The organism is Clostridium sp. AF32-7AC, from assembly GCF_003477925.1.
In the GTDB taxonomy this organism is placed as follows: Bacteria; Bacillota; Clostridia; order Lachnospirales; family Lachnospiraceae; genus Otoolea; species Otoolea fessa.
In genome coordinates, this window is record NZ_QUEG01000012.1 from 1 (window position 1) to 57,671 (window position 57,671).

At 50.0% G+C, this 57,671-nt stretch carries 45 protein-coding genes, 1 tRNA gene and 1 pseudogene (1 of these 47 running past the window's edge); 34 read left to right on the forward strand and 13 right to left on the reverse strand.

The window, feature by feature from the left end; genetic code table 11:
* A pseudogene (locus DWZ45_RS13265) lies at nt 1-713 on the reverse strand (glucan-binding protein); the annotation flags it as partial.
* Nucleotides 714-1,079: 366 nt separating this feature from the next.
* Between DWZ45_RS13265 and DWZ45_RS13270 the strand changes: the two are divergent.
* Both DWZ45_RS13270 and DWZ45_RS14575 read left to right on the forward strand, forming a co-directional pair.
* Complete coding sequence (locus tag DWZ45_RS13270) at nt 1,080-2,735, forward strand: O-antigen ligase family protein (RefSeq protein ID WP_118469404.1); 1,656 nt, start codon at nt 1,080-1,082, stop codon at nt 2,733-2,735.
* Nucleotides 2,736-2,997: 262 nt separating this feature from the next.
* The gene (locus DWZ45_RS14575; protein ID WP_181357241.1) at nt 2,998-3,153 is read left to right on the forward strand and encodes a hypothetical protein; all 156 of its coding nucleotides are present in this window, start codon (nt 2,998-3,000) and stop codon (nt 3,151-3,153) included.
* A 163-nt stretch (nt 3,154-3,316) separates the two neighbouring features.
* Here DWZ45_RS14575 and DWZ45_RS13275 read toward each other — a convergent pair whose 3' ends face one another.
* From DWZ45_RS13275 to DWZ45_RS13300, 5 genes are all read right to left on the reverse strand, one after another.
* On the reverse strand, nt 3,317-3,847 hold the full coding sequence (locus tag DWZ45_RS13275) for a hypothetical protein (RefSeq protein WP_107001448.1): 531 nt from the start codon (nt 3,845-3,847) through the stop codon (nt 3,317-3,319).
* Nucleotides 3,848-4,071: 224 nt separating this feature from the next.
* Entirely contained in the window at nt 4,072-5,451 is a 1,380-nt protein-coding gene (locus tag DWZ45_RS13285; protein ID WP_118469405.1) for a cell wall-binding protein, read from the reverse strand.
* Nucleotides 5,452-5,622: 171 nt separating this feature from the next.
* The gene (locus DWZ45_RS13290; RefSeq protein WP_117796037.1) at nt 5,623-7,233 is read right to left on the reverse strand and encodes an aldolase catalytic domain-containing protein; all 1,611 of its coding nucleotides are present in this window, start codon (nt 7,231-7,233) and stop codon (nt 5,623-5,625) included.
* Between the two features lie 30 nt (nt 7,234-7,263).
* Nucleotides 7,264-7,929, reverse strand: coding sequence for an HAD hydrolase-like protein (locus DWZ45_RS13295; protein ID WP_022359155.1), 666 nt, complete (start codon nt 7,927-7,929; stop codon nt 7,264-7,266).
* Nucleotides 7,926-8,732 (reverse strand): 3-deoxy-manno-octulosonate cytidylyltransferase, encoded by an 807-nt coding sequence (locus tag DWZ45_RS13300; RefSeq protein WP_107001452.1) that lies wholly within the window; start codon nt 8,730-8,732, stop codon nt 7,926-7,928. Before DWZ45_RS13300 ends, DWZ45_RS13295 begins: the two co-directional genes overlap by 4 nt.
* A gap of 233 nt (nt 8,733-8,965) precedes the next feature.
* Here DWZ45_RS13300 and DWZ45_RS13305 point away from each other — a divergent pair, with 233 nt between their 5' ends.
* The 9 genes from DWZ45_RS13305 (at nt 8,966) to DWZ45_RS13345 (ending at nt 22,378) form a co-directional block, all read left to right on the forward strand.
* Nucleotides 8,966-10,897: a thiamine pyrophosphate-binding protein gene (locus DWZ45_RS13305; protein WP_107001453.1), complete on the forward strand. Its 1,932-nt coding sequence runs from the start codon at nt 8,966-8,968 to the stop codon at nt 10,895-10,897.
* A 16-nt stretch (nt 10,898-10,913) separates the two neighbouring features.
* The gene (locus DWZ45_RS13310; RefSeq protein WP_118469406.1) at nt 10,914-11,849 is read left to right on the forward strand and encodes an NAD(P)-dependent oxidoreductase; all 936 of its coding nucleotides are present in this window, start codon (nt 10,914-10,916) and stop codon (nt 11,847-11,849) included.
* Nucleotides 11,850-12,100: 251 nt separating this feature from the next.
* Nucleotides 12,101-13,075, forward strand: coding sequence for a glycosyltransferase family 2 protein (locus DWZ45_RS13315; protein ID WP_107001455.1), 975 nt, complete (start codon nt 12,101-12,103; stop codon nt 13,073-13,075).
* Entirely contained in the window at nt 13,065-15,251 is a 2,187-nt protein-coding gene (locus DWZ45_RS13320) for a glycosyltransferase family 2 protein (protein WP_118469407.1), read from the forward strand. Before DWZ45_RS13315 ends, DWZ45_RS13320 begins: the two co-directional genes overlap by 11 nt.
* 6 nt (nt 15,252-15,257) lie before the next feature.
* A complete protein-coding gene (locus tag DWZ45_RS13325; protein WP_022359149.1) occupies nt 15,258-16,256 on the forward strand; it encodes a glycosyltransferase family 2 protein in 999 nt (332 codons plus the stop codon).
* Nucleotides 16,257-16,415: 159 nt separating this feature from the next.
* Complete coding sequence (locus tag DWZ45_RS13330) at nt 16,416-18,281, forward strand: LCP family protein (protein ID WP_118469408.1); 1,866 nt, start codon at nt 16,416-16,418, stop codon at nt 18,279-18,281.
* Between the two features lie 21 nt (nt 18,282-18,302).
* The gene (locus DWZ45_RS13335) at nt 18,303-19,724 is read left to right on the forward strand and encodes an undecaprenyl-phosphate glucose phosphotransferase (protein ID WP_107001458.1); all 1,422 of its coding nucleotides are present in this window, start codon (nt 18,303-18,305) and stop codon (nt 19,722-19,724) included.
* Between the two features lie 13 nt (nt 19,725-19,737).
* The gene (locus DWZ45_RS13340) at nt 19,738-21,435 is read left to right on the forward strand and encodes an LCP family protein (protein WP_107001459.1); all 1,698 of its coding nucleotides are present in this window, start codon (nt 19,738-19,740) and stop codon (nt 21,433-21,435) included.
* A 28-nt stretch (nt 21,436-21,463) separates the two neighbouring features.
* Nucleotides 21,464-22,378 carry an AEC family transporter gene (locus tag DWZ45_RS13345; RefSeq protein ID WP_182426681.1) on the forward strand — a complete coding sequence of 305 codons (915 nt, stop codon included), beginning with the start codon at nt 21,464-21,466 and terminating at the stop codon, nt 22,376-22,378.
* Nucleotides 22,379-22,916: 538 nt separating this feature from the next.
* Here the strand turns inward: DWZ45_RS13345 and DWZ45_RS13350 are convergent.
* Nucleotides 22,917-24,125, reverse strand: a complete 1,209-nt coding sequence (locus DWZ45_RS13350; protein ID WP_118469426.1) for a class I SAM-dependent rRNA methyltransferase — start codon at nt 24,123-24,125, stop codon at nt 22,917-22,919.
* A gap of 291 nt (nt 24,126-24,416) precedes the next feature.
* On the opposite strand from DWZ45_RS13350, the gene DWZ45_RS13355 reads away from it, so the two are divergent.
* Nucleotides 24,417-25,946: a trypsin-like peptidase domain-containing protein gene (locus tag DWZ45_RS13355; protein ID WP_118469409.1), complete on the forward strand. Its 1,530-nt coding sequence runs from the start codon at nt 24,417-24,419 to the stop codon at nt 25,944-25,946.
* Between the two features lie 291 nt (nt 25,947-26,237).
* Entirely contained in the window at nt 26,238-27,725 is a 1,488-nt protein-coding gene (gene clpX, locus DWZ45_RS13360; RefSeq protein ID WP_117796032.1) for an ATP-dependent Clp protease ATP-binding subunit ClpX, read from the forward strand.
* 110 nt (nt 27,726-27,835) lie between these two features.
* On the opposite strand, the gene DWZ45_RS13365 is transcribed toward clpX, so the two are convergent.
* Nucleotides 27,836-29,527: a S8 family peptidase gene (locus tag DWZ45_RS13365; protein WP_118469410.1), complete on the reverse strand. Its 1,692-nt coding sequence runs from the start codon at nt 29,525-29,527 to the stop codon at nt 27,836-27,838.
* Nucleotides 29,528-29,664: 137 nt separating this feature from the next.
* Here DWZ45_RS13365 and DWZ45_RS13370 point away from each other — a divergent pair, with 137 nt between their 5' ends.
* Nucleotides 29,665-30,204 carry a signal peptidase II gene (locus DWZ45_RS13370; RefSeq protein ID WP_118469411.1) on the forward strand — a complete coding sequence of 180 codons (540 nt, stop codon included), beginning with the start codon at nt 29,665-29,667 and terminating at the stop codon, nt 30,202-30,204.
* Here the strand turns inward: DWZ45_RS13370 and DWZ45_RS13375 are convergent.
* Complete coding sequence (locus tag DWZ45_RS13375; protein ID WP_107001464.1) at nt 30,134-30,976, reverse strand: BadF/BadG/BcrA/BcrD ATPase family protein; 843 nt, start codon at nt 30,974-30,976, stop codon at nt 30,134-30,136. The genes DWZ45_RS13370 and DWZ45_RS13375 overlap by 71 nt on opposite strands.
* Nucleotides 30,977-31,580: 604 nt before the next feature.
* Here DWZ45_RS13375 and DWZ45_RS13385 point away from each other — a divergent pair.
* Nucleotides 31,581-32,909 (forward strand): hemolysin family protein, encoded by a 1,329-nt coding sequence (locus DWZ45_RS13385; RefSeq protein WP_118469412.1) that lies wholly within the window; start codon nt 31,581-31,583, stop codon nt 32,907-32,909.
* Here the strand turns inward: DWZ45_RS13385 and DWZ45_RS13390 are convergent.
* Entirely contained in the window at nt 32,844-33,203 is a 360-nt protein-coding gene (locus DWZ45_RS13390; RefSeq protein WP_118469413.1) for a TIGR04086 family membrane protein, read from the reverse strand. The two genes, DWZ45_RS13385 and DWZ45_RS13390, sit on opposite strands and share 66 nt — an antisense overlap.
* Before the next feature lie 336 nt (nt 33,204-33,539).
* Between DWZ45_RS13390 and scfA the strand changes: the two genes are divergently transcribed.
* From scfA to DWZ45_RS13440, 10 genes are all read left to right on the forward strand, one after another.
* Nucleotides 33,540-33,686, forward strand: a complete 147-nt coding sequence (gene scfA, locus DWZ45_RS13395) for a six-cysteine ranthipeptide SCIFF (RefSeq protein ID WP_022359867.1) — start codon at nt 33,540-33,542, stop codon at nt 33,684-33,686.
* 185 nt (nt 33,687-33,871) lie between these two features.
* The gene (scfB, locus tag DWZ45_RS13400) at nt 33,872-35,275 is read left to right on the forward strand and encodes a thioether cross-link-forming SCIFF peptide maturase (RefSeq protein ID WP_107001519.1); all 1,404 of its coding nucleotides are present in this window, start codon (nt 33,872-33,874) and stop codon (nt 35,273-35,275) included.
* A gap of 19 nt (nt 35,276-35,294) precedes the next feature.
* The gene (secD, locus tag DWZ45_RS13405) at nt 35,295-37,457 is read left to right on the forward strand and encodes a protein translocase subunit SecD (RefSeq protein WP_117796027.1); all 2,163 of its coding nucleotides are present in this window, start codon (nt 35,295-35,297) and stop codon (nt 37,455-37,457) included.
* Between the two features lie 17 nt (nt 37,458-37,474).
* A complete protein-coding gene (gene tgt / locus DWZ45_RS13410) occupies nt 37,475-38,611 on the forward strand; it encodes a tRNA guanosine(34) transglycosylase Tgt (RefSeq protein WP_118469414.1) in 1,137 nt (378 codons plus the stop codon).
* 17 nt (nt 38,612-38,628) lie between these two features.
* Nucleotides 38,629-38,904, forward strand: a complete 276-nt coding sequence (gene yajC, locus DWZ45_RS13415; RefSeq protein WP_022359870.1) for a preprotein translocase subunit YajC — start codon at nt 38,629-38,631, stop codon at nt 38,902-38,904.
* A gap of 342 nt (nt 38,905-39,246) precedes the next feature.
* Nucleotides 39,247-40,332 carry a 3-isopropylmalate dehydrogenase gene (gene leuB, locus DWZ45_RS13420; protein ID WP_118469415.1) on the forward strand — a complete coding sequence of 362 codons (1,086 nt, stop codon included), beginning with the start codon at nt 39,247-39,249 and terminating at the stop codon, nt 40,330-40,332.
* Between the two features lie 107 nt (nt 40,333-40,439).
* On the forward strand, nt 40,440-42,116 hold the full coding sequence (gene ilvD, locus DWZ45_RS13425; protein WP_107001470.1) for a dihydroxy-acid dehydratase: 1,677 nt from the start codon (nt 40,440-40,442) through the stop codon (nt 42,114-42,116).
* 92 nt (nt 42,117-42,208) lie between these two features.
* Complete coding sequence (ilvB, locus tag DWZ45_RS13430) at nt 42,209-43,891, forward strand: biosynthetic-type acetolactate synthase large subunit (RefSeq protein WP_118469416.1); 1,683 nt, start codon at nt 42,209-42,211, stop codon at nt 43,889-43,891.
* Between the two features lie 54 nt (nt 43,892-43,945).
* A complete protein-coding gene (gene serC, locus DWZ45_RS13435) occupies nt 43,946-45,031 on the forward strand; it encodes a 3-phosphoserine/phosphohydroxythreonine transaminase (RefSeq protein ID WP_118469417.1) in 1,086 nt (361 codons plus the stop codon).
* 140 nt (nt 45,032-45,171) lie between these two features.
* Nucleotides 45,172-46,335 (forward strand): phosphoglycerate dehydrogenase, encoded by a 1,164-nt coding sequence (locus DWZ45_RS13440; RefSeq protein ID WP_022359875.1) that lies wholly within the window; start codon nt 45,172-45,174, stop codon nt 46,333-46,335.
* A 199-nt stretch (nt 46,336-46,534) separates the two neighbouring features.
* On the opposite strand, the gene DWZ45_RS14730 is transcribed toward DWZ45_RS13440, so the two are convergent.
* On the reverse strand, nt 46,535-47,800 hold the full coding sequence (locus DWZ45_RS14730; protein WP_265104164.1) for a M23 family metallopeptidase: 1,266 nt from the start codon (nt 47,798-47,800) through the stop codon (nt 46,535-46,537).
* A 320-nt stretch (nt 47,801-48,120) separates the two neighbouring features.
* Between DWZ45_RS14730 and DWZ45_RS13455 the strand changes: the two genes are divergently transcribed.
* Nucleotides 48,121-48,570 carry a PaaI family thioesterase gene (locus DWZ45_RS13455; RefSeq protein ID WP_181357243.1) on the forward strand — a complete coding sequence of 150 codons (450 nt, stop codon included), beginning with the start codon at nt 48,121-48,123 and terminating at the stop codon, nt 48,568-48,570.
* A gap of 15 nt (nt 48,571-48,585) precedes the next feature.
* Here the strand turns inward: DWZ45_RS13455 and DWZ45_RS13460 are convergent, their stop codons facing one another.
* Entirely contained in the window at nt 48,586-49,398 is an 813-nt protein-coding gene (locus DWZ45_RS13460; RefSeq protein ID WP_107001474.1) for an MBL fold metallo-hydrolase, read from the reverse strand.
* 232 nt (nt 49,399-49,630) lie between these two features.
* Between DWZ45_RS13460 and DWZ45_RS13465 the strand changes: the two genes are divergently transcribed.
* Entirely contained in the window at nt 49,631-51,568 is a 1,938-nt protein-coding gene (locus tag DWZ45_RS13465; RefSeq protein ID WP_118469418.1) for a fructose-1,6-bisphosphatase, read from the forward strand.
* A 90-nt stretch (nt 51,569-51,658) separates the two neighbouring features.
* Nucleotides 51,659-52,159 carry a DUF1700 domain-containing protein gene (locus DWZ45_RS13470; RefSeq protein WP_118469419.1) on the forward strand — a complete coding sequence of 167 codons (501 nt, stop codon included), beginning with the start codon at nt 51,659-51,661 and terminating at the stop codon, nt 52,157-52,159.
* Nucleotides 52,160-52,341: 182 nt separating this feature from the next.
* Here the strand turns inward: DWZ45_RS13470 and DWZ45_RS13475 are convergent.
* Nucleotides 52,342-52,414: transfer RNA gene (locus tag DWZ45_RS13475), tRNA-Gln, on the reverse strand.
* A 283-nt stretch (nt 52,415-52,697) separates the two neighbouring features.
* On the opposite strand from DWZ45_RS13475, the gene DWZ45_RS13480 reads away from it, so the two are divergent.
* The 6 genes from DWZ45_RS13480 to ftsX form a co-directional block, all read left to right on the forward strand.
* Nucleotides 52,698-53,414: an acyl-ACP thioesterase domain-containing protein gene (locus tag DWZ45_RS13480; RefSeq protein WP_118469427.1), complete on the forward strand. Its 717-nt coding sequence runs from the start codon at nt 52,698-52,700 to the stop codon at nt 53,412-53,414.
* A gap of 134 nt (nt 53,415-53,548) precedes the next feature.
* Nucleotides 53,549-54,382 carry a S1-like domain-containing RNA-binding protein gene (locus DWZ45_RS13485; protein ID WP_118469428.1) on the forward strand — a complete coding sequence of 278 codons (834 nt, stop codon included), beginning with the start codon at nt 53,549-53,551 and terminating at the stop codon, nt 54,380-54,382.
* Nucleotides 54,383-54,403: 21 nt separating this feature from the next.
* Nucleotides 54,404-54,778: a RidA family protein gene (locus DWZ45_RS13490; protein WP_022359883.1), complete on the forward strand. Its 375-nt coding sequence runs from the start codon at nt 54,404-54,406 to the stop codon at nt 54,776-54,778.
* A gap of 293 nt (nt 54,779-55,071) precedes the next feature.
* A complete protein-coding gene (locus tag DWZ45_RS13495; protein ID WP_107001479.1) occupies nt 55,072-56,160 on the forward strand; it encodes a helix-turn-helix domain-containing protein in 1,089 nt (362 codons plus the stop codon).
* A 79-nt stretch (nt 56,161-56,239) separates the two neighbouring features.
* Nucleotides 56,240-56,923 carry a cell division ATP-binding protein FtsE gene (gene ftsE, locus DWZ45_RS13500; RefSeq protein WP_118469420.1) on the forward strand — a complete coding sequence of 228 codons (684 nt, stop codon included), beginning with the start codon at nt 56,240-56,242 and terminating at the stop codon, nt 56,921-56,923.
* Nucleotides 56,913-57,671 carry the 5' portion of a permease-like cell division protein FtsX gene (gene ftsX / locus DWZ45_RS13505; RefSeq protein WP_022359886.1) on the forward strand. 150 nt of this gene lie beyond the right edge of the window, so only the first 759 of its 909 coding nucleotides appear in the window; it begins with the start codon at nt 56,913-56,915; its stop codon lies beyond the right edge, outside the window. Before ftsE ends, ftsX begins: the two co-directional genes overlap by 11 nt.

Consider the following 57,671-nt stretch of genomic DNA (forward strand, 5'->3'; position numbering starts at 1 on the left):
GGTGATATCAGCCGCTTCAACAATCCGAAGGAACTGCAGAAACTTGCAGGATTTCCGTTGATTTTCTTCTTAGCGGCGTCTTTGTACATCTTACCGGAAGCATTGAACCAGTACCAACCTTCGTCATCACAGATGTCATTTTCACTGCAACCAGGAACTGTTTTCTGTACATCCTCATCAGTATCTAACATACCGGATTTCTCAAGCCACAGCCACTTATTCTCTGTTCTTGCGCCATCCATCTCTTCACCGAAGTAGTAAATAGCTCCTTGCCAATCCTGCCAACCATACAGCATCTCACCATCTTCGTTGAAAAGGTATGTCTTACCATTGATCTTCTTATCCTGATCAGCAACTTTTTTACCCTTGTTGTTGAAATAGTACCAATGCTTACCATCGGAATCCGGATCATCCTGATCATCATCAGACATAGTATACTTCCAAGCGTTTGTCAGCATAGCGCCATCTTCGCCTACATAGTAGTCATCGTCTACCCATGTGTTGGTCTCCATATCTCCCTCATCATCGAGGTGGAACCATTTACCGCCATCTTTTTTCCACTCGCCTGTTACCATCTCATCATCGCTATCATAGTAGTGCCAAACACCAGCGTCATCTTTCTGCCAACCAGCTGCGAAAGAAGTCATGGAAGCACCCATAGCGAGTAAAGCTGCTGCAGAAAGTACTGCAACTAATTTAGTCTGCTTTCTCATAATTAATGCACTCTCCTTTTTACTTTTTGAAATATTTTTCTCGAAATCCTAACTGCATTACCAGGTCATTATACTTCGGATATGGAAAAGTATCGCAAGTTGCAAAAAAAGGGAGAGATAATGTTACTGTTCACAGGTAGGCACTTTTGGAACCGAAAGTGCCGTAAGAAAACGTGGTGGCAGCAGGAATTTGCCGTATTTAAATGCGAAGCCACGGCAAATTCCGTTACTGGGCACGTATGCGTGAACAGTAACGAGATAATAGGGGAAATTTAAGATTTCCTTCCTTGCTATCCACAAAACGAAATGCTATACTGATACAAGCCGTTTCTCTGGTTTTACGAATAAGAAAAGGAGAAGAATGTGATGGAACAGACAGAGATTGCAAGAGAGCAGGGAGCTCCGGCTGCATCCATTTTGGCAGAGCAGGCATGGGAAGGAAAAGTCCGAAAGGTTTTTTCATGGATTGTGTCGGTGTATCTGTGTGTGGTGTTTGGGGCATTTCCGCTATATTTCCATAATTATTATTATGATATTCTGGTATCGAAATATCAGTTTTACTGGCTCAGCACGGTTGCGATGCTGGTGTCATGCCTGATCGCAGCGATAGTATTTGCGTGCATGGACTTAAAGCGGTTTGGCGGGGCGCATGTGCGGCGCTTTTTTGGCGCGTTTCGACCGTCTGAATTAAAAAAGCAGCCATTTGTCTATAAAGCGCTGGCAGTTTTCTGGGGGCTGGCACTGATGTCGACGGTGCTGTCGGATTATGTGTATGAGTCGTTCTGGGGCAATGAAGGACGATTCAGCGGATTTTTTTTGATTACGCTGTATGTGCTGGGAACGATTGTGAGCAGCAAGTATGGTCGGATGAGAAAATGGTACCTGGATGTGTTTTTGGCATCGTCCGTTCTGGTCTGCCTGTTTGGAATCACAGATTATTTCCAGATGGATTTATTGGGATGGAAAAAGGGCGTGAGCAATGAACAGGGAAACTTGTTTGTATCTACATTGGGAAATATCAACACGTATACGGCGTTTGTGGCGCTTACGATGGCGGTTGCCTGCGGCTGTTTTGTAAGTGAGAGAAAAGTGGGACGCCGTATCTGGTATTATCTGGTTTCGGCGCTGGCTTTTTTTGCATTGATTACCGGACAGAGTGATAATGCATATTTATCACTTGGAATGCTGTTTGCAGTGATGCCGCTGTTTTTATTTACGACATGGCGGGGCATCGCAGATTATGGTATTCTGGTGGCTATGTTTGTGACCGTGATTAAGGCAGTAGATACGGTCAATAAAGTATATGCCGATCAGGTCATCGGTCTGGGCGGTGTGTTTGGCGTGTTGGTGCGCTATCGTTATCTGGAGGGAGTTGTCGTTTTATTCTGGATTCTGGCGGGGGTTCTCTGGGTTTGGAAACGGAAGATGGAACAGACGAATCCAGAGAGCAAACCGGGACGATGGATTTGGCGTGGCTGGTGTGCCGTTTTGATTCTTGGATGCCTGGCAGTGGCATTTGTCCTCTATGATGCAAATTTGGGAGGACATGCGGAACGGTACAGTACGTTGTCCCAGTATCTTGTTTTTGATGATGACTGGGGGACGAACCGGGGATATTGCTGGAGAATTGGATGGCAATCCTATCGCGAACTGCCGTTCCTGCATCAGTTGTTTGGTTTTGGACCAGACACATATGGAATTCTGACTTGGGATTTCAGACAGGATGCACTGGATCGGTATGGGGTTTTCTATGAGAGCGCCCACAACGAATATTTCCAGTACCTCGTCACAATGGGACCGTTTGCGCTTGCATCCTATCTTGCGTTTCTGGGCGGCGCCTGCGTGAGAATGTGCAGAAAATGGAAAGAGTGCGCCTGGATTCTGGCGCCTGTTCTGGCGGTGCTCTGCTATGGAGCACAGGCAGTTGTTAATATCAACCTCCCGATCGCGACGCCGATTATGTGGGCGATGCTGGCGATTGGGCTTGCACTCACAAGAGAGAAAGCAGAACAGGCAGAATAGCTCAAATAGACGGCAAATCCGGGCAGATTCGTCGGAAAAGCCGAAATGACGAACTTTGTCGATTGAGAATTTAAAGTAATGTGTGAACAGTAGCTGAGCGATGCTCCGTGTCGAAATTTGCGATCGATAGACTCTTTTATTTTTCTTAAAATCGGTTTATAAATAATATGAAACGAAAAAACGATAGGATCGCCTGGCAGAGCTGCGTTATGCAGTGTGGTCATCTGAATGGAAGAACAGGCAGTCAAAAGGAGGAGAGTTTATGGATGAAGCTAAAAAATTGGTCGTTTTGGAACAGGAAAATGAAGAATTAAAGCGTGAGCTTAAGGAGTTATTTAAAACTCTGGATCAGATGAATCAAAGCTTAAACCGGATGATTGACCACTACATACTCTGTAAGACGGAGAAGGCGGGATAAGCGGAGAAACTGGATAAGATGGGAGAGAAGAGGCTCATTTATACCAGATGGAGCAAGTGAACAATCAAATCAAAAATTAAATACTAAATCGAATATCAAAGCCGCATGATTCAGAAGGTATGTTATTAAACCAGAATGAATCATGCGGCATTTTTTATGTACTCTATGTAATATGCAGTTGGCGCGTCAATTTCCAGATTAAATCATGCATCCAGGAGATCGTCTGCTCCAGCTGCTCGTTTTTCTCTCTTAGCGCCAATACTTCCTGATAGAGAGTTTCCTTGTCGGAATCTTTTGAGATATCCGGATGGAGATTCGAGGAAGTGGAAGATGATTTTGTTTTACCCGGTGCTGCAGAATGATCTGTCATCAATTTGGTGTTATCAGGTGCTGCATTTTGATCCGACGATTTTGCATCATCCGGTGATTTGCTCCGGCCGGATGGCTTTGTCTGCCCTGGTGCCTTAGCCTTGTTCGCCTGTTTGGCTTTAGAATCCAAAGGGCTTGCCGCATTAATCATGTGTCTGGAAATCAGGATCTGCCGTTGTGGATAGTCTAAGTCCATGAAATCCTGATACGGAATGGGAAGAGGAGTCATGGCGATTGAGCAATGCGGACACACCGCATTGGCAACGAGCTGAAAGAATCCATAATGTCCACAGTTTGGACAGCAATAAACATTTAAACCACGCATAGAGTTGCCTCCGTAGAAGTAAGAGTTGAGTCATTGGGAGAAAAATGAAAACATCCCCTTTATTATAATACGTTTTAATCGGGAACATTATAACTGGTTTTTAGAAAAAAATTTAAAAATTTCCAAAAAAATTTTTAAAACGATAAAAAAAGACATCTTTCAGAAAAAATACCGCGGTGTCACAAAAGTGTCCTGCGGTATTTGAACGGATGCAATATTATATTTTACTGGATGATTCCAGATGTGTCAACTGTCCAGGCAGTATCATTGCTGTCTTTGATATCCTTGAACCCTTTTCCGAGTTCCGGACGGGAAGCGGAAGAGGAGGAAGAGGTTGCTTTCTGGATGGTGCCGCTGGTGTTTACCAGGTAGCGTTTTTCACCGATGGAAACCGGCTCATAGCGGAGTTCCGGATCCGCCTTCTTTAAAAGACCGTTTACATAAACCTGGTTATCGCGCTCTCCATGGTAGCCCTGTCCTTTGAGGGAACCTTTGGTCTGGAAATACCAGATCTGGTTTTCTTCTAAATCATCATTGTAAATAGTCTGCTTGCCGGTACGCATCACGCCGTCGTCGCCGAAGTAGTAGGAGGCAAAGCTGCCATCCGCCTGTTTCAGGCTCTGAAGCCCGGTCTGCATTTCACCGCGCTCGTTGAAGCAGTAGCGCTCGGAATTGATGGTGAAAATAGCAAGATCCTTCTCGGCAAAGTAAGCAGTTCCGTTTTTAAAGAAGAAGGAAAATGGCTCTTCTTCTTCGCTGATGCCCGGTGCCCCTTCAATGGTGTACCAGCCGCTTGCCCGGCGTCCGCCATTTTCCGGATCGTAGTAGCGGAAATCGTTTAAGCTGACAGTGTCTGTGGCAGAGTTGTCCGCTGTTGCTGCTTCGTTTGAAGGTGTGCTGGAGCTTACAAAGCCAGCTTCCGCGACATTGATCCAGCCTGTCTGCATCTGGCCGTCGATGAATGTGTAGTAGCCATTGTCGATTTTGCGGTCCATCTGGCTTACGATCATGCGTCCTTCGGTGTCAAAATAGCACCAGATATCTTCATCGTCGGTGTCTTTCGTGATGGTTTCCAGCAGAATCCATCCGGTTTTTCTGGCGCCGTCATCTTCCTCGCCGAGGTAGTAGGTCTGTCCGTCCAGCTCCAGAAGCCCGGTCTGCATCAGTCCGTCCTCGTCGAAATAGTAGGTTTTTCCGTTGATGCTCATCCATTTGGCAGTTACAATCTTGCCGTCCTTGCCAAAATAGAGCCAGGAGCCGCCGTCCGGAGAATCCGGGCTGTCGTAGCTGATCTCATTTTCAGCCGAAACCCATTGGTTCTTTGCCATGTGCCCCTCATCGTTGACGAAATAGTCATCGACTCTCTGATTGGTAGTAATCTCGCCTTCCTCATCGAGATAAAACCAGTCGCCATTCCGCTTTTTCCATGTGTTTGTCTCTTTATAGCCGTCCTCATCGTAGTAATAAAGACGACCATCTTCCTCTGTCCAGCCGCTCTGAGCCGCCAGAACTCTGTAAGTTCCCGTATTTGTCATTATAGGTGCAGCAGCCGCGAACAAAGCCGCAGCGGATAAAACAGCTAAAGTTTTAGTTTGCTTACGCATGGTATAATCTCTCCTTTTTGAAAATGCGAAAATCCATCGCTGCATTACGGGGCTTATTATACGGGGATTATGCGTAAAAAGATAGTGTGCGTTGCTGGAAAGGGTGGAGAGATGTGGAAAAAGGGGTGAACCAGCTGGAACACCCCTTTTTCTATATGAAAATATAATTTTTTATTTTACGTATTTCGAATCCGTCAGGAACTCCAGCGTCAGCGTTCCTGCCAGCCTCTCCAGCGTATCTATCACATACTGGTTAATACTCTGTGATTTTTCCCGCGCGATCCGGTAGTCCATCGCGGAATTATAGTAGTTGTCTCCATCGACCGTATATCCGTCGAATCCCGCGCAGGCGGCGTGGTGGACGCTTGTTTTGGTCAGGACGTTCAGCAGCATGACAAAGGAATTATCGATGATCTCTGCATTCTGGTCAATCAGGGAATTATAGTTTAAGGTATAATCAAAATGTGTATCTTTGACATTCGTCACGTTCGAGGTCGCGATGACGCGCACCGGGCGTCCCTGGGCGTCGGCGTGCTCGAGCAGGCGGTTGTTGAGCTGGACATACCGCCTGGAATTGCTTAAGAACGCATAATCGATAGGAATTCCCTCCGGGATAAAATTGACGGAGATTGTGATCGGATTGTGCGCCTTAATATAGGAAAGAATTGCCTCCTTTTCCAGTTCCAGATTCTTTCCCGGACCGAGCAGCAGAAGCGGGCGCTCGCTCCAGGAAGCACTCAATGCCTGAATATCGGCTTCGTCATTGCATTCTGTGCTCTGATACCTGCGGTACAGTGTTTCAATGTAATCTTTGTCGTAGAGCAGTTTTTTCTCCGGCTCAATCGCATCCAGAATCGTATTGATGGATTTAAGCGACAGGGTGTGCTTATCCATCAGGAAGCGGACGTAGTTCGGATGGCAGTTGTTGGAGGCGGAAATATAGAAGAACAGGTTATATCCCCATGGGCTCTTGCGGAAGAACGGCATGATGCTGATGTCGATCGCCTCGAGCATCTGGCTGACATTGAAATTGCGTCCGAATACGGTGTTCATGTACATGGAAATGAGTTCGATCGGAAGATTTCCGGCGCTTTTTCCCATGCCGTACAGGGTGGCATCAACTAAAACGGTGCGGTCTGCCGGTTCGCGTAAGACTTCCATGCTGTTCGAGTATGCGAGCTGGAAGTTATTGTGGGAGTGGTAGCCGATCGCGATCGATGGTTTTAAGTTGTAGTTTAAGAGCTGGAAATAGTGCAGCAGGTTATCCTGATGCAGCAGACCGTAGGTGTCTACAAGGGACATCGCATACGGTTCCAGATCGTTGACAAGGTCAACCAGATCCAGAAGCTCACGGTCGGAGTAGCTGGTGATCGAAACCGCCTGTGCAAACACTTTGTAGCCCAGTTTTTTGACTTCGTGGCAGAACTGGATCGCCTCATGCATCACATGTTTTTTGAAAATGACGCGGATGCCGTCGATGTAGGAATCAGAACACGGGCTTAAATTAGAAATATCGCAGGTTCCGTAGTCGATCATGGCGACGATCATTGTATTTCCCTTGTCCAGCTTGCCGAAAATCTGATCGGCACACTGGGTTGTCGGCATGATCGTGCGGTTGCGGTCGAAGGAGCGGCGGTCATCCAGGAAACCAACTTCCAGAATGTCCACGCCCGCGCTGATCAGACGTTCAAAAATAGTAACAATATTGTCGTGACCGAACTCCCAGTCGTTGACGTAGCCGCCGTCGCGGAGAGTGCAGTCGAGTAATTTGACTTGTTTCATGATGTTTGTCCTCTTGTTATGTTTGTAATTTTAAAAATTGACTCCCAGAAACGCCCCGATATCATGCGTATCCTTTGCCGTATAAACTGGCGCATATTCCTGCCATGCCTCCGCGGTATCTGGTCCGAAGCCGTAGGTGACTGCCATAAAATCGACAGCTGCCTCTTTGGCACCTTTTCCGTCGGAAGAGGTATCACCGATAAGAACTGCCTCGGATGGAGACAACTCCAAAGCTTTTAAGCACTTGTGCAGAACGTCAGCCTTCGTCATTTTGCTGGCAAAATCGCTGCCGCAGATGGAGTCACAGAGTTCTGTGAAATGGTAATGTTCCAGCAGAGTCAGCGCATAATCTTCACGTTTCAGGGTGGCAACCCCGATCTTGCAGCCCTGTGCGCGGAGTGCGCGGATCAGGTCTTTGATACCGGCGTATGGCTCGGCTTTCAGCAGGTCGTGATCCTTGTACTGGGTGCGGAAAATCTCGGTTGCGTGGTTCGCGGCGTCCTCGTCCAGTCCATAGAGGCGGATGAGCGACAGCTTGACGGGCGGTCCGATAAAGGTGCGGAGTGTCGCCTCGTCGAGGGCAGGTTTTCCAAGTGCTTCTACCGTGTGACGCACGCTCGCAAAGACGCCTTCGGATGTATCGAGCAGCGTGCCGTCGAGGTCGAAGATCACGCCGCGGTATGTTTTCTTATTCATAGGGTGCTAGTCCTCCTGTGTAAAATCGCCTGTACTGTTTCAAGGTCGGCGGGGGTGTCTACGGAAAGCGTATATCCGCAGATGGGAAGAAATAGGATCGTTTTCCCATATTCGAGGAAACGCAGCAAATCCACGCCCTCGATCTGTTCCAGAATGCCCGGTCTGCTCTGGCAGAAGAAATCGAGCGATTCCCGCGTATAAAGCCCGATACTCACAAATTTCCGGGAAGGTTCGTCAAGCGTCCCCTTGCGGAATGGAATTGGCGCACGGGAAATGTAAAGCCCTGTGCCGTCCGGGCGGCAGACTACTTTTATGTTGGATGGATCGGCTGTCTCGGCATCGTTCGGGATATCTGCCATGGCATTGATGAGAAATGGACGCTGTACATTTTCTTTTGAGGTAATAACAGTAAGCGCCTGCTCCATAAAATTTTGCAGAATCTCCGGTGTCAGAAGCGGTTCATCCCCGCCGATCATCGCATAAAAATCAAATTTCCGCGAAGAAGCAGACTTGGAATCTTCCAGAATCGTCACCGCCTCCTGAATGCGGGAGGTCGGATTCTGATGGGAATGGGAGGTAAAAACCGCCTCAAATCCATATGTCTGGCAAACAGCAGCAATCTCAGGGCTGTCGGTCGCAGCGTAAACGGCATCAAATACACCGCTGTTCCGCGCCGCCGCGAGAACCCGCACAACCATTGGAATCCCATCAATCTGTTTCAATGCCTTTCCCGGAAAGCGAACCGAATTAAGCCGCGCCGGAATCAGCGCGCAGACCTTTTTTTCCTGTGCTAATCGATTCATAAGACGTTCCTCTGTATGATAAAGCAGTTACATAAAGTAAACTGAACCGTAACGATTCAGGCATACCGATGTGAACCGGATGCTGACCTTTATTATAGAAAAGAAATAGGAGAAATACAAGATAGCATAAGAAAAATGTAAGGAGTTGGGAAAATGCCGTGTCGGCTATGAAAAAAGAAATATGTGTGGTATAATATGACCACTTGACAAGGTATTTTCAGGAGGAAATCAAAATGAAACAGAAACTTTCTAATTATATAGCAGAAAAGCTTCTCGCATCCGGCATCACGGATGTGTTTATGATCACGGGCGGCGGCGCGATGCATCTGGATGACGCGCTGGGGCATCAGGAAGGACTTCACTGCCTCTACAATCATCATGAGCAGGCATGTGCGATGGCAGCGGAGGCGTATGCCCGCATCCACAACAAGATTGCGGCAGTGTGCGTGACGACGGGACCTGGCGGCATCAATGCGATGAACGGCGTTGCGGGCGGATTTCTGGATTCAATCCCGATGTTTGTCATTTCCGGACAGGTGCGTTATGACACGACAGCGCGCAGCACGGGACTTCACCTGCGCGCGATGGGCGATCAGGAGTATGATATCACCAAATCGGTTGCCAATATGACAAAATACTGTGAGATGGTGATCGATCCGATGCGTATCCGCTTCTGTGTGGAAAAAGCCCTGTATCTGGCTTACAACGGTCGTCCGGGTCCTACCTGGCTGGATATTCCGCTGAATGTGCAGGCGGCAATGATCGAGACAGACGATCTGATCGGCTTTGATCCGGAGGATTATGAGGCGGGCGGAACCGGCTGGGCGGCAGAGAGCGCGTCCGAGATTCCGGAGGATACCGCCGGAAAAGGTGAATTTCGTGCAAAACTTCCGGCACGTGTGACGAAGGAGACGGCGCGTGCGATCATCGAGAAAGTCCGCACCTCCAAACGTCCGGTGATCAATGCCGGAAATGGTATCCGTATCGGCGCGGCGCACGATGTTTTCATGCGCGTGGTTGAAAAGCTGGGAATCCCGGTTGTGACCGGCGCGGACAGCATCGACTGTATTTATGACGAACACCCGCTGTACATCGGAAAAGGCGGTAACGTCGGCGATCGCCCGGGCAACTTCGCGATCCAGAATAGCGATCTGGTGCTGTCGCTCGGAAGCCGTCTGAGTTTTCGCCAGGTCGGTTACCGTTTTACTACCTGGGCGCGCGAGGCGTATGTGATTGTGAATGATATCGATGCAGAAGAGCTGAAAAAGCCTACTCTGCATGTGGACATGCCGGTTCACGCGGATGTGAAGGATCTTCTGACCGTGATGGACGAGGTTCTTTCGGAGGAAGGAAAAGCGGACGGCGCGGCTTCGATGACGCAGGAGTACAAGGACGCGCAGGCAGAGTGGCTGCGTATCTGCCAGGGCTGGAAGCATGATTATCCGGTGGTTCTGCCGAAGCACATGAACGGCGGCACGGAGACAGAGGCAAACGTATATGCATTTGCGTATGAGATGAGCCGCCGTTTAAATGAGAACCAGATCGTGGTTGTGGGGAATGGATCTGCAAATGTTGTGTGTGGACACGCAAATATTGTGAAAAAGGGACAGAGATTTATCTCGAACTCCGGCATCGCTTCGATGGGCTACGGACTTCCGGCATCGATCGGCGCGTGCGTGGCAGATCACAGCCAGGATATTATCCTGATCACCGGAGACGGCAGTATTCAGATGAATTTACAGGAGCTTGAGACAGTTGTCAGCCACCGGATGCCGATCAAGATCTTCATTATCAATAACGGCGGTTACCATTCCATCCGCCAGACCCAGAAGAATTTCTTCGGCGAGCCGCTCATCGGTATCGGCGTGGACAGCGGCGATCTTGGATTCCCGAGTATGGAAAAGCTGGCGTGGGCGTATGGATTCCCATATGTATCGATTCATGGAAACAAGGAGCTGGGCGAGAAGGTAGAAGAAACACTGGCGATGGACGGCCCGGTGATCTGCGAGGTGTTTGTAACGCTGGATCAGAACTTTGAGCCAAAGTCCGCGGCGAAGAGACTGCCGGACGGAACGCTTGTATCGCCGCCGCTGGAGGATCTGTCCCCATTCCTGCCGGACGAGGAGATGGACCGTATCATGCTGATTCCGCGTATTAAAAAATAGTAAAGGAAACGATAGAATGAAGATAGTTGTCACAGGTGCCACCAGCTTTGTAGGTCTGGGGGCGGTGCGCGAGCTGTTACATCGCGGACATCAGGTATACGCCGTACTGCGGGAGCATTCGACGAAAGCGGATCTGCTGCGGGAAAATGGAAAATTTCCGCAGGGACTCACGATTTTGGAGGAGGATCTGGGGAATCTCTCGAAACTGCCGGAACGGATTCCGGGCGGATGCGATGTGTTTCTCCATATGGGCTGGCGCGGTGCAGGGAGTGATTCACGGAAAAATGAGTCAGTCCAGAAGGAGAGCGTGCAGGACGCGCTGAATGCCGTCCGCGTGGCGAAAGACCTCGGGTGCCGGCGGTTTCTCTTTACAGGTTCGCAGGCGGAGTATGGCGTCAAGAGCGAGCTGACAGACGAGGAGACGGTCTGCGAGCCGACCTCCCCGTATGGATGTGCGAAACTGGCAGTCCGGCAGCAGGCGGAAGTGCTCTGCCGGGAACTGGGACTGGATTACGGGCATGCACGGATTTTCAGTACGTATGGACCGGGCGATCATCCGTGGTCGCTTCTTTCCTCCTGTGTCCGGGCCTTCCGGGCAGGGGAGAAGATGACGATGACCGCCTGCACGCAGCTCTGGAACTTCATGTATATTGACGATGCGGGGCGCGCTCTGGCGGATCTGGCAGAATATGCGGGAAATCTCACGGATCACGGATGTGTCTACAATCTGGGCGGTCCGATGGATGAGACAGGACCGCTGCGCGGGTTTGTCGAGACAGTCTATGAGCTGTGCGGCAGGCAGGGCAGCATGGAATTTGGCGTCCGCCCGCCGAATGCAGAGGGAATCGTCAATCTGATCCCGGATATCCGCAAGATGGAGCGGGTGGTTGGCTGGAAGCCACAGGTATATTTTGAAGAAGGAATGAAGAAAATTCTAGCTTTTCAGAAATGATTTTTCTGCCCTCTGTGCAGAGTGACGGGAGAAAATGGTAAATATTTGGACATATTTTATCAGTTTATGCCAAGTAAATAGCGAAGCAGCCAAAAATCGTTAAGAAAATTGTAGGTTGTCAAAAGAGAGAAAGACGTTTAAAATAAAGGCAGTATAGCCGAAGCGGCTTTCTCTTTTTTTTGTGTTCGAAATTTGGTGGAACGAAACAGAAGAGTTCAAACAAAAAGCAAATTAATAGGAATCAGAAAAGTATGAAAAAAATCAGTATATTAATTCCCTGCTACAACGAGGAAGAGAATGTAGGTCCGATCAGCGAGGCGGTTGTGGAGACGCTGGAGCGCGATCTGCCGGAATATGACTATGAGCTTGTCTTTATCGACAATGATTCGACGGACCAGACGCGCCCGATTCTTCGGAAGATCTGCAGCGAGAATCCACGGATCAAGGCAATTTTTAATGCCAAAAACTTTGGACAGTTCAATTCCCCGTATTATGGAATGTTACAGTGTACCGGCGACTGCGTGATCAGCATGGTGGCAGATTTTCAGGATCCGGTCGATATGATCCCGAAATATGTCCATGAGTGGGAAAATGGCTACAAGATTGTCATCGGCATCAAGACGGGAAGCAAGGAAAACCCGATCATGTATGCGCTGAGGAGCTGCTATTACAAGATGATAAAGAAACTCTCCGATGTCGAGCAGATTGAGCATTTTACCGGTTCGGGTCTGTATGACCGCGATTTTATTGAGATTCTGCGGGAGCTTGACGATCCGACGCCGTTTCTGCGCGGAATCGTGGCGGAGCTTGGTTATAAGCGCAAGGAGATCCCATATATCCAGCCGCAGCGCCGCGCAGGCAAGACACACAACAATTTTTACCGGCTCTACGATGCTGCGATGCTCAGTGTGACCTCCTATACGAAGGTCGGTCTGCGCCTGGCGACGATCTTTGGAAGTATCTGCGCGGCGATCAGTATGATCGTGGCGATTGTATATCTGGTGATGAAACTGCTTCACTGGTATGATTTTCCGGCTGGTATGGCGCCGGTTCTGATTGGAATGTGCTTTTTAGGGTCGGTTCAGATCTTTTTCATCGGTCTGGTGGGAGAGTATATTTTATCGATCAATTCGAGAGTCATGAAGCGTCCGCTGGTAGTGGAGGAAGAGCGGCTGAATTTTGATACACCGGTAAAAAAAGTTGGGGGCAAACAGCATGAAATGTAATGTCGATGTAGTTCGGATTCGTGAAAATTCGATTCAGCTCAATGGCTGGGCGATCGGAAAGACGCCGGAAACGGAGATCACCTATCAGGTTGAAGATGGGGCACATCAGCCGATCCGGTTTCAGTATGTGGCGACCCGCCGCGACGACGTCAGCCAGATTTATTTTGGGCGAACGGTAGAAAAAGAGCTTGGATTTGATATCCAGTTCCCGTATGAGCGCGGAAAAGATTATTATCTGATCGCAAAAGGCGAGGGACGCAAAATCCGCATTAAATATAATGAAGAACTGATCCGCAAGCGCAGCAGTGTGGCGCACAAGCGGATGCAGAAGATCCGCGATCTGATGAACATGGAGACTGTGCGGGTCTGTCTGGATTTCTGGAAGGAAAATGGTCTGAAAGCCCTGCTGGTAAAATCCAAGCACAAACTGCAGGGAATTGACAATGACTACGATTACGGCGAGTGGTATTCACTGACGAAGCCGACGGCGGAGGAGCTGGAGGAGCAGAGGAAAAAGGTGTTTGACGCGCCGGTTAAATTCTCGATCGTGATTCCGGCATTTAAGACACCGGAGCGATTTCTGCGGGAAATGCTGGATTCGATCGCGGAACAGACATACGCAAACTGGGAGGTCTGCGTGGCGGACGGCAGTCCGGCAGGACAAAGCTGCGAGCGGGTGCTGGAGCAGTATGCGAAGAAGGACAGCCGCTTTAAATACGTAATTTTAGGCGAAAATAAGGGCATTTCCGGCAATACGAATGCAGCAATGGATATGGCGACCGGCGATTATATCGTGCTGGCAGACCATGACGATAAGCTGACACCGAATGCTCTCTATGAGTGTGCGAAACTGTTACAGGAACATCCGGGATGCGACTGCTTCTATTCGGATGAGGATAAGCTGGATATGGACGGCGGCGCTTTGTTTGATCCGCATTTTAAGCCGGATTTCAATATCGATCTGCTCTGCAGCGTCAACTATATCTGCCATCTGTTTGTAGTCAGCCACGATCTGGCAGCGCAGGTGGGCGGCTTCCGTCAGGAATACGACGGAGCGCAGGATTATGACTTCATTTTCCGTTGTACGGAGAAGGCGAAGGAGATCCGCCATATCCCGAAGGTGCTGTATCACTGGCGCTGCCACAAGGATTCGACAGCGAGCAACCCGGAGAGCAAGCTGTACGCATTTGATGCGGGTGCGCGCGCGATCATGGATCATTATAAACGCGTCGGTATCGAGGCGGAGCGCGTGGAAAAAGGTGTGGACTACGGCATTTATCACTCTGTATATAAAATTCAGGGGGAACCGCTGGTATCGATCATCATTCCGAACAAGGATCACCATACGGATCTGGATCTATGCCTGCGGGCGATTGAGACGCGGGCAACGTACCGCAATGTTGAGTTTATCATTGTAGAGAACAACAGCACGGAGAAGGAAACCTTTGAATACTATGAAAAGATTCAGAAGGAATTTTCCAATGTCCATGTGGTAACCTGGGAGCGCGAGTTTAACTATTCGGCGATCAACAACTTCGGCGTGACCTTCGCAAAGGGCGAATATCTGCTGTTTTTAAATAATGATACCGAGCTGATTGCGGAGAATTTCATCGAGGAGATGCTGGGACTGTGCCAGCGGGAGGACGTCGGCGCAGTTGGCGCGAGACTGCTCTATCAGGATGATACGATCCAGCATGCGGGCGTCGTGGTTGGTTTCGGCGGCATCGCAGGGCATACGTTTATCGGGCTTCATAAGGCGGAAAACAGCTATTTCCACCGTGCGATGAGTACACAGGATTACAGCGCTGTGACGGCGGCGTGCCTGATGACAAAGAAAGCGCTCTTTGATGAGGTCGGCGGCTTTACGGAGAAGCTGGCGGTCGCATTTAACGATATCGATTATTGCATGAAAGTGCGGGCATCAAATCATTTAGTGGTTTACAATCCGTACGCATTGCTGTATCATTATGAGTCGAAGTCAAGAGGACTGGAGGATACGCCGGAGAAGGTGGCGCGTTTTAACAGGGAGATCAAGATTTTCTCGGAGCGCTGGCCGGAGATCCTTAAAGATGGAGATCCTTACTACAATCCGAACCTGACGCTGCGGAAGTCCAATTTCGCCCTCAGGGATCTGAAAAAAGAGAAAATCGGAGAACCGTATCATCTGGAGGTATAACCCGGGATGGAGATTACAACGACAATTATTATTCCCAATTATAATGGGTTAAAGTTTATGGACGAATGCATCCGTTCACTGAATGCACAGACGTATCCGAATTTCCGGACGCTGGTGGTGGACAACGGTTCGACGGACGGAAGCGTGGAGTGGCTGAAGGAACATCAGATCGATACGATTTTCCTGCCGGAAAACACGGGATTTTCCGGCGCAGTCAACGTCGGAATCAAGGCGGCAGACACACCGTATGTGCTGCTTTTAAATAATGACGTCCGGGTGGACGAGTATTTCGTGGCGGAGATGGTGCGTGCGATCGGTCAGTCGGAGCGCATCTTTTCCGTCAGCAGCCGGATGATCCAGATGTACCATCCAGACAGGCTGGATGATGCAGGCGATATGTATTCCCTGCTTGGCTGGGCGTACCAGCGCGGCGTGGGACGGGATCTTACGCATTACCGCCGTTCAAGCCGGGTATTCTCGGCGTGCGCGGGCGCAGCGATCTACAGGAGAGAGGTATTTGAGGAGATAGGCTATTTCGATGAGATGCATTTTGCCTATCTGGAAGATATTGATGTGGGCTATAGAGCCCGGATTGCGGGTTATGACAATATATACTGCCCGGCGGCGCTGGTATGGCACGTCGGAAGCGGAACCAGCGGTTCCAAGTACAATTCATTCAAGGTTAAGCTGGCGGCACGCAACAATGTGTATCTGAATTATAAAAATATGCCGTGCTTACAGCTTATCATAAATGCGATTCCGATCGCAGCGGGGATTTTCGTGAAATATTCATTTTTCAGGAAACTCGGGTTTGGAAAAGATTATCTGGAAGGTCTGAAAGAAGGCATACGGACGGCAAAGAAGTGTAAAAAAGTGGCGTACCGCCCGGAACGGCTTAAAAATTATCTGGCGATAGAGCTGGAACTTTTAGCTGGGACATTTCTCTATGTCTATGAATTTGCTGTGAGACAGATCGAGAAAAAAGCAGCATCTGATAAATCGTGAGGAAAAGGTTAGAGTTGTTACTGGGCGCGTATGTGTGGACAGTAACTTAGAGTTTGCGCGATGTGTGAACGGTCATGGTTTAGCAGATGCAACACGGAGAAAGGCTGCTTATCAGACAATGTCTGAGCGGCAGCAAGCAAGTGAAAGATGAGGTAGCTTATGAATTATGAGGATGATGAGCTGGAGCGCATGAGGGCGCGCCGCGAGGGCAGAAGCAGCCGTGCCAGTCAGGCAGGGTATTCTTCGCGCGGCAGTTCTGCTTCCGGCACCAGCCGCAGAAGAGTCAGCAGTACAGTCGAAAATAGCCAGAGAAAAGGTGAGGCGGGCAGCGGTTCAGTACGTTCCGGCTACAGCGGTCCTAAGAGCGCTGGAAGTGGAAAAAAGAGTTCGGGACGCCGCGGCAGCCATTACCGTAAATCGGCACGCCACAGAAAGCATATGATCATTGCGGCGGAGATTGTCGTGATTATATTGATGATTCTGGGCGGTGCGTTCTGGTATATGTATCACAGAACCTTCGGTTCTATGCAGAAGATTGATTTTAACGAGGACCAGGTTAAGAACGTCAACCTGTCCCAGGAACAGATCGATGATATGAAGGGCTACATGACCGTGGCGTGCTTCGGTGTCGATTCGCGAAGTGAGCACGGGCAGATGAATGTCGGAAAAGGTACGAACGCGGATGTCAACATGATTGCCAATATCAATCTGGAGACGGGTGAGATCCGCCTTGTATCGGTATTCCGGGACAGTTATCTGAATATCAACGATAAAAACTCTTATAATAAGATCAACGCCGCTTACGCACAGGGCGGTCCGGAGCAGGCAGTTAAGGCGCTGAATAAGAACCTGGGTCTTAACATTACCCAGTATGCGACGTTCAACTGGAAAGCGGTTGCGGATGCCATCAACATTCTGGGCGGTGTAGATGTCGAGCTGAGTGATGCAGAGTTCTCCTGGATCAATGCCTTCATCACGGAGACCGTAAAGGAGACTGGTATCGGTTCTCATCAGCTGACCCATGCGGGCAATGTACATCTGGATGGTATCCAGGCAGTTGCATACGGACGTATCCGTTATTCAGATACGGACTATGCGCGTACCGAGCGTCAGAGAATTATTCTTCAGAAAGCCTTTGATAAGGCAAAAAATGCAGACTGGGCGACACTCAACTGTCTGATTCAGACGATCATGCCGCAGCTTGCAACCAATGTTGATATTACGGATTTGATTCCGCTGGCACGCAATATCGCGAAGTTCCATATCGGTGAGACCGCCGGATTCCCGGCAGCCAGAGGCGAGCAGGATGTTGGAAAGATCGGCGACTGCGTTATCCCGCAGACACTGGAGTACAACGTAAAAGAGCTTCATAAGTTCCTGTTTGATGAGGAAGATTATCAGGTTCCGTCCAATGTCAAGGAGTATAGCAACCATATCGCGCAGGTAACAGGTCTTACGACGAATGCGAAGCTGATCGGTCATGTTCCGGTCGATCAGGGTGTCAGCGCCCAGACGTTTATCAAGAAACGGGCGAGCCGGATTGCCGCGCAGGCAGCGGCGAAGGATGCCGCTAAGAAGTCATCGACGAGTGCTTCGGACGAGTCGGATGACGAGAGCGGGGATGAGACCAAGAAGGGCGAGAGCGAGAGCTCGATCGGATTGGACGAGATCTTTGATCCGGATGAAGACTGGATTGACTGGGAGGAAGAAGAGTCGAAGAGCAACAGCAGTAAGGGACCAGGAACAACGACGACTCCCGGCAAGAAAAATCATACGGATAAGACAACCGAGGCGGATGATTCTTTATCCGGACCAGGCAGCACATCGGAGACGAAGTCTTCCATTGCAAAACCGGGATCTACAACCACAACGGCGGCAGAGACATCGGCATCCAGTGAAAAGACTTCTCCGGGTGCGTCGGATAATTCCGGTGTGAAAAGTCCGGTCACAGAGATTCAGGAACCGGGGGATTCCGGAAACAGCGATGCAGCAGGCCCCGGCGGTCCGGCAGGTCCGGGAGCTTAATCTGAATTCAGGTGATATACTATGATAAAAGATAACCAGAAACGGCTGAACCATTTCCACGTAGTGCTGGACGCATGTGTCATTGCATGCGCCTACGCACTTGCGTGGTTTATCGTCAATGGAACGTCGTGGTTTAATGTAACAGGGCATAATAAGAGCGCAATGGCAGTTGTCTATCTGGCGGCTGGCGTTCTTATTGTACCGTTTTATTTGATTTTATACGCATTTTTTCATCTTTACACGCCCAAACGGGTTCAGGGAAGACGGGTGGAGTTAGCCAATATTTTTAAGGCGAACATCATCGGTCTTTTGGTGATCTCACTGATGCTTTACCTGGGCGGTAAAAATGAGTATTTCCACAACTTCTCCCGTCCGATGGTATTTTTGTTTTTTGGCATCAATCTCTTTGCTGAGATTCTGATGCGGAATATCCTGCGGATAGCGCTTCGGTCGATGCGGTCGAAGGGATATAACCAGAAGCATCTGCTTCTGGTCGGTTACAGCCGGGCAGCGGAAGGATTTATTGACCGTGTGAATGTCAACCCGGAGTGGGGCTATAAAATCCGCGGTATTCTGGATGACCATGAGGAGTGGGGCAAAGAATATAAGGGAGTGCGCGTGATCGGCAAAATTGACGATCTGGATACGATTCTGGCGCTCAATACGCTGGATGAGATCGCGATCACCCTGAGCATCCAGGAGTATGGAAAACTGGAAAAAATCGTGGCAGGCTGTGAAAAATCGGGTGTGCATACGAAATTTATCCCGGATTATTATAACTTTATCCCGACCCGTCCGTTTATGGAGGATCTGCAGGGACTTCCGGTGATCCACATCCGCCATGTGCCGCTCACGAATCTGCTCAACGCAACGATGAAGCGGACGATGGATCTGGTCGGCGGCATGATGGCGCTCATCCTGTTTTCACCGGTGATGCTGGTGACGGCGATTCTTATAAAGGCGACTTCGCCGGGACCGGTCATTTTCTGTCAGGAGCGGGTGGGACTTCACAATAAGCCGTTTAAGATGTATAAGTTCCGCTCGATGGCGGTACAGTCGGCGGCAAAGGAGAAAAGCCAGTGGACGACGCCGGGAGACCCGCGTGTGACTCCGATTGGAAGATTTATCCGGAAGACGAGCATTGACGAGCTTCCGCAGCTGTTTAATGTTCTGAAGGGCGATATGAGCCTGGTTGGACCGCGCCCGGAACGCCCGTTTTTCGTTGAAAAATTCAAGGAAGAGATTCCGCGTTATATGATCAAACACCAGGTGCGTCCGGGAATGACCGGATGGGCACAGGTCAATGGTTACCGGGGCGATACCTCGATCACGAAGCGGATTGAGCATGATCTGTATTACATCGAGAACTGGACGCTGGGATTTGATTTTAAAATCATGTTTTTGACGGTTTTTAAGGGCTTTATAAATAAAAACGCGTATTGATGAGGAAAACCACATGGGATATGAAGAAGAAAGAGATAGGTCAGGACACCGCCGGAGCCGACGGGCAAAACCGTCGGAGATGGAAGACGATGGTCTGACACTGATCACGGATTCATTTACGGAACGCCGGGAGGACGGATCCCACCGGAGCGGAGATAGAAGCCGAAGTGGTCAGAAAGCGGCAAAGAGGGGACAGACGCAGCCTGGCAGCAGCCGGGAGAGCCGGAATCAGGAGAAAACCCGGACCATGAACCGGTCGGATATTTACGCCGACCCGGTTAAATTGAAAGCGCGCCGGAAAAAGAAGCGGAAGATATGGTTTATTCTTCTGGAGAGCGTGATGCTGATCGGGATTCTCTGCTTTGCGGGATATTCGTATATCAGCAGCCGTCTGGATCTGATGCAGCGGCTTCCGTGGAACCCGGATGAGATCAAAAACGTCGAGATTTCGGAGGAGAAGCAGGAGCAGATGAGCGGTTACTGGACGATCGCGGTTTTCGGCGTGGATAGCCGTAACTCATCGGTCGGAAAGGGCAACAACTCGGATGTCAATATTCTCTGCAACATCGATCAGGGAACCGGTGAGATACGTCTGGTTTCGGTGTACCGGGATTCATATTTAAATATCAGCGACAAGAATACCTACAACAAAATCAACGCTGCTTATATGCAGGGCGGACCGGAGCAGGTTGTCAAGGCGCTCAATAGGAACCTGGATATCGATATTGACGATTATGCGACCTTTAACTGGAAAGCCGTTGCAGATGCGATCAACATTCTGGGCGGCATTGACGTGGAGATCACGAAATCAGAGTTTTATTATATCAATGCGTTCATTTCTGAGACGGTCAAGGCGACCGGCGTCGCTTCGACCCAGCTTAAATCAGCGGGCATGAACCATCTGGACGGTGTGCAGGCGGTTGCATATGGGCGTCTCCGTCTGATGGATACGGACTATGCCCGTACCGAACGACAGAGAAAGGTTATTTCCCTCGCGTTTGAGAAGATGAAAAAAGCAGATTGGGCGACGATCAACAATATTGTGCAGACGGTATTTCCACAGGTGGCGACCAGCATCGAGATCAATGATCTGTTGAAGATAGGACGAAATATTACGCGTTACCATCTGACCGAGACGACCGGTTTTCCGTCGGAGCTGAGGGAAAAGAAGATGGGACGCAAGGGCGCCTGCGTCATCCCGCAGACGCTGGAGAGCAATGTCATCGAGCTGCATCATTTCCTGTTTGGCGATGAGGAATACACGCCGACTGAGACGGTCCGGACGATCAGTCAGAAAATTGTATCAGATACAGGCGTTCATGGCACGAAACAGGCAGAAACGAAGGCATTGCCGAAGACGACCGAGGCGACGACAATTTCCATCCTGGATCCGACGCAGGAGAGCGGCGCGGACGAAAGCCAGAAAGCCGGGAGCGGCAGCGACGAGTCGGAGAAAGAGACCGGTAATGCTTCGGAAACACAGGAGAATGACGTTTCTGAGCAGGAAAGTCGTCCGGACGGTACGCATGCATCAAAGGAAAATGCGCGGGAGAGCAGTGAGGCAGAGTCTGGCGGTTCTTCGCCGGCATTTCCGGGCGGAAATTCTGGCACCGGCACGGAGAATGGCAGAGAAAAACCTTCCGGCAGCGGTTCCCCGAATGGAAGCAGTGCACCGGGAAGTAAGACGGATGCGGGAATCATCATTGAGTGATGAGAGAGTGTGAAACGGAGGAAATGCTTTGAATTTAGATGGTTTGTACCGGATGCAGGGAATGTTATTTTCCCTGATGATTCTGGGTGCATTCTTAAAGAAGAAGGGAATTATCACGGATGAGGGAAAAAGGGTCATTGCGGATCTGGTCATCTTTGTGACACTTCCCTGCAGTATCATCGAGTCATTTGAAGTAGAACTGAGCATGGATATCTTAAAGAGCAGCGCACAGGCGCTGCTCGTCTCGTGTATGGTTCAGGTGGCTTGTTATATCTTAAATATGGTACTGTACCCGGGTGTGGGAGAGGAAAAAAAGAAGGTTCTCAAGTACGCGACGATGGCGTCCAATGCCGGGATTCTGGGGAATCCGGTGGCGGAGGGCATCTTCGGCTCGATGGGGCTTTTCTATGCCTCTTTTTATCTGATTCCGCAGAGAACTGCGATGTGGTCGCTGGGAATGACGTATTTTACAAAGGCGCCGGATCGGAAAACGCTGATTAAAAAGATATGCACGCATCCGTGTATTGTCTCCGTATTCATCGGCTTTGTGCTGATGCTTTTGCAGATGCACATTCCGGGTTTCCTGGGCGATACGGTACATAGCTTAAACAAGGCAAACACGGCAGTCTCCATGATTTTCGTAGGAACCGTTCTGGCGGAGGCAGATATGAAGACGATGATCACGCCACTCAGCTGCTACTATGCCGCCGTGCGCCTGATCCTGATCCCGGCGCTTGTGTGGGCCGGCTGTCTGCTGTTCCATATCGACACACTGGTGATGGGGATTTCTGTGGTGCTGGCAGCGATGCCGGCAGCAAGCACGACGGCGATTCTTGCCGCGAAATATGGCGGGGATGAAGTCTTTGCGACGAAGTGTGTGGTATTTACGACGCTGCTTTCGATGGTGTCGGCACCGGTTTGGTGTATGGTGCTGCAGCGGTAATCCCTTATGAGTTCGTATTTCTATAAAGAGGGTTTCGCTTGCATTGGATGAAAAGATATGTTATATTAGGGATAGAAAAAAGGAAAAGCCAGAGGAGCGGCTTACCTGAATAAATTAAACAACTGTTTTATTAACAGCCGTCATTATTGCAGTAATGGCGGCTATTTTCGTTTTCCCTTGAAAATTGTATAACACAATCCAACAAGGGCGCAAATGAATATTCCAATCTGAATCAAATCAGAGTATGTAACATACATTGGCAATGCCCTCCTTTCTTTCGTCTGGAGGGTTAGATTTGTGCCTCGTTCCAGTCTTTGATAAACAAGCTTTGCTGAAATCTAGCAACCCTCCGATAACAGAGGGTAAGCCGCCTGGCTCTCTGGTTTTTCCCATGTACGAAGTATATCATATTTTATCAGAACAGACAATGATAAAACGAAACAAATCCCCTCAGATTGCTCTGAGAGGATTTGCAGATTCATGATTTATAATAGCAGTTCATATTGCTTGGTTATAGTCTTACAAACATTCTGTAATTTTACTTCTCATCCACAACCTGGAAAATGTAGAACTTCAGATAATAGGACGTCTCATCCCCCGCCCACAGAATCGGATGGTCGGCTGCCTGGGTGCGGTATTCGATCTGGCGCAGGCGGCGGTGGGCGCTGCGGGCTGCCTCCTGAATCGCCTTTGTGAAGAGTTCCGGCGTCATGAAATGGGAGCAGGAGCAGGTGGCGAAGTAGCCGCCGTCCTTTACCAGACGCAGACCGCGAATATTGATCTCGCGGTAGCCCTTGATGGCATTTTTGACCGAGCTGCGGGATTTTGTGAAGGCAGGCGGGTCGAGGATCACGACGTCAAATTGCTCACCTTTTGCCTCTAATTCCGGAAGCAGGTCAAAGACATCCGCGCACTGAAAGGTGGTAGTGCCGGAAACACCGTTTAACTCTGCATTTTCACGCGCCTGTGCGACGGCAAGTTCGGACGCATCCACGCCGATGACCTCTTTGGCGCCGGAGACGGCTGCATTTAAGGCAAAGGAGCCGGTGTGGGTAAAACAGTCCAGAACGCGTTTGCCCGGGCAGAGACGCTGGATTGCCAGACGGTTGTATTTCTGGTCGAGGAAAAAGCCAGTTTTCTGCCCGTCCTTGACATCTACCAGATAGCGGACACCATTTTCAACGATCTCTACTTTTGTATCAAATGGTTCCCCGATAAAGCCCTTATAGCGCTCCATGCCCTCCTGTAAGCGGACCTTAGCGTCGCTGCGCTCGTAAATACCGCGGATATGAATGCCGTCTTCCTCAAGCACCTTGACGAGTTTTTCCAGAATCAGCGGTTTCAGACGGTCGATACCGAGCGCCAGGGATTCAACGACCAGCACATCGGAAAATTTGTCGATCACGATGCCCGGAAGGAAATCTGCTTCGCCGAAAATCAGGCGGCAGCTGCTGGTATCAACTGTCTGACGGCGGTATTCCCAGGCATTGCGGACGCGCATTTCGATAAAAGCATCGTCGATGACAGTATCCTTTTTGCGGGAAAGCATCCGCACGGTAAGCTTGGAGCGGGTGTTGATAAAACCACATCCGAGCGGATAACCGTCAAAATCTTCGACACGAAGGATATCGCCATTTTCAAATTCGCCCTCAATTCGTTCAATTTCATTATCATAGATCCACATACCGCCGGCTTTCAGGGAACGAGCCTCGCCTTTGCGGATATGGACAACTGCCTGTGTATTCATCATGGATGTAACAGTCCTTTCATATAAAAATGTAAAATTCGTTTCTTTTATTAAGTATACAAGAGGAGAGAAGGACTGACAAGTGAAAACCGAGAGATGTTTTTAAGCTTCACAGATTTATGATTTTATTTTCACAATTACATCACAAATAACTGATAGACTATCTCATGTAAACAGAGAGAGGGCAGAAAGCCTGAGACAGAATATAAGAGTATGAACAATCCGCTGCGGGAAGGTTCGCAAAATGGACAGTACGCGGCTGTGATTCCTGAGAACAGGAGGTATGAATATATGTATGACGAGAATGAAAGAAATGAGAGACACGATCAGGATGTAGATTATACGGAGGGCGCTTATTCGGACAGCGCTTATGAGGAAAAGAATAACGATACTGCTAAAAAAGAAGAAACTTCCGATTATGGCGGTTATCATGATTCACGTTACCGGGGCAGTCTCGATGGAGAACCGGAGGCAGCAGCCGGAGCAGATCCGAAAGAGAATGCAGAGAAGCAGCCGGAACGCAGCTATATTCCGGAAGAACGGAGTGGCCGGGGACATGGCTCTAAGAATACTGGTAAGAAAATTGCGGCACTTGTGATGTCGGGCATTCTGTTTGGCTGTGTGGCAGGCGGAACCATGGTTGGCGTGAATGCACTTTCAAACCGGCTTCTTCCGGGTGAGACCGCACAGGAAACGATCGGTCAGGTTTCCCAGGAGACACAGGCAGATGCGGGCACTAAAACGCAGGCTTCCATTGGCAACGATGTTTCTTCGATTGTAGAGAAAGCGATGCCGTCCGTTGTAGCGATCAACAACAAGATGATTTATACACAGAACAACTGGCTGTTTGGTCAGCAGCAGTACGAGGTGCCGAGCAGCGGTTCCGGTATCATTGCCGGACAGAATGACACGGAACTTCTGATTATTACCAATAACCATGTCGTTGAAGATTCCGAGGAACTTTCGGTTACCTTTATTGATAACCAGAGCGTTAAGGCAGCGGTCAAAGGTACTGATTCCGATTCGGATCTGGCAGTCATTGCCGTACAGCTTTCAGATATACCGGAAGAAACGAGAAAACAGATTAAGGCAGCCGATCTGGGCGATTCTGATTCCCTGAAGCTGGGACAGGGTGTTGTGGCAATCGGTAACGCACTGGGACAGGGGCAGTCGGTTACCGTCGGTTATGTCAGCGCTTTAAATAAAAAGCTAACCATCAACGACGTAGAGCGGACACTTCTGCAGGTCGATGCGGCGATCAACCCAGGCAACAGCGGCGGCGCACTTTTAAATATGAACGGTGAAGTTATCGGCATCAATGCGGCGAAGTATTCGGACACCAGTGTTGAGGGCATCGGCTATGCGATCCCGATTTCACAGGCAAAGGATATTATCAGCGACCTGATGACGAAGACGACGAAGGTAGCTGTCGATGAGAATGAGCAGGGCTATCTGGGAATCCAGCTTCAGAATATCGACAGCCAGATGGCGCAGGCGTATGGCATGCCGGAAGGTATCTATGTATACAAGATTGTTGCGGGCGGCGCGGCATCCAGGTCGGATCTGCGGGAGCGCGATATTATTACCAAGTTTGACGGTGAGAAGGTAAAGAATGGTGATGATCTCAAGAAAATGCTGACTTACTATAAGGCAGGTTCCACCGTTACCATGACGGTACAGAGTCTGGAAAATGGCAAATATGTCGAGAGAAACGTACAGATTACACTGGGCTCCAAGAGCGATATGCCGCAGAGCCAGGATAGCCAGAACGAGAGCCAGAGTGAATCACAGGCAAGTCCGCAGAGAAAACTGGGAAGATAGAAAATACCCCATCAGCGAAGTGGGCTGGAATGGATAGTTGCCCGTAACGGTGAAGATACGGAACTGTTGCGAAGCGGAAATGAATAAAATCAGGAAGATATAGAAAAGAAGGCAGGTGAACCGCCGGTAGATCCTCTTGTAATCAGAGAGGGCGGTGATTCATCTGTCTTTTTGTTTCATAGGAAATTTTTTTATTTTTAAAACGAAATGACGGCTGCTGTTATGATTTACGTTTTTCGCAAGCTATGATAAAATGAAAAGGTGCTTTCAGATTGGAGGAAATATAAAAATATGAGTGATAACCAGAATATAGATACGACAACCAATATAAACGAAACAGATACAAATAAAACCAGTACAGATCATTCGGATGATTACGAGAAAATCTGCTACGTCTGCCGTCGCCCGGAGAGCAAGGCGGGAGAGATGATCACGATGCCGGGCGGGATGAATTTCTGCCATGAGTGTATGCAGAAAGCATTTGACTCGATTTCCAAGTCGGGCATGGACTTTTCCAAGCTTCAAAATATGCCGTTTATGAACATGAATCTCAATGATTTTGCGGGCATGCAGATGCCGAATACAGAGATTCCAGAGAAAAATAAGATCAAGAAAAAGAGCAAGGCAAAAGACGCGGAGAAATTTCTGACGATGAAGGATGTTCCGGCACCGCACCAGATCAAGGCGCAGCTGGATACGTATGTGATCGGGCAGGAGCGGGCGAAACGGGCAGTTTCAGTGGCAGTCTACAACCATTATAAGCGCGTGATTCTCCGGCAGCAGGACGAGCTCCGGGCAAATGAAAATACGGAAGAAAAGGCGGAAAACGCGGCGGCACAGGGAATGCAGATGCAGGGCGGCGAGCCGGAGATTGAGAAATCCAACATCCTGATGCTGGGACCGACCGGAAGCGGAAAAACGTACCTGGTCAAGACGCTGGCGAAGCTTTTGGATGTGCCGTTGGCGATCGCGGATGCGACGGCGCTCACGGAAGCTGGATATATCGGAGATGATATAGAAAGCGTAGTCTCCAAGCTTCTGGCAGCGGCTGGAAATGATGTGGAGAAAGCTGAGCAAGGCATCATTTTCATCGATGAGATCGATAAAATTGCGAAAAAGAAAAATACGATGAGCCGCGATGTCAGCGGTGAGTCGGTACAGCAGGAGCTTTTAAAACTTCTGGAAGGCAGCCAGGTAGAGGTGCCGGTCGGCTCAAACCAGAAGAATGCGCTCACGCCGATGGCGACTGTGGATACGAACAACATCCTGTTTATCTGTGGCGGCGCGTTTCCGGGATTGGATGATATCATCAAGGAGCGCCTGAAAAAGCGTTCCACGATGGGCTTCAACTCCCATTTGAAGGATGAATTTGACAATGATCCGGATATTTTGAGCCAGGTGACAACGGAAGATCTGCGGAATTTTGGCATGATTCCGGAGTTTCTCGGACGTCTGCCGGTGCTTGTGAGCCTGCAGGGGCTGACAAAGGAATTGCTGATGCGGATTCTGAAAGAACCGAAAAATGCGATCCTCAAGCAGTATGAGCGCCTGCTGGCGCTGGATGAGGTCAAACTGGTGTTTGAGGACGATGCACTGGAGTGGATCGCCGAGCGGGCGCTGGAAAAAGATACGGGTGCCCGTGCGCTGCGTGCAATTTTAGAGGATTTTATGATGGATATCATGTATGAGATCCCGAAAGATCCGAATATCGGATCCGTTGTGATCACGCGCCCGTATCTGGAGAAGAAGGGCGGTCCGCGGATAGAGATGCGGGGGTAATAGCTTTTCAGGAGCATGATCGGTGAACGGTGTCATGGATGTGGTGAAAGTTATCGATGTAAGGATCTGGAAAAGCAATTTGTGTGTGAAGAGAAAACAGCAGAAGTTAATTAACTTCTCATGGATAAAAAAGAGTTATATAGGTTTAACGTCCCATACCCCCACTCCCGGCTGGGATATTCGATGGAATTTCGGCGGTCAGCCCCGCGGATCAGAAACGCCTTGGCAATCGAGGTGTTGATCCGCGGGGCTGATGGCGTATAGGCAGACCAGGAGAGCAGGATCGCGGCGGCTCCGGCGGTCATGGCGGCGGCAAATGAGGTTCCGGTTACCTCCTGATAATCGGGAAGCGGGAGCCGGACGCCGGGGGCGGCAAGGTCGGGCTTGATAGCTCCGGTGCGGGTAAATCCGCGGCTGGAATGCAGATAGATCCCGCCCGTCTGGTGGCTGTAGGCGGCGGTGGTGATGATGGCTGCTGTATTGCCCGGATCGGTGATGGTTGTGTCCGGATCCGGGCGCAGAAAGAAGGTTTCATCCGAGATAAAGCCGTGCACCGGCAGCCACATATGATATTCACCCTGAATCGAGAGCGTGTGGTAGACGCGGATTTTCCAGATTCCGGCGGCGGGGGCATCAAAGCGCATCAGGATCAGTTCGCTTCCGGTCGCCAGCTCGGAGCTGGTATAGTTGAGGTGAATGGTCGTTCCTTCCAGAAGAAAGGGAATCCGGCGTTCTTCGTCGCCGGAGAGCCGGATGCGTCCCGTTTCGTCGCCGGAGGGGGATAAAAATCCGACACTGTAAAGCTCCGATTCACGCGCCCACAGTTCCAGCGTAAATCCCCGTTCGCCGGGACCGACCCGCAGTTCCACATCCTCATAGGAGGTGGAAGCAGGAAATACACTGCGAAAATGGTGCCCGCGCCCGGTTTCATTGCCTCCGGCGGCGACCAGAATCTGCCCGCTGGCGCGCGACAGGCTGTTCAGATATAGACCAAGCGGCGAAGTGCCGCTGTGGCTTCCGGTATTGGTGCCAAGACCCAGCAGGATCACAAGGGGCTTTTTCTCCTGTCTGGCAATATAAAGAAGAAACTTGATTCCGAGCATGATGTCGTCCTCCTGAAAGGCGATGGCATCCTCGCGGATCAGAAAAAAATCGCGAAGATAGGTTCTGGCTGGTTTCAAGCGGACAACGACCAGTTCCGATTCCGGCGCCGCCCCGGAGAAAAAAGCATCGGCATCTTCGGAACCGGCGGCGACCAGCGCCATCTGCGTGCCGTGGCGGAGAGGATCCGAGGTGGGGACGATGGAATGCGGATCTTCCGAGCGCAGCGCCTCGTTGATGTGGGAACGCTGGTAGACACTTCCGTAGTGCAGCGCATCGATCGGATCCGGCGTGCTAAGCCCCTCGCCCGGAATCGTCTGATCCCAGATGGCGGCGATGCGCGTGCTTCCATCCGGATCGCGTAACAAGGGATTTGTATAATCGATCCCCGTATCCACAATCCCAATCAGCGTCCCGCGCCCCTTGTTTCCCAGGAATGGCTGTTCTGCGGTCCGGGAAATTCCTGCGCTGTCCAGGCTGGATGTATCTAATATGGTATAAAGATTCGGGATCGAGTCATAGCCATACTGCTGGACTGAGAGCGGCAGCGCCTCCGCTAGAGACCGGTGCCAGATCACATACTCATGATTGACAAAATCATAGCAGCCGGAATCATTTTCCAAAATCTGGTTATAGGTAAAAGGAAAAAAACGTTCGATAAAATCGGCGGTTTGGTTGTCTGGAAGAGAAGAGCAATTCATAGCGTTTTCCATAGAGATTTTTTAGAATTTAAGATAAGATATGCGGTAAAATACGAAAGCTTCCCTATACTCTGTCGGAAAAACTTGTTATAATAAATATAAGTTAGATAATGACATTTATATGAGGAGGTGCCCTTATGAAAAAATACCTGTATATGATAGCTGCCCTGTTCGGCATCGATTATTTCTGCAAGGAAAACATAGAAGCCCAGAAACCGGAAGATTTTCCGCGCGACATGGGAAAAAGCCATGGAAAGATCCGCCTGTACCGCAATCACAACGACGGTTTCTGTTTTGGAGTAAAAAAAGAAAAGAAAGAACTGGTCCGCATGGTGCCGGTTGTCTTTACCTCGGCGGCAGCGGGCATTCTGACATGGTTATTGTGCCGGGACGAAGGCAGAAAAGCCGATCGGATCGGTTTTGCCCTCATCACGGCGGGTGGTTTAAGTAACCTGTATGACCGCCTCAAACGCGGTTATGTGGTAGATTATTTCAGCATCCGGTGTAAATACCTGGAAAAGGTCGTCTTTAATCTGGGAGACTTTTTTATCTTCGCAGGAAGCGCCCTGATCGCAGCCTCCGATCTGCTGGGAGCCGTCCGTGATCTTAGTTCTCCGGCAGAGGCTCACATAAAAGCGCTCCGACTGCCGTGGCGAAAGACGGATGAGGCGGAATGATATAGTCGATTCCAAAGACATCGTGCATCTGATTGAAAATGTCAAAGGTCTTTGCAGCAGGTGCAAGGCTGGCGAGAGAACCGGTCAGGACGACATTCCGGGTGGTGTCCTGGCTGAGAGCCAGGGACGCCATCACACCCACATTTTCATAAATCATATTGAAAAGAGCGGCAGCCAGGTCAGCATCCGAGGCGCCGCTTTTGATTCGCCCAAAATTGGCAGCGGTTAAGTCGGCGGCAAGTCCCGGGACATCTTCCTCCTGCACGTCGGCGATGCGGAGATCTGCCATGGCCTTATTGCCGCGCAGCGCCATCTCTGAGAGGGCAAAAATGTCGGTGACGCCGAGAAAACGCTCCGCCATGCCGGCAAGTGTCCCACCGCCGACGCCGCTTCCGCCCAGATGACGGAAGCCGTTTGTCCTGGAAGCGCGGATAAAGGCAGAGCCGGTTCCAAGGCTGACCACCAGCGCTTCGTCAAGCCCGGACAGGTATAGGCCGCCGTGTCCGATGGCATCCAGCTCCAGGGCATGGATGGTCGGGATGCCGAAGATATTTTCATGGAAATACGTCGAACCGAGCCCGGTCAGGACGATTTTTTCAACATCGTCAAACGAAGCGCCCTGCTGATCCAGGAAACGCCCGAGAACACCGTAAGCCGAGGTGCGCGGGTCATCCGCGTGAACCTGAAGCGTACCAAGCAGAGTGCCATGCTCATCCAGCGCCGCCGCCTTGGTGCTGGAACTGCCGATGTCGATTCCGAGGGATAAATTCATTTGCTTATCTCCTTTATGATATAAAAATAGGATATGGCTGCCAGGGCAGTCGTTCCGTATCTTTTATGACTGTAAGAATTGGATTGTTTTTATAAACATTATAGGGTAAAGTAAAATAAAGTGCAATGGAAGAATGTGGTCCGAATGTTCTTAAAATGATATTTCAAATGGATAACATAAAGATTTATATGTCACGCCCAAGCTTTGTTGAGATTCCGGCAGAGACTGAAATATGCTTTAATGATAAGGAAATAGTGACCGAAAATACGGGATATCAGGCATGGTGGAGCAGAGAGTATGAGGTCCATGTTTAATAAGGAGTTCTTTAAGTGTTCCCAGTTTACGCACATTAACAGATGTACTTTTTCCCTCGTTATTAATATAGCTTTTTGCAATATAAAAAGACTCCGAATTTTTTTGACACAAAAAAAGCAGGTTCTATGCGGCCTGTAAGGTATTTTTCTATTATTCAACTGTCAAACTCCCGGAGATGGCAGAAGAATGGAAATGCAAGCCTGTCTTTATTGACAGAACCTATGAAATACGGTAGAATCAACCTTAAAAAAGAGTAATCCCCTATAAGGGGAGATAGGAGTTGAGTTTTTTGAGTTCTGGTGATGGGATACAGCTATTGATTTTGATACTGCTGCTTTTGATGTCGGCTTTCTTTTCTTCTGCGGAGACGGCGCTGACGACGGTCAACAAGATCCGGGTGCGGACGCTGGCGGAGAATGGCGATAAGCAGGCAGAGTATGTATTAAAGATCATAGAGGATCCGAGTAAAATGCTGAGTGCGATTCTGATCGGCAACAATGTGGTAAACCTGTATGCGTCTTCTCTTGCGACGGTTCTTGCCACCCACATCTGGGGCAACAAGATCGTAGGGATTGCGACGGGCATTCTGACGCTTTTGATCCTGATCTTCGGCGAGATCACGCCGAAGACGGTGGCGACGATACAGGCTGAGCGGATTGCATTTCGGTTCGCCAAAATCATTTATTATATCATGACGGTGCTGACACCGGTCATTTTTGTGGTCAACCAGCTCTCGTTTTTAGTGTTGAAGCTGCTTCGCGTGGATGTGAAGGCAAAGGGCGAGTCCATCACGGAGGATGAGCTGCGGACGATCGTGGAGGTCAGCCACGAAGAGGGCGTCATCGAGTCCGAAGAGAAGAAGATGATCAACAATGTGTTTGATTTCGGGGACGCCGTGGCGCGCGATGTCATGCTTCCGAAGGTCAACATGACGTTTGTGGACGTGGATGCGACGTATGACGAGCTGATGGAGGTATTCCGCAGTGAGAAATACACGCGTTACCCGGTCTATGAGGAGACGACGGACAATGTCATCGGTGTTCTGAACATCAAGGATATTTTCTTAAAAGGCGGGGAAGAGGGCTTTTCTGTCCGGAAATATCTGCGGAAACCTCTCTATACATATGAGTTTAAGAAGGTTGCTGAGCTGATGCGCGAGATGCGGAAAGCAGCGATCAGCATCGTGATCGTGCTCGACGAGTACGGTTCGACGGTCGGTCTTATCACGCTGGAAGATATGCTGGAGGAGATTGTCGGAGATATCCGGGACGAGTACGATGGAGACGAGGAAAAATCCATTCAGCGCATCGCCCCGCGAGAATACATGGTAGATGGTTCGGTCAAACTCGACGATCTGGATGAACGCCTGAATTTGGAACTCCAGTCAGACGAATATGATTCCATCGGCGGACTGGTGATCGGACTTTTGAACCATCTTCCACAGGAAAAAGAAGAGGTTGTGGTGGAAAACGTCCGCCTCGTCGTTGAATGTGTGGATAAGAACCGGATCGATAAGATTCATCTGTACCTGTTAAGCCCATCGGAGGCGGCGTTAGCTAAACATACCGCCGATGGTGCCGCTTCCGGCGCAGAGGGCGAAGGAAAGCAGCAGGGATGAGGCAGTCTCCTTGAGGGAATGTCGGATCGCAAAAGACAGAGCTAGAAAAATAAGAAAATAAAGGGCGCCGGCGCAGAATCCCCAGAGGAACCGGCGCCTTTTTGCTTTCTTCCCGGCGACGAGTCCTGCCAGAAAGCAGGCGAGAATGTAGATGCCGCGTACTCCTAGCGTGATTTCCTTTTCACCCCACTGAAAACGGTACATCCCAAACGCGAGCAGAAGCAGAAAGACAGCAGTTGCCGCGTAGGAGAAGAGGGAAGAACGGAGCAGAATCTGGATAGCTGATTTTTCCATGATAAAATACCTGTGTGCATTCTTTTTCTATTCATATGAACAAAGAAGGACAAATATGCCTGAAGAATGAAACGCTGTTACAAACAAGCGTTACTGTTCACTCATACGTGCCCAGTAACGGAATTTGCCGTGGCTTCGCATCTCAATACGGCAAATTCCTGCTGCCACCACGTTTTCTTACGGCACTTTCGGTTCCAAAAGTGCCTACCCGTGAACAGTTCCAAAAAAGCCGGAATCTGTGAGAAACACGGTAAATTGAAATGCTTGCACAAGCGGGCAACATATGATATAATCTGTAGGACTTTATATACTAAAAAAATGAAGGAGGACATAGAGATGAAACACGTAAAGACACTGAGCGCAAGCACACTGAAGAACAGCATGAAGAAAGGCGGCTGCGGCGAGTGCCAGACATCCTGCCAGTCTGCATGTAAGACATCCTGTACTGTAGGTAACCAGAGCTGCGAGAACCAGAACCGCTAATTGGCAGTACAAAACAAATGAGGCGTTTTCTGATAAATCAGAGCTTTTCATGAGTGGGAGAGCTGGAGTCTGAGAAAACGCAGAGTTGACACAGGGAGGCAGACAAGACGGAGCGCGGTCCGAGGAGAGGACTGCATATGTTCCGGGTTGTCTGCCTGCCTATGTCTTATAGAAGGAGAAAGACAGTGATTCATCAGTATATAAATAATGGATATTATATCGTACTGGATGTCAACAGTGGCTCCGTCCATTCGGTCGATCCGCTTCTGTACGATGTGATTTCCTTTTTATCGGAGCGGATTCCGGACAGCGAGAAGCCGTTTCAGATTGCCCAGTCCCTGAAAGACGAGACGGCGGCAGCATTAAAAGAGAAATACAGCCAGGAAGAGATCAGAGAGGCGTTTGAGGATATTCAGGAGCTCATCGATCAGGAAGAACTCTTTACCGCTGACATTTACAAAAACTTCGTTATGGATTTCAAGAAGCGCCAGACGGTTGTCAAGGCACTCTGCCTGCATATCGCGCATGACTGCAACCTTGCCTGTCAGTACTGCTTTGCAGAAGAGGGCGAGTATCATGGACGCAGAGCGCTGATGACCTTTGAGGTCGGCAAGAAAGCGCTGGATTTCCTGATTGCCAATTCTGGAAACCGCCGGAACCTGGAAGTCGATTTCTTCGGCGGCGAGCCGCTGATGAACTGGCAGGTGGTTAAACAGTTAGTCGAGTACGGACGTTCCCAGGAAGAGGCGCACAACAAGAAATTCCGTTTCACACTGACCACCAACGGCGTTCTGTTAAACGATGAAATTATGGAATTCTGCAACCGCGAGATGTCAAACGTCGTGCTCAGTCTGGATGGACGAAAAGAGGTCAACGACAAGATGCGCCCATTCCGCAACGGAACCGGAAGCTACGACCTGATCGTGCCGAAGTTCCAGAAATTTGCAGAGAAGCGCGGAGACCGCGATTATTTCGTGCGTGGTACCTTCACACACAACAACCTGGATTTTGGCAAAGATGTTCTGCATTTTGCCGATCTTGGATTCAAGAAAATGTCGGTTGAGCCGGTCGTAGCACCGGATGAAGAGCCCTACGCGATCAAAGAGGCGGATCTTCCGCAGATTCTCGAGGAATATGACCGTCTGGCAGCAGAGTATGTCAAGAGACACAAAGAGGGACGCGGCTTCACGTTCTTCCACTTTATGCTCGATCTGACACAGGGACCGTGCGTGGCAAAACGTCTGTCCGGATGCGGTTCAGGAACTGAGTATCTGGCAGTTACCCCGTGGGGCGACCTCTATCCGTGCCATCAGTTTGTAGGAAACGAAGATTTCTTGCTCGGCAACGTGGATACGGGCGTGACCAACACGGCAGTCCGCGACGAGTTCAAGCTCTGCAATGTCTATGCGAAAGACAAATGTCGGGATTGCTTTGCCAGATTTTACTGCAGTGGCGGCTGTGCGGCCAATTCCTACAACTTCCACGGTTCCATCACGGATGCGTATGATATCGGGTGCGAGATGCAGAAAAAACGTATCGAGTGCGCGATCATGATAAAAGCTGCTCTTGCAGACGGCTCTGACGAGTAGAGAACAAGGAGAGAGAGGAATGAAGAACAAAAAAGGAAAAAGCTTCCTGGGGATGCTGCTCCTTCTGATTGCCATCGGCGTATTCGGCTATTTCGGCTATTCGACGATGAATCAGATCAAGCTGGGTCTTGACCTGGCTGGCGGTGTCAGCATTACCTATCAGGCGAAAGAAGAAAATCCGTCTTCCGAGGATATGGCGGATACGATCTACAAGCTCCAGCAGCGTGTACAGAATTACAGTACCGAGGCGGAGGTTTACCAGGAGGGTAATAACCGTATCAACGTAGATATTCCGGGTGTATCGGATGCCAACGCGATTCTGGAAGAGTTAGGAAAACCGGGTTCCCTGATTTTCGTGGACTCTGAAGGAAATCAGATCCTTGATGGTAAACAGGTTGCCAGCGCGAAAGCCGGCATGACCGAGGATAAGGCGACCGGTTCCAAGGCGTATGTCGTTTCTCTGACCTTTACCGAGGAAGGTAAACAGGCATTTGCTGAGGCGACCACGAATGGCGTCGGAAAACCAATTTATATCATTTATGATAACCAGATTATTTCTGCTCCGACCGTCCGTGAGGCGATCACAGGCGGACAGTGCCAGATCGACGGCATGGCGGATTATGAAGAGGCAAATAATCTTGCGTCCACGATCCGTATCGGTTCCCTGTCCCTGGAGCTGGAAGAGCTGCGTTCCAACGTAGTTGGCGCGAAGCTGGGCCAGGAGGCGATCTCCACCAGCTTAAAGGCAGGTCTGATCGGATTTGCCATTGTCATTGTATTTATGATTGCCGTATATCTGCTTCCGGGTCTGGCTGCATCTCTGGCTCTGTGCCTGTATGTCGGTCTGATCCTGATCCTGTTAGTTGCATTTGAGGTGACTCTGACGCTTCCGGGCGTGGCTGGTATCATCCTGTCGATTGGTATGGCGGTGGATGCGAACGTTATCATTTTCACCCGTATCAAAGAGGAGATCGGTCTGGGAACATCCGTCAAGAATGCGATCAAGGCAGGTTTCGCCAAGGCACTTTCCGCGATCATCGACGGAAACGTAACCACCCTGATTGCGGCAGCGGTTCTGTTCTGGAGAGGTTCCGGTACCGTCAAGGGCTTTGCGGCGACGCTGGCAATCGGTATCGTGCTTTCTATGTTCACGGCGCTGTTTGTAACCAAATTTGCCCTGAACTGCTTCTATGAGATGGGCTTTGAGGATGCGAAATTCTACGGATGCCGCAAGGATATGAAGACGCGTCCGTTCCTGAAATTCCGCAAGCTTTACTTTGCTCTGTCGCTCGTGATCATTCTGGCAGGCGTCGGTAGCATGGTTCACAATCAGTCTTCGATGGGTGTGCCGCTCAACTACAGCATGGAGTTCAGAGGCGGTACTTCTACAAACGTTACCTTTAACGAGGATATGTCTCTGGAAGATATTTCCTCCCAGGTGGTTCCGGTGGTAGAAAAGATTACCGGCGAAGCTGGCACACAGACCCAGAAGGTAGCCGGAAGCAACGAGGTTATCATCAAGACACGTACCCTGAACATGGACGAGCGCGAAGAGTTAAACCAGGCGCTGGCGGATCAGTTTGGTGTGGATAAAGAGAAGATCACAGCCGATAGTATCTCCGGTGCAGTCAGCCAGGAGATGAAGCGCGATGCGATTGTGGCGGTTACGATTGCGACGATCTGCATGTTGATCTACATCTGGTTCCGTTTCAGCAATATCACGTTCGCGGCGGGCGCGGTTCTTGCCCTGATGCACGATGTACTGGTTGTCTTGACCTGCTATGCGATGCTGCGCTGGTCGGTTGGTTCGACGTTCATCGCCTGCATGCTGACGATTGTCGGTTACTCAATCAACGCGACGATCGTTATCTTCGACCGTATCCGTGAGAATATGAAGCTTCTGGGCAATAAAGAGTCCGCTGAGACGATCGTCAACACCAGTATCAGCCAGACCCTGACGCGAAGCATCAACACGACGCTGACGACCTTCGTCATGGTCCTGATTCTTTACATCCTGGGTGTATCTTCCATCCGTGAGTTTGCTCTTCCGCTGATGGTAGGTCTGATCTGCGGTACGTATTCGTCCGTATGCCTGTCCGGCTCTGTCTGGTATGTGCTGAATAAAAAGCGCATGGAGAAGAATGCCAAACCGGCTGGCAAGAAGGCAAAGGCAGAGAAGTAAAAAGTATAGGAAAAAAGATGGAATACAAGATTTTATACAAAGATGGCCGCGCAAAACGCGCGGAAATGAAAACAGTCCACGGAACCATCCAGACGCCTGTTTTCATGAATGTCGGCACGGTGGCGGCGATCAAGGGCGCGGTTTCGACCGATGATCTCCGCACGATCGGCACGCAGGTGGAACTTTCCAATACCTACCACCTCCATGTCCGTACCGGCGACAAGCTGATCCGACAGTTTGGCGGTCTGCACAAATTTATGAACTGGGATCGCCCGATCCTCACGGATTCCGGCGGATTTCAGGTGTTTTCCCTGGCGGGACTGCGGAAGATTAAAGAAGAGGGCGTTTATTTTAACTCCCACATCGATGGTCACAAGATTTTCATGGGACCGGAGGAAAGTATGCAGATTCAGTCCAACTTAGGTTCGACGATCGCGATGGCATTTGATGAGTGCCCGCCGAGTCTTGCCGATCGGGACTATGTACAGAAATCAGTGGAGCGCACGACGCGCTGGCTGGCGCGCTGCAAGGATGAGATGGCACGCCTCAATGCACTGCCGGATACGGTCAACCGGGAACAGCTCCTGTTTGGTATCAATCAGGGTGCGATTTACGAGGATATCCGTATCGAACACGCGAAGGAAATCAGCAAAATGAACCTCAATGGCTATGCGGTCGGAGGTCTGGCAGTTGGCGAGAGCCATGAGGAAATGTATCGGATTCTGGATGCAGTCGTTCCGCACCTGCCGGAGGACAAGCCGACTTATCTTATGGGCGTTGGCACACCGGCAAACATCCTGGAAGCGGTAGACCGGGGCGTCGATTTCTTTGACTGTGTGTACCCGTCCCGGAATGGACGCCACAGCCATGTATACACGAACCATGGCAAATTAAATCTCCTGAACAGCAAATATGAGCTGGATCCGCGCCCAATCGAGGAAGGCTGCGGCTGCCCGGCATGCCGTTCTTACTCCCGCGCATATATCCGCCACCTGTTTAAGGCGAAGGAAATGCTGGGGATGAGATTATGCGTCTTGCATAATTTGTATTTTTATAATAAAATGATGGAAGAGATTCGCGACGCGATCGAACATCACTGTTATGCTGAGTATAAAGCAAAGAAACTTGCAGGCATGATGGGTGAATCGAACTAAAGGAGGAAATATACCACATGAGCAGCACAAGCGGAATGATCGTTTACCTTGTATTTATCATTGCCATCTTCTATTTTATGGCAATCCGTCCACAGTCCAAGGAAAAGAAAAAACAGGCAGAACTGATGGCAACCGTAGCAGTAGGCGACAGCGTTCTGACATCCAGCGGCTTCTACGGCGTGATTATCGATATGACCGATGATACTGTAATCGTAGAGTTCGGAAGCAACAAGAACTGCCGCATCCCGATGCGTAAGGATGCAATCGTTCAGGTTGAGAAACCGGAAGTCTAAGAAGAACGGTAAGAAAGTGAGAGGATCGCAGCTCCCGATGGGGGCGGCGGTCCTTTTTTTGTGTAACAGGAAATTCCTTGGAATTCCCTATTACACAAAAAGGCACTAACGTGCCAATGATGCGCACTCGCGCGAAGCAGAAACATGTCGCAAGCGACCGCGCTCGGCGCGAGAATGTGCCAAGGCACATTCTTTTTTATTTTACAGATAACCCCAGGTTATAGAATAAATTCCAAATTACTATATGGGGAATACCGGTTTTCCTTCGTCAGAAGATTGCAAAATAGGACGGAATCCGATATGATAAAAAGTAACCGTTTGAAACAAGGGAGGTATTTTATTATGAATTGCAATATTACTGTGATTCCGGGCGACGGAATCGGACCGGAGATTGTGAGAGAGGCATGCGGCGTGCTGGACAAGGTGGGCGCCGTCTACGGTCATACATTTAATTATACAAAAATCCTGATGGGCGGCTGTTCCATCGACGAGTACGGCGTACCGCTGACCGATGAGGCACTGGAGATCGCGAAAAAGAGTGATTCCGTCCTGCTCGGTGCAGTCGGCGGCAACGTGGGAAATTCCCGCTGGTACGATGTAGCTCCGAACCTGCGTCCGGAGGCCGGTCTTCTTGCCATCCGTAAAGGTCTGGGACTGTTCGCGAATATCCGCCCGGCATACCTCTACAAAGAGCTGGCAGATGCCTGCCCGTTAAAGAAAGAGATCATCGGCGACGGCTTCGATATGGTTATCATGCGTGAGCTGACCGGCGGTCTGTACTTCGGCGACCGTTACACGAAGGAGATTGATGGCGTGACGACCGCGGTAGATACCCTGACCTACAATGAAAATGAGATCCGCCGGATCGCAATCAAGGCATTCGATATCGCGATGAAGCGCCGCAAGAGCGTTATTAGCGTCGATAAGGCAAACGTACTGGATTCCTCCCGCCTGTGGAGAAAAGTAGTCGAGGAAGTTGCTAAAGATTATCCGGAAGTTACCCTGACCCATATGCTGGTTGACAACTGCGCGATGCAGCTTGTCATGAATCCGGGACAGTTCGACGTGATCCTGACTGAGAATATGTTCGGTGACATCCTTTCCGACGAGGCAAGCATGATTACCGGCTCCATCGGTATGCTGTCTTCTGCCAGCTTAAATGAGGGCAAATTTGGTCTTTATGAGCCGAGCCACGGTTCCGCACCGGATATCGCAGGCAAGGACATCGCAAACCCGATCGCAACTATTCTTTCCGCAGCGATGATGCTCCGCTATTCCTTCGATCTGGATAAGGAAGCAAAAGCCATCGAGGATGCCGTACAGCAGGTACTGACCGAGGGCTACCGTACCGTGGATATCATGGCGGATGGCTGCAAGCAGGTTGGAACCGTTGAGATGGGCAGGCTGATCTGTGAGAGAATTAAATAGAAAGATTGCAAAAATTTCATAAATGCGATAAAATCAAAGATAAACGTAAAAACCGCCCCTGTCACCAGGGGCGGAGGTCGTCGAAAGAGATAGAAGGAGACGAAAAGATGAAAAGTGATGCAGTAAGAAAAGGGATGCAGCAGGCACCTCACCGTTCTTTGTTTAATGCACTCGGTATGACGGAAGAGGAGATGAACAAACCTCTCGTCGGTATCGTAAGTTCTTATAATGAGATTGTTCCGGGACACATGAACCTGGACAAGATTGTAAATGCCGTGAAGCTGGGTGTAGCGATGGCTGGCGGCACACCGGTTGTATTTCCGGCGATCGCAGTCTGTGATGGTATCGCTATGGGACATGTCGGCATGAAATATTCTCTGGTTACCCGTGATCTGATCGCAGATTCCACCGAATGTATGGCGCTGGCACATCAGTTCGATGCGCTGGTTATGGTTCCAAACTGTGATAAAAACGTACCGGGACTTCTGATGGCAGCAGCCCGCGTCAATGTACCGACTGTATTTGTCAGCGGCGGTCCGATGTTAGCCGGTCATGTAAAGGGACAGAAGAGAAGTCTTTCCAGCATGTTCGAGGCAGTTGGTTCCTACGCAGCAGGCACCATGACGGAAGAAGATGTGAAAGAATTCGAATGTAAGGTCTGCCCGACCTGCGGTTCCTGTTCCGGTATGTACACCGCCAACAGCATGAACTGCTTAACAGAGGTACTCGGCATGGGCCTTCAGGGCAACGGTACGATCCCGGCAGTTTACTCCGAGCGAATCAAACTGGCAAAACACGCTGGTATGAAGGTTATGGAGATGTATGAGAAAAACATCCGTCCGAGAGATATTATGACAGAAAAGGCATTTTTAAATGCACTGACCGTGGATATGGCACTCGGATGTTCTACCAACAGTATGCTGCATCTTCCGGCGATTGCACATGAGGCAGGCGTAGACCTGAACATGGAGCTGGTCAATGAGATGAGCAAGCGCACCCCGAACCTGTGCCATCTGGCACCGGCAGGTCCGACCTATATGGAGGATCTGAACGAGGCAGGCGGCGTGTATGCGGTTATGAATGAGCTGTCCAAGAAGAACCTTCTGAATCTGGACTGCATGACCGTAACCGGCAAGACCGTTGGCGAGAATATCAAGGGCTGTGTCAACAAGAATCCGGAGGTTATCCGACCGATCGACAATCCGTACAGCCAGACTGGCGGTATTGCGATCCTGAAAGGAAACCTGGCACCGGATACAGGCGTTGTAAAACGTTCTGCCGTTGCACCGGAGATGCTGGTACATCAGGGACCAGCGCGTGTATTTGACTGTGAGGAAGACGCGATTGCAGCGATCAAGGGCGGCAAGATCGTGGCTGGCGATGTTGTTGTCATCCGTTACGAGGGACCGAAGGGCGGTCCGGGCATGCGTGAGATGCTGAACCCGACTTCTGCCATCGCAGGTATGGGACTTGGTTCCAGCGTAGCTCTGATCACAGACGGACGTTTCTCCGGCGCATCCAGAGGTGCATCCATCGGACACGTTTCTCCGGAGGCGGCAGTCGGCGGACCGATCGCGCTGGTTGAGGAAGGCGATATTATTTCCATCGATATCAACAATAACTCCCTGAACGTACTCGTATCCGACGAGGAGCTGGCAGAGAGAAGAAAGAAATGGCAGCCGAGAGAACCGAAGGTTACGACCGGATACCTGGCACGTTACGCAGCGCTTGTAACGAGCGGAAACCGGGGCGCAATCCTGGAGGTTCCGAAGACACAGAAGTAATCATTGCGGGCTTCAGACAGGTGCTTTTGAGACGGAAAGTACTGCTTGATATGCATTTAAAATGGTTTAAGGAAGGAAAGCAGGTTAGACAGATGAAGACATTGACAGGAGCAGAGATTGTCATTGAATGCTTGAAAGAGCAGGGGGTAGACACGGTGTTCGGTTATCCGGGCGGCGCGATCCTCAACATTTATGATGCACTTTATAAACACAAGGATAAAATCACCCATATTTTGACCTCTCATGAACAGGGAGCGTCCCACGCGGCAGACGGCTACGCGAGAGCAACCGGTAAGGTCGGTGTGTGTATGGCGACATCTGGTCCGGGAGCTACAAACCTGGTTACGGGTATTGCAACGGCTAACCTGGATTCCATTCCGATGGTAGCCATCACCTGTAATGTAACGACAGGGCTTCTTGGAAAAGACAGCTTCCAGGAGATCGACATTCTGGGTGTTACCATGCCGATCACGAAATATAATTTTATCGTAAAGGATGTCACGAAGCTGGCAGATGTGATCCGTCGTGCGTTCGTGATTGCTAAGAGTGGCCGTCCGGGTCCGGTTCTGGTGGATATCACCAAGGATGTGACGGCAGCGGCCTGCGAGTACGAGCCGAAGGAACCGCAGCCGATCGAGCGCGAGACAGAGCTGATCCGTGAGGAAGACATGGAAAAGGCGATCGAGATGATCAAGGCGGCGAGAAAACCGTTTATTTTTGTCGGCGGCGGTGCAGTGGCATCGGATGCTGCCAATGAATTAAGTGCATTTGCACATAAAATTCAGGCGCCGGTGGGTGACAGCCTGATGGGTAAAGGTGCATTTGACGGAACCGATGTCCTTTATACCGGTATGATCGGTATGCACGGAACCAAGACATCCAACCTCGGTGTGGCAGAGTGCGATCTGCTGATCGTTGTAGGCGCGCGTTTCAGTGACCGTGTTGTGGGCGATCCGAACCATTTTGCAACCAATGCAAAGATTTTACACATAGATATCGATCCGGCGGAGATCAACAAAAACATCCAGACCGATGCGAGCATTATTGGTGATGTCAAGATTATTCTGCGTAAGCTAAACGCGCGTCTGGATCCGATGAACCATGACGAGTGGCTGAGCCACATTGAGCGTCTGAAAGATATGTACCCGCTCCGCTACAACAAGGAAGTTCTGACCGGTCCGTATATCATGGAAGAGATCTACAAGGTAACCGGCGGCGATGCGATCATCTGTACCGATGTCGGACAGCATCAGATGTGGGCGGCACAGTATTATAAATACAAACGTCCGAGACAGCTTCTGACCTCCGGCGGTCTGGGCACGATGGGCTACGGTCTGGGCGCAGCGATTGGTGCGAAGATGGGCTGCAAGGATAAGACGGTTATCAATATTGCCGGAGACGGCTGTTTCCGTATGAACATGAACGAGATTGCGACGGCAACCCGCTACAACATTCCGGTTATCGAGGTTGTATTTAACAACCATGTTCTGGGTATGGTGCGCCAGTGGCAGACCCTGTTCTATGGAAAACGCTATTCCCAGACGGAGCTTTACGATCAGATGGATTTCGTCAAGGTGGCAGAGGGCATGGGCGCGAAAGCATACCGTATCACGAAGAAAGAGGATGTGGAGCCGGTTCTGCGCGAGGCGATCAGCTTAAATATCCCGGTTATGATCGAGTGCCAGATCGGCAGCGATGACAAGGTATTCCCGATGGTTCCGGCTGGAAAACCGATCGAGGAAGCGTTTGATGAGATTGACTTACGCATCGAATAGTTGTAAAATGGGGGCAATTATCACATTTTTGTGTAAGACAGGAGGAGATTTATTATGAGCAGAGTCTATAACTTTTCGGCAGGTCCGGCAGTACTTCCGGAGGAGGTACTGAGAGAGGCAGCGGCAGAGATGCTGGATTACCAGGGCAGCGGCATGTCCGTCATGGAGATGAGCCACCGCTCCAAGGATTTCCAGGCCATCATTGATGAGGCAGAGAAGGATCTGCGCGAATTGATGCAGATTCCGGACAATTACAAAGTATTATTCGTACAGGGCGGCGGCAATATGCAGTTCGCCATGGTTCCGATGAACCTGTTCAAAAATAAGGTGGGGGATTACATCATCACCGGACAGTGGGCAAAGAAAGCATATCAGGAGGCAAAGATGTTTGGTACCGCCAACGCGATTGCATCCAGCGCTGACAAGACCTTTTCCTACATCCCGGATTGTTCGGACCTTCCAGTGGATGAGGACGCAGATTACGTGTATATCTGCTTAAATAACACTATTTACGGAACCGTATACCACGAGCTTCCGAACACCAAGGGCAAGACACTGGTAGCAGACATCTCCTCCTGTTTCCTGTCAGAGCCGCTGGATGTGAGTAAGTTTGGTATTCTCTGGGGCGGTGTCCAGAAGAACGTAGGTCCGGCTGGTATGGCGATCGTCATCATCCGCGAGGATCTGATCACTGAGGATGTTCTTCCGGGAACACCAACCATGCTGCGCTACAAAACATACGCAGACAATGACTCTCTGTACAACACACCGCCTACATACACCATCTATATGTGCGGCAAGGTATTTAAATGGCTCAAGAAAATGGGCGGTTTAAGTGCCATGAAAGAGCGCAACGAGAAGAAGGCGAAGATTCTTTACGATTTCCTCGATGAGAGCAAGCTCTTCAAGGGAACCGTTGAGAAAAAAGACCGTTCCCTGATGAACGTACCGTTCGTCACCGGCGATGCAGATCTGGATGCCCTGTTTGTCAAGGAAGCCAAAGAGGCAGGTTTTGTGAACTTAAAAGGTCACCGTACCGTCGGCGGTATGCGTGCCAGCATCTACAATGCAATGCCGATCGAGGGCGTTGAGAAATTAGTTGCTTTCATGCGCGAATTTGAGAAAAAACATACAAATTAATCAATTTTAAAATTTATGCCATTGCTGCGGCGAAAGGGAGGGGGAATCCGTTCCTTTCTGCTGCAGCAGTGGACTTTTTAAAACAAAAACAGCCCGCGTATGGGAAGATTTGAAATTTTGAAAGAAAAGAGAGTTAAAAAATGAGAAAAATCCATTGCCTGAACCCGATTTCCAAGCTGGGAACCGGTTTACTGACCGAAAATTATGAGATGACTGACAACCTGGCGGAGGCAGAGGGCATTCTGGTCCGCAGTGCTGCCATGCATGATCTGGAACTTCCGAAGGGACTGCGTGCTGTTGCACGTGCCGGAGCGGGCGTCAACAACATTCCGCTTGACAAGTGTGCGGAGGCTGGTGTTGTCGTATTCAATACACCGGGCGCCAATGCAAACGGTGTCAAAGAGCTGGTGCTGGCTGGCATGCTGCTGGGAGCCAGAGACGTAGTCGGCGGCATCGACTGGTGCAAGGAGCAGAAGGACAATGAAAATATCTCCAAAGATATGGAGAAGGCGAAAAAGAAATTTGCCGGTCATGAGATCCGCGGCAAAAAGCTTGGTGTTATCGGACTGGGCGCCATCGGCGCAGAGGTTGCAAACGCAGCTGCAGCGCTCGGCATGGAAGTATACGGCTATGACCCGTTTATTTCTGTCAAAGCAGCGTGGATGCTTTCCAGAGACGTAAAGCACATCACATCGGTTGATACGATCTATCAGGAATGCGATTACATCACCGTTCATGTACCGCTGCTTGACAGCACCCGCCAGATGATCAACAAAGACAGCCTGGGACAGATGAAGGACGGTGTGGTTATCTTAAACTTTGCGCGTGACCTTCTGGTAAATGACGACGATATGGCAGAGGCGCTGGCTTCCGGTCGTGTAAAACGCTATATCACCGATTTCCCGAATGCAAAAGTAATGCAGATGCCGAACGTCATCGCAACCCCACATCTGGGCGCATCCACAGAAGAATCCGAGGATAACTGTGCCGTGATGGCAGTCAAAGAGCTGATGGATTACCTGGACAATGGTAATATCAAGAATTCCGTCAACTTTCCGAATTGCGATATGGGCGTGTGCACAACCGTAGGTCGTCTTGCACTTCTTCATAAGAACGTGCCGAACATGATCGGACAGATTTCCTCGATCCTGGCATCGACTGACATGAACATCGCAAACATGACGAACAAGAGCCGTGATAAATACGCTTATACGCTGGTTGATCTGGAGACCAAGGCAGACGCGGCGACGATTGAGAAGCTGAAAGCTATTCAGGGTATGATGCGCGTGCGCGTGATCAAATAATAAGTTTTATTGAAAACAGCCGGAGAAAGTGCGGTTTTGGGTGCACCTTTTCCGGCTGTATTTTTATGGATTGCAGAATGTTTTTATTGAAGAATCTCTGCATGGCTTTTTAACGTGATAATTATATGTATATATTGGTGAGAAACTGTCAGTGGCGGGTTATATTAAGCGACAGGATTGACTTGGTAAGAAAACTTTGTCATGGGGTGGAAAATTGATCGATACTAGGATCTTTCATTTCATAAACACGCGTCCATTCTTTGGTGCCTTCTTTCTTGACGGTCTCGGAGCGGTTTATCGCCAGAAAACGGATCAGTTCATAGCAGTCAATCCAGATTTCGTTGTTTCCTTCTTTCTGGGATTCGTCAAAAATGAGCTGCAATCCGAAATGCAGGTGCGGTTCAGCGATGTTGTTGGTGTTTTCAGTGCTGCTGTAGCCGGTGTGCCCGAGATAACCGATCACGTCCCCGGCGGTGACGAGACTGCCCTCTTTCAGATTTGACTGGTAGGGGTAGTCTTTGCGTAAATGTGCATAATAGTAGTATCGTTTCCCGTCAAAGCTGCGGATGCCGATGCGCCAGCCGCCGTACTGGTTCCAGCCGAGCGCCTCGACGCGCCCGGATTCCACAGCAATCACAGGCGTTCCCGTCTGCCCCATCATATCATGCCCGAGATGCCGTCTCCGGTAACCGTAGCTGCGGGAGACACCGAAATCGTCATAGTGGCTGTAGGGAAAGTTTTTCGCCAGTGGGAGAAACGCTTTCAGACCATATTTGGTAACCCAGACTTTTTCCTCACCGGAGGGAGTCAGGGGGACAGCGTCGGGATCGGAGAGAGTGGGGGCTGGGGTTTCGAGAGAAGTTTGTGTGTTGGATGAGGCTGAAGTTTCTGGTGAAGCTTGACTGGCTGAGTCGATTGTGTCTGTACCAGTTGTGGTTGCTGTTGTTGTTGGTGGTGTCGTTGCGTAGGAGGTATTGGCAGCCGGATCCCCTTCCTGTATCTGCGCGTCCGCCAGTGCAAAAGCCGGTGCTTCCGATTTCGGAATCTCAATTTCATACAGTCCGACCATTCCATCCAGAACCGCGCCGTAAGCCTCACGATAATAGGCAAAAGAGGTCATATTTTTCGTCAATTCTTCCACTGTAACGCCATTTTGGAGCTGTTCGGCAGCTTCCGTCATATCGGACGCCTGATAATGTGAAAAATCGCCCCCGTAGCGCGCCCCCAGGTAGGCGAGCAGATCGACCCAGTTCAGATGGAGATCCTGCTGGCAGGTATCAACATCATAGCGGAACGCCTGTGTCATGGCGTCGGCGGTTACATCGAAATCCACCCAGCGGATAAAATGTTCCGACGCATTCCCGACCGTGACCTGACGGCTGTTCGGACGCTGGAAGGACCAGCTGACAAAGAGCGCCGCAATGGCGCAGATTTCCAGTGCAATGATAACAGAACTTCGTTTCAAGACAGATCCCTCCTGTGCGATAGTATTTAAATGCGAAGCCACGGCAAATTCCGTTACTGGGCACGTATGCGTGAACAATAACATTTTTGCAATCTGATAAGATTGTATGAGAGGATGGGAGAAAGTATGAGTCCATCTTTGGAAAAATTATGAGAAAAAGCGTTTGAGGCGAGGAAAAAGGATGGGCTGATTCAGGCAAACAGATTATACAAACAGATTATATCAGAGAGAAAAGTGATAGAAAAAATAGAAGAAAATAATAGATGACCTGCAGAGAAATAAAAAAGAGAGTAAATCATATATACAAGGAGGTACATGAAATGGAAAAGAAGGAAGAAAAGAAAAAGCCGTCCGGCTCATTCTCAGAAGTCTGGGAGAAGCGCGGACAGGAGACGGATGCAGCCAATGATTTCCGGAAGAAAATCGAGATGGAGATTACCGAGGCACGCCCGGGCTATGCAGTTGGAGAGATTGTATTGAAACCGTGGCATATGAATATCTTAGGTATCGTGCACGGCGGCGTCCTGTATTCATTGGCGGATACCGTGGGCGGCACCGCAGCGATGACCGGGCGCGACTACGCAGTCCCGACCGTGGATGGCACGATCCATTATCTGAAAGCTGGAAAAAACACATCCAAAATCATCGCCCGGGCGCAGGAAATACAGAATGGTTATGCATTTTCGGTGTGCGAATGCAAGATTTATGATGATAAGGAGACGCTGCTGGCGTCGGCGACGATGACGTATTATCATTTGAGGAAGAGGTAGAGCTGCAAGATACAATCACAGCTCTATCACACTCCCATCCTCCGGTACCAGCAAATCCCCATGATAATAGGCTTCCCCTTCAGCGCGGTACAAAGCAGCGCGTTCCGGATAAGTCTTATCTTCAGTGTGCCACAGAATCAAATGCCGCGCACCGAGGCGTTCGGCGAGTTCGCAGGCATCTTTGACGGTGCTGTGGTGTTTTTCATAAGGGGAGAAGATTTCCCGGTCGCGGTAGAGGCAGAAGGCTTCGTGGAAAAGCCAGTCGGCGCCTTTGGCAAATTCTTCGCAGAGCGGGTTCAGCGGTTCGTCGCCCGGGCAGCAGACGATCTTGCCGTCCGGCAGCACAGCGCGGAAGCCGAACTGGCGCGCCTTGGTCGAATGAATGTCAAAGAAGGTGACCTCCATATCGAGAATCTGCCGGGTTTCTCGGTCAGAAATCGGGATGAGCTGGATCGGATCGCCGATCAGGTCGCAGAATTTCTTCTGGAGTGTCAGGCGGCAGAAGGTCTGAATCGTGTCGATCAGGCCGTCGTGGCAGTAAATATGAAAAATTCCCTCATAATTTCCCTTTTTGATGGCAGTGCCAATCATCCGGATCATCCAGATCACGCCGAGAATGTGGTCGGTGTGTTCGTGTGTCACGAAGAGATGATGGATGCGGTTTAATGGAACCTGCATTTCTTCCAGAATCCGCAGGATGCCATTGCCGCCGCCGGCGTCTGTCATGAAATATTCCTCGCCGGAGCGGATGGCGAAGCAGGTATTATAATAACGTGTCATCGTGGCGTTGCCGGTGCCAAACACGTAGAGAGTGTGTGGTTCTGTCATGAATGTTCCTCCTGTATTTATGTATGGAAAAAAATGTTTCTGTTCACGGGTAGGCACTTTAGGAACTGAAAGTGCCGAAAATATATTTTGACCCTGATCTGAATCTATGCTACTATAAATCTATCAAAAAGGCAAATGCAATGTAGATAATGTGCTGTTTACCCAAAGCGAGCGCGACGATAACGAGTCACGACAATATCCGGGCAGACAGCGCAGTTTGGGAGCTGATAACATGAGGGATTTAGCATATTTGAAGCTGCTTTCGCGGGAGTATCCGAATATCCGGGCGGCGGCGAGTGATATTATTAATTTACAGGCAATCTGTGGACTTCCGAAGGGCACGGAATATTTTTTTAGTGACCTGCACGGTGAGCATGAGGCGTTTATTTATCTGCTCCGCAGTTCGTCGGGTATTATCCGGGAGAAGATCCGCGAGACATTTGGACATATTATTTCGGAGGAGGACGAGGTACGGCTGGCGAACCTTATCTATTATCCGGAAAAAATGATCAATCAGATCAAACAGGCGAACGAATACACGGAGGACTGGCAGAAGACGGCGGTCTACCGTCTGGTGCAGATCTGCCGGGAGGTTTCGTCGAAATACACCCGTTCCAAGGTAAGAAAAAAGATGCCGAGGGAATTTTCGGGTGTGATCGATGAGCTTTTATATGTCGATAATACCGATGACAATAAGACGGAGTATTACAGCGAACTTATCAATACCCTGATTGACGTCCGGGTGGCGGACAGCTTTATTGTCGTGATCTGCAGCCTGATCCGGAGTCTGACGATCGATAATCTTCATATCCTGGGCGATATATTTGACCGTGGTCCGAGACCGGATATCATTCTGGAGGAACTGATGCATTTCCATGATGTGGATATCCAGTGGGGCAATCATGATATTTCGTGGATGGGCGCGGCGACGGGCAACCGGGCGTGTATCTGCAATGTTTTGCGTATGGCGCTCGGTTACAATGGATTTGATGTATTGGAGGACGGCTACGGAATTAACCTGCGCCCGCTGTCGATGTTTGCGGAGCGCGTGTACCGGGACGATCCGTGTACCTGTTTTCTGCCGCAGATTCTTGACAAAAATATTTACGATGCAGTGGATCCGAAGCTGGCGGCGAAGATGCACAAGGCGATCGCGGTGTTACAGTATAAAGAAGAGGGGCAGATCATCAAGCGCCATCCGGAGTACGGGATGGAAGAGCGGATACTTCTGTCAGCGATTCGTTATGACCGCGGCACGGTCACGATCGATGGAAAAGAGTATCCGATGCGCGACATGAATTTCCCGACGGTGGATCCGGCGGATCCGCTGCGGCTGACGGACGAAGAGGAAGAGCTGCTTCACACGCTGGAGCTGTCGTTCCGCCACAATGCGCGGCTGCATGAGCATGTCCGTTTCCTATATTCCAACGGAAGCATGTATAAATGCTGCAATTCCAACCTGCTCTATCACGGCTGTATCCCGATGACGGAGAATCGGGAATTTGACGGTCTGATGGTGGGCGGCAAGATGTACCGCGGCAAGGAATTGATGGATTTTATTGACACACAGGTTAAAAATGCCTATTTTCTTCCAGAGGACGCGCCGGAGAAGGAGGCGTGCCGCGATTTTATGTGGTATCTGTGGAATGGTGCGAAATCGCCGGTATTTGGAAAGGACAAAAACCGCAGCTTTGAGCATTATTTCATCGAGGATCCGGAAGTGATGAGAGAGACGATGAACCCGTATTACCAGCTCAGTGAGGAAGAAGAAACCTGCGATATGATTTTGAAGGAATTTGGACTTCCGACGAAGGGATCGCATATCATCAACGGGCATATGCCGGTGAAGATTAAGAGTGGAGAGACACCGATCCGGGCTGGCGGCAAGCTCTTCATCATTGACGGCGGGCTGTCGAAAGCCTACCAGGAGCGGACGGGAATCGCCGGATATACGTTGATTTTCAATTCTCACCATCTCGCGCTTGCGGAACACAAGCCATTTGACCCGGAGCGCGAGCGGACGCCGAAGGTATATATTGTGGAGAAAATGCAGAAGCGCATCACAGTGGCGGATACCGACGAGGGCAAGGAGCTGGCGGGTCGCATCGAGGATCTGAAAGAGCTCTTGAAAGCGTACCGGAGCGGACTTTTGAAAGAGCGCGTGCGCTGAGGCAGTTGAAAAGGACGGGAACTGGAAGCTTGTTTCTTTCGGCTGGGTAAAACGGGAGAAGCGGGACGGTTTGAGGAATAAGGAGACAAGATGAGAAAGACAGAGTTTTTACAGGAGCTTCGGGAGGCGCTGGACGGCGAGGTTTCGGCTTCAGTCATCCAGAGCAACATAAGCTATTACGATCAGTATATCCGCCAGGAGGCGGCGAAAGGGCGCAGGGAGGAAGAAGTGATCGAGGAGATCGGCAGCCCACGCCTGATTGCGAAAACCATTATCGACAGCAGCGAGGGCGCCGGGGAGACCGGCCAGGGCGGTTCGTACACTTCGGGAGACGCTGCCGGGAGCGGGCGCACAGCGTCCTCCTACAACGGCGGTTTTTCGGAGCGGGACGACAGCGGTCTGCCGCCGAACTTCCATTACATCGATTTGAACAAATGGTACTGGAAGGTGATTCTCAGCGTGGTGGTTATCGCGATCTTATTTGTGCTGTTTGCACTGGTCGGAGGTATTTTCACCATCCTGATTCATCTGGCGGGACCGATTCTTCTGATTTGGCTGATCTATACATTTATTAAGAATATTTGGAAATAGAAAAGAACCCCTGCCGCCGGCTGTGAGGGATGACCGGAGCGGGGGTTCTTTTCTTTTTTTCTCGCAAACATATGGAGGTTTATTGAGTTGAAAAATGTTGTATTATGGAACATTTCAGAGGGAGTTTCCATAATACAAAAAAGCACTTGTCATGCCGTCTTTGGCAAACAAATGCTTTTTAGCTGGGCTACAAGGATTCGAACCTTGAAAATGACGGAGTCAGAGTCCGTTGCCTTACCATTTGGCGATAGCCCAATGAATTGAACGATTTGTATTATACTGTAAGGAAACAGATTCGTCAACTACTTTTTTCGCTTTTTTGATAATTTTTTTTGTTTGGGCGGCTGCTGTGGCAGAAACCGCGCCACGCGTCCGGCAAATTCTGCAATATTCTGGGTCTGTAAGTAGACAACGTGGTTCGAATCGGATATAATGAGTTTCATGACAGAATGTTAAGGCAATATAGGACGAAACGGCAGATGGCGGATGCGCGGAGATGGTGCGGGGAGCCGGAAGCCGGAAAGGAAAAGAGAGCGATATGTATACATTTGACAGCCGGGTCCGGTACAGTGAGACGGATGAAGAGGGAAATCTTTCTGTGGTGGGAATCATGAATTATCTTCAGGATTGTTCGACGTTCCAGTCGGAGGATCTGAAACTCGGGATTTCCTATCTGAATGAGGAAAAACGGGCGTGGTGGCTGAGCGGATGGCAGATAGAGATTCTCAGACAGCCGCATTTTGGCGAGCGGATCCGTATTTCGACCTGGCCGTATGGGTTTAAGGGAATCTATGGCTACCGGAATTTCACGATCGAGGATGAGATGGGAAACCCGCTGGTGCGGGCGGATTCGACCTGGTTTTACTACGATCTGGAAAAAGGATGCCCGGTGCGGGTGCCGGAAAGCCAGTTGGAGGGCTACCAGATTGAAGATAAACCGCTTGCAATGCCGCCAGCGCCGAAGAAAATCCGCTTGCCTGAGACGTATGAGACGGCGGCGCTGGTCACGGTGGAACGCCATCATCTCGATACGAACCGGCACGTGAACAATGCACAGTATGTGGCGATTGCGCGTGAATTGCTGCCTGTGGACTTTGCACTCGGAGAACTGCGGGTGGAGTACCGGAAGGCGGCAGTGCTTGGGGATGTGATGTACCCGAAGCTGGCGCAGGTGCCGGAAGGATACGTGGTATCGCTGCAGGATGCGGAAGGTCAGGTGTATGCGAATTTGTGGCTGGCAAGGACTGGTTTGTAAAGAGTTTGTATGTAGCAGTGAAGAAACTGAATCATTGCAGCCGAAGAAAGATTCGGCGTGGATTGTCTGCCAGTGAATGAAAAATGCAACCGTTAAATAAAAAAGAGATCGGCAGAAAAGAGAGGACGAATGACATGATTGAACTGGGAAGAGTACAGGAACTGATGGTAGTGCGGGAGAAAAACTTCGGCGTGTATCTGGGACAGAAGAAAGATGACGCGGCGGCGGTCCTGCTTCCGAAGAAACAGGTGCCGGAGGGCACAAAAGTGGGCGATAAGCTCAAGGTATTTATTTATAAAGATTCCGAGGATCGCCTGATTGCGACGACCTCGATGCCGAAGCTGGAACTGGGCGGGCCGGCGGTTTTGAAGGTCAAGGATGTATCGAAGATCGGCGCCTTTCTCGATATGGGGCTGGAAAAAGATCTGCTGCTCCCGTTTAAAGAGCAGGTATATCCGGTTCGCGCCGGGGAAGAGTGTCTGGTAGCGCTGTATATCGATAAGAGCGGTCGTCTGGCGGCGACGATGAAGGTATATTCGTATCTTTGCAGCGATGCGCCGTACAAGAAGGACGAGTGGACCGAGGGACGCGTCTATGAGATCAATGAAAATCTGGGCGTGTTCGTGGCAGTGGCAGACCGCTATTTCGGTCTGATTCCGAACCGTGAGCTGTATGGAAAATGCCGTCTGGGCGAGGTTTTAAAGGTACGCGTGACGAAGGTGCGCGAGGATGGAAAAATGGATTTGAGCCTGCGCGAGGTGGCGTACCGTCAGATGAATGCGGATGCCGAGGCGGTGCTGGCACGTCTGAAAGAAAAAAACGGCGTTCTGCCGTTCAATGACCGCGTGGAGCCGGAGATTATCCGCCGCGAATTTAATCTAAGCAAAAACGCGTTCAAGCGTGCGGTTGGACACCTTTTAAAAGAAGGAAAAGTAGAAGTAAACGAAGATTCTATCCGTTTAAAATAAAAGACAAAGGAGAGATTTGACATGAAGAAAGTAATCAGCACAACCAATGCACCGGCAGCGATCGGCCCGTATTCCCAGGCAATCGAGGTAAATGGAATGGTATTTGCATCCGGTCAGATTCCGGTCAATCCGGCAACCGGCGAGATCCCGGAGGGAATCGAGGCTCAGGCAGAGCAGGTTTTAAACAATGTAAAGAATCTTCTGGCGGCAGCAGGTGCTTCCATGGAGCAGGTTGTAAAGACCACCGTATTTATCCAGAACATGGATGATTTTGGAAAAGTAAATGAAATCTATGCGAAATATTTCGAGGGCGCATGCCCGGCACGTTCCTGCGTCGAGGTATCTAAACTTCCGAAGGGCGTCCTGATGGAGATGGAAGCGATCGCAGCAAAATAAGAATGAATCGCATATTTGGAAAATTTCGCCGGAAAAACAAGTTCCAGTCTGTGAAAATCCCGGCGTGTGAGGGCAAAATGACGAAAAAATTCACTTTTTTTCGTCCGCCCTCTTTTTTTTTTCGTCACTTTGCTTTAAAATAAAGGGAAAGATCCGTCCAAGATTCAGATGGGGAACGGTTATGGTCCACAGGCACAGATTGCCGGAGGGGTAACAAACGGGTTTGGGGAATGACAGGTTGAAAGACCCGGAAACACAGCTGGACGGAGGATAAAAGAAAAGGAGAGAGGAATATGATTTCGAACCAGATACTCCAGACAAACATTGAGGGGTTAAAAGGAATTACGCGTGTCGATCTCTGTATCTGTGATACGGAAGGCAAGGTGCTGGCATCCACATTTACTGGCGCTGAGGAATATGAGAGTGCAATTCTGGCTTTCGTAGACTCTCCGGCGGACAGCCAGGTGATACAGGGATATCAGTTTTTCAAGGTGTTTGACGATCACCAGTTAGAATATATACTTCTTGCCAAGGGTGGAAGCGACGACGTATACATGGTCGGTAAGATGGCAGCATTTCAGGTTCAGAACCTGCTGGTAGCTTATAAGGAGCGCTTTGACAAGGACAATTTTATCAAGAACCTGCTGCTTGACAACCTGCTTCTGGTTGACATTTATAACCGTGCGAAGAAGCTGCACATCGAGACGAACGTCAAGCGGATCGTATTTATCATTGAGACGCAGCATGAGAAGGATGTGAATGCACTTGAGACCGTCCGCAGCCTGTTCTCGACCAAGACGAAGGATTTCATCACGGCAGTGGATGAGAAGAACATTATTCTAGTCAAGGAAGTGAAGCCGGGTGAGACGTACGACGATCTGGAAAAGACAGCCACATCGATCGTAGATATGCTCAATACCGAGTCCCTGACACGTGTCAGCGTGGCATTCGGTACGATCGTCAACGAGATCAAGGACGTATCGCGTTCTTATAAAGAGGCGAAGATGGCGCTGGATGTAGGAAAGATTTTCTACAGCAGCAAAAATGTGGTCGCATACAGCAAGCTGGGAATCGGACGTCTGATCTATCAGCTGCCGCTGCCGCTGTGCCGGATGTTTATCAAGGAAATTTTTGATGGCAAATCGCCGGATGAGTTTGATGAGGAGACTCTTACGACAATCAACAAGTTCTTCGAGAACAGCCTGAACGTATCAGAGACTTCCCGACAGCTTTACATCCACCGCAACACACTGGTATACCGTCTGGATAAGCTCCAGAAGAGCACGGGATTGGATCTGCGGGTGTTTGAGGATGCGATCACATTTAAGATTGCCCTGATGGTTGTAAAATATATGAAATACATGGAAAACCTGGATTATTAATCCAAATTGCTGTGGCGGGGAGGAAGATTGCCTTTGCCGCAGCAATTTCATTTGGAGAATTGAAAAAGAGGATTTACGCATGATAGAGGTTAAAAATCTCACCAAGACGTACAAGACGGGGAATAAAGCCTTAAAGGAAATCAATATTCAGATTCAGGACGGCGAGTTTGTTTTCATTATGGGACGAAGCGGTTCCGGCAAATCGACGCTTTTAAAGCTTCTTTTGAAGGAGCTGGAGCCGACTTCCGGCCAGATTATCGTCAACGATATGGATCTGGAAAAGATGCCGAGGCGCTACATCCCGAAGTACCGCAGACGGCTGGGAATGGTGTTTCAGGATTTCCGTCTGTTGAAGGATAAAACAGTATATGAAAATGTCGCGTTTGCACAGCGGGTCATCGGCGTATCGCCCCGTGAGATTAAGAAAAATGTGCCGGAAATGCTCCGACTGGTAGGGCTTTCTTCAAAATATAAAGCATACCCGAACCAGCTCTCGGGCGGCGAGCAGCAGCGTGTTGCGATTGCCCGTGCGCTGATCAACTCGCCGGAGATACTTCTGGCGGACGAGCCGACGGGAAACCTGGATGTACATAATTCCATGGAGATCATGGAGCTTCTGGAGGAGATAAACCGGCGCGGGACGACGGTGCTTGTGGTAACACACAGCCGGGAGATCGTAGCAGAGATGGGAAAACGTGTGATCACGCTGACGCGCGGCGTGCTGACGGGAGATCAAAAAGGCGGTATCTGGCATGAAAATTAGTACATTGATTTATTGCACCAAGGAGGGCATGCGCAATATCATCCGGAATATCTGGTTTTCACTGGCGTCGGTGGCGATTATTTCGGCATGTATTTTCCTGTTCTGTATGTTTTTTGGCTTGATTGCCAACGTACAGTATATGGTGCGGAATGCAGAATCTACAGTAGGAATCACGGTTTTCTTCAATGAAGATATGAGTGAGGACGATATACAGAAAATCGGGGATGAGATACGCGCCCGCGATGAGGTCAAGGAAGTAAAGTATGTTTCTGCCGAGGAGGCATGGGAGAATTTTAAGAAAGAATATTTTAAGGGAGTCGAGGATCTGGCAGAAGGATTTGCGGATGACAACCCGTTAGCCGGTTCGGCGTCCTACGAGATCTATCTGAAAGACATTGACATGCAGGATGACATGGTTGCATGGCTTGGCACGGTGCAGGGAATCCGGAAGATCAATTATTCGAGCGATACGGCGTCCGGGCTTTCGAGCTTTAACAAGATGCTGGGACTTTTGTCGGCGGTGATCATCGCTATTCTGCTGGCAGTTGCTATCTTCCTTATCAGCAATACGATCACGACGGCAGCTGCATTTAGACGGGAGGAAAACCGGATCATGCGCCTGATCGGTGCGACGAATTTCATGATCCGTGCGCCGTTCGTTGTACAGGGTGTGATGATCGGTCTGGTTGGCGCGCTGATTCCGCTGGCGATCACGTATTTTCTGTATCGCCAGGCGGTTGTATATATG

Bases quoted from the DNA above. Each gene is read 5' to 3' on its own strand.
- DWZ45_RS13270 (WP_118469404.1), top strand. From the start codon at position 1,080: ATGGAACAGACAGAGATTGCAAGAGAGCAGGGAGCTCCGGCTGCATCC.
- DWZ45_RS14575 (WP_181357241.1), top strand. From the start codon at position 2,998: ATGGATGAAGCTAAAAAATTGGTCGTTTTGGAACAGGAAAATGAAGAA.
- DWZ45_RS13275 (WP_107001448.1), bottom strand. From the start codon at position 3,847: ATGCGTGGTTTAAATGTTTATTGCTGTCCAAACTGTGGACATTATGGA.
- DWZ45_RS13285 (WP_118469405.1), bottom strand. From the start codon at position 5,451: ATGCGTAAGCAAACTAAAACTTTAGCTGTTTTATCCGCTGCGGCTTTG.
- DWZ45_RS13290 (WP_117796037.1), bottom strand. From the start codon at position 7,233: ATGAAACAAGTCAAATTACTCGACTGCACTCTCCGCGACGGCGGCTAC.
- DWZ45_RS13295 (WP_022359155.1), bottom strand. From the start codon at position 7,929: ATGAATAAGAAAACATACCGCGGCGTGATCTTCGACCTCGACGGCACG.
- DWZ45_RS13300 (WP_107001452.1), bottom strand. From the start codon at position 8,732: ATGAATCGATTAGCACAGGAAAAAAAGGTCTGCGCGCTGATTCCGGCG.
- DWZ45_RS13305 (WP_107001453.1), top strand. From the start codon at position 8,966: ATGAAACAGAAACTTTCTAATTATATAGCAGAAAAGCTTCTCGCATCC.
- DWZ45_RS13310 (WP_118469406.1), top strand. From the start codon at position 10,914: ATGAAGATAGTTGTCACAGGTGCCACCAGCTTTGTAGGTCTGGGGGCG.
- DWZ45_RS13315 (WP_107001455.1), top strand. From the start codon at position 12,101: ATGAAAAAAATCAGTATATTAATTCCCTGCTACAACGAGGAAGAGAAT.
- DWZ45_RS13320 (WP_118469407.1), top strand. From the start codon at position 13,065: ATGAAATGTAATGTCGATGTAGTTCGGATTCGTGAAAATTCGATTCAG.
- DWZ45_RS13325 (WP_022359149.1), top strand. From the start codon at position 15,258: ATGGAGATTACAACGACAATTATTATTCCCAATTATAATGGGTTAAAG.
- DWZ45_RS13330 (WP_118469408.1), top strand. From the start codon at position 16,416: ATGAATTATGAGGATGATGAGCTGGAGCGCATGAGGGCGCGCCGCGAG.
- DWZ45_RS13335 (WP_107001458.1), top strand. From the start codon at position 18,303: ATGATAAAAGATAACCAGAAACGGCTGAACCATTTCCACGTAGTGCTG.
- DWZ45_RS13340 (WP_107001459.1), top strand. From the start codon at position 19,738: ATGGGATATGAAGAAGAAAGAGATAGGTCAGGACACCGCCGGAGCCGA.
- DWZ45_RS13350 (WP_118469426.1), bottom strand. From the start codon at position 24,125: ATGAATACACAGGCAGTTGTCCATATCCGCAAAGGCGAGGCTCGTTCC.
- DWZ45_RS13355 (WP_118469409.1), top strand. From the start codon at position 24,417: ATGTATGACGAGAATGAAAGAAATGAGAGACACGATCAGGATGTAGAT.
- clpX (WP_117796032.1), top strand. From the start codon at position 26,238: ATGAGTGATAACCAGAATATAGATACGACAACCAATATAAACGAAACA.
- DWZ45_RS13365 (WP_118469410.1), bottom strand. From the start codon at position 29,527: ATGAATTGCTCTTCTCTTCCAGACAACCAAACCGCCGATTTTATCGAA.
- DWZ45_RS13370 (WP_118469411.1), top strand. From the start codon at position 29,665: ATGAAAAAATACCTGTATATGATAGCTGCCCTGTTCGGCATCGATTAT.
- DWZ45_RS13375 (WP_107001464.1), bottom strand. From the start codon at position 30,976: ATGAATTTATCCCTCGGAATCGACATCGGCAGTTCCAGCACCAAGGCG.
- DWZ45_RS13390 (WP_118469413.1), bottom strand. From the start codon at position 33,203: ATGGAAAAATCAGCTATCCAGATTCTGCTCCGTTCTTCCCTCTTCTCC.
- scfA (WP_022359867.1), top strand. From the start codon at position 33,540: ATGAAACACGTAAAGACACTGAGCGCAAGCACACTGAAGAACAGCATG.
- secD (WP_117796027.1), top strand. From the start codon at position 35,295: ATGAAGAACAAAAAAGGAAAAAGCTTCCTGGGGATGCTGCTCCTTCTG.
- tgt (WP_118469414.1), top strand. From the start codon at position 37,475: ATGGAATACAAGATTTTATACAAAGATGGCCGCGCAAAACGCGCGGAA.
- yajC (WP_022359870.1), top strand. From the start codon at position 38,629: ATGAGCAGCACAAGCGGAATGATCGTTTACCTTGTATTTATCATTGCC.
- leuB (WP_118469415.1), top strand. From the start codon at position 39,247: ATGAATTGCAATATTACTGTGATTCCGGGCGACGGAATCGGACCGGAG.
- ilvD (WP_107001470.1), top strand. From the start codon at position 40,440: ATGAAAAGTGATGCAGTAAGAAAAGGGATGCAGCAGGCACCTCACCGT.
- ilvB (WP_118469416.1), top strand. From the start codon at position 42,209: ATGAAGACATTGACAGGAGCAGAGATTGTCATTGAATGCTTGAAAGAG.
- serC (WP_118469417.1), top strand. From the start codon at position 43,946: ATGAGCAGAGTCTATAACTTTTCGGCAGGTCCGGCAGTACTTCCGGAG.
- DWZ45_RS13440 (WP_022359875.1), top strand. From the start codon at position 45,172: ATGAGAAAAATCCATTGCCTGAACCCGATTTCCAAGCTGGGAACCGGT.
- DWZ45_RS13455 (WP_181357243.1), top strand. From the start codon at position 48,121: ATGGAAAAGAAGGAAGAAAAGAAAAAGCCGTCCGGCTCATTCTCAGAA.
- DWZ45_RS13460 (WP_107001474.1), bottom strand. From the start codon at position 49,398: ATGACAGAACCACACACTCTCTACGTGTTTGGCACCGGCAACGCCACG.
- DWZ45_RS13465 (WP_118469418.1), top strand. From the start codon at position 49,631: ATGAGGGATTTAGCATATTTGAAGCTGCTTTCGCGGGAGTATCCGAAT.
- DWZ45_RS13470 (WP_118469419.1), top strand. From the start codon at position 51,659: ATGAGAAAGACAGAGTTTTTACAGGAGCTTCGGGAGGCGCTGGACGGC.
- DWZ45_RS13480 (WP_118469427.1), top strand. From the start codon at position 52,698: ATGTATACATTTGACAGCCGGGTCCGGTACAGTGAGACGGATGAAGAG.
- DWZ45_RS13485 (WP_118469428.1), top strand. From the start codon at position 53,549: ATGATTGAACTGGGAAGAGTACAGGAACTGATGGTAGTGCGGGAGAAA.
- DWZ45_RS13490 (WP_022359883.1), top strand. From the start codon at position 54,404: ATGAAGAAAGTAATCAGCACAACCAATGCACCGGCAGCGATCGGCCCG.
- DWZ45_RS13495 (WP_107001479.1), top strand. From the start codon at position 55,072: ATGATTTCGAACCAGATACTCCAGACAAACATTGAGGGGTTAAAAGGA.
- ftsE (WP_118469420.1), top strand. From the start codon at position 56,240: ATGATAGAGGTTAAAAATCTCACCAAGACGTACAAGACGGGGAATAAA.